Source organism: Pseudomonas sp. MDV22-iso1 (genome assembly GCF_058145095.1).
This window is the reverse complement of record NZ_JBYVMF010000014.1, coordinates 115,344-172,296: the sequence shown is the minus strand read 5'-3', so window position 1 is coordinate 172,296 and position 56,953 is coordinate 115,344. Positions and strand designations below refer to the sequence as shown.

At 59.2% G+C, this 56,953-nt stretch carries 52 protein-coding genes, 1 pseudogene and 1 riboswitch (2 of these 54 only partly in view); of the genes and pseudogenes, 30 read left to right on the top strand and 23 right to left on the bottom strand.

Annotation, left to right across the window (positions count from 1 at the left end):
* The 6 genes and pseudogenes from AC3ZVB_RS17390 to fabI form a co-directional block, all read left to right on the top strand.
* Nucleotides 1-1,335, top strand: the 3' portion of a protein-coding gene (locus AC3ZVB_RS17390) for an extracellular solute-binding protein (RefSeq protein ID WP_490147262.1). Its footprint begins 480 nt before the window's first position; only the last 1,335 of its 1,815 coding nucleotides appear in the window; the start codon falls outside the window, past its left edge; it ends in the stop codon at nt 1,333-1,335.
* Nucleotides 1,332-3,173 (top strand): extracellular solute-binding protein, encoded by a 1,842-nt coding sequence (locus tag AC3ZVB_RS17385; protein WP_490147260.1) that lies wholly within the window; start codon nt 1,332-1,334, stop codon nt 3,171-3,173. The genes AC3ZVB_RS17390 and AC3ZVB_RS17385 overlap by 4 nt, the downstream gene beginning before the upstream one ends.
* A 4-nt stretch (nt 3,174-3,177) precedes the next feature.
* Nucleotides 3,178-4,245 (top strand): annotated as a pseudogene (locus AC3ZVB_RS17380) (microcin C ABC transporter permease YejB); the annotation flags it as partial.
* 7 nt (nt 4,246-4,252) lie between these two features.
* Entirely contained in the window at nt 4,253-5,272 is a 1,020-nt protein-coding gene (locus tag AC3ZVB_RS17375; protein WP_490147259.1) for an ABC transporter permease, read from the top strand.
* A 1-nt stretch (nt 5,273) separates the two neighbouring features.
* Nucleotides 5,274-6,884, top strand: a complete 1,611-nt coding sequence (locus AC3ZVB_RS17370; protein ID WP_490147258.1) for an ABC transporter ATP-binding protein — start codon at nt 5,274-5,276, stop codon at nt 6,882-6,884.
* A 21-nt stretch (nt 6,885-6,905) separates the two neighbouring features.
* Nucleotides 6,906-7,700 (top strand): enoyl-ACP reductase FabI, encoded by a 795-nt coding sequence (gene fabI / locus AC3ZVB_RS17365; protein ID WP_008152082.1) that lies wholly within the window; start codon nt 6,906-6,908, stop codon nt 7,698-7,700.
* 158 nt (nt 7,701-7,858) lie between these two features.
* On the opposite strand, the gene AC3ZVB_RS17360 is transcribed toward fabI, so the two are convergent.
* Nucleotides 7,859-8,737 carry a LysR family transcriptional regulator gene (locus AC3ZVB_RS17360; RefSeq protein ID WP_490147257.1) on the bottom strand — a complete coding sequence of 293 codons (879 nt, stop codon included), beginning with the start codon at nt 8,735-8,737 and terminating at the stop codon, nt 7,859-7,861.
* Nucleotides 8,738-8,844: 107 nt separating this feature from the next.
* Between AC3ZVB_RS17360 and AC3ZVB_RS17355 the strand changes: the two genes are divergently transcribed.
* Complete coding sequence (locus AC3ZVB_RS17355) at nt 8,845-9,270, top strand: VOC family protein (RefSeq protein ID WP_490147256.1); 426 nt, start codon at nt 8,845-8,847, stop codon at nt 9,268-9,270.
* An 18-nt stretch (nt 9,271-9,288) separates the two neighbouring features.
* Here the strand turns inward: AC3ZVB_RS17355 and AC3ZVB_RS17350 are convergent, their stop codons facing one another.
* From AC3ZVB_RS17350 to AC3ZVB_RS17325, 6 genes are all read right to left on the bottom strand, one after another.
* Nucleotides 9,289-9,903: a GGDEF domain-containing protein gene (locus AC3ZVB_RS17350; protein ID WP_194693268.1), complete on the bottom strand. Its 615-nt coding sequence runs from the start codon at nt 9,901-9,903 to the stop codon at nt 9,289-9,291.
* Between the two features lie 74 nt (nt 9,904-9,977).
* A complete protein-coding gene (locus AC3ZVB_RS17345) occupies nt 9,978-10,556 on the bottom strand; it encodes a hypothetical protein (protein WP_162436791.1) in 579 nt (192 codons plus the stop codon).
* 1 nt (nt 10,557) lies between these two features.
* The gene (locus AC3ZVB_RS17340; RefSeq protein ID WP_490147255.1) at nt 10,558-12,726 is read right to left on the bottom strand and encodes a xanthine dehydrogenase family protein molybdopterin-binding subunit; all 2,169 of its coding nucleotides are present in this window, start codon (nt 12,724-12,726) and stop codon (nt 10,558-10,560) included.
* Nucleotides 12,727-12,750: 24 nt separating this feature from the next.
* A complete protein-coding gene (locus AC3ZVB_RS17335) occupies nt 12,751-13,206 on the bottom strand; it encodes a (2Fe-2S)-binding protein (protein WP_490147254.1) in 456 nt (151 codons plus the stop codon).
* 203 nt (nt 13,207-13,409) lie between these two features.
* Nucleotides 13,410-14,588, bottom strand: a complete 1,179-nt coding sequence (locus AC3ZVB_RS17330) for an NnrS family protein (RefSeq protein WP_490147253.1) — start codon at nt 14,586-14,588, stop codon at nt 13,410-13,412.
* Complete coding sequence (locus AC3ZVB_RS17325) at nt 14,564-14,812, bottom strand: transmembrane sensor/regulator PpyR (protein WP_490147252.1); 249 nt, start codon at nt 14,810-14,812, stop codon at nt 14,564-14,566. Before AC3ZVB_RS17325 ends, AC3ZVB_RS17330 begins: the two co-directional genes overlap by 25 nt.
* A 289-nt stretch (nt 14,813-15,101) precedes the next feature.
* On the opposite strand from AC3ZVB_RS17325, the gene AC3ZVB_RS17320 reads away from it, so the two are divergent.
* Nucleotides 15,102-15,935 (top strand): AraC family transcriptional regulator, encoded by an 834-nt coding sequence (locus AC3ZVB_RS17320; RefSeq protein ID WP_162436796.1) that lies wholly within the window; start codon nt 15,102-15,104, stop codon nt 15,933-15,935.
* A 40-nt stretch (nt 15,936-15,975) separates the two neighbouring features.
* On the opposite strand, the gene AC3ZVB_RS17315 is transcribed toward AC3ZVB_RS17320, so the two are convergent.
* Nucleotides 15,976-16,563 (bottom strand): LysE family translocator, encoded by a 588-nt coding sequence (locus tag AC3ZVB_RS17315; RefSeq protein ID WP_490147251.1) that lies wholly within the window; start codon nt 16,561-16,563, stop codon nt 15,976-15,978.
* A gap of 166 nt (nt 16,564-16,729) precedes the next feature.
* Here AC3ZVB_RS17315 and AC3ZVB_RS17310 point away from each other — a divergent pair, with 166 nt between their 5' ends.
* The 3 genes from AC3ZVB_RS17310 to AC3ZVB_RS17300 all read left to right on the top strand — a co-directional run bounded on the left by AC3ZVB_RS17310 (nt 16,730) and on the right by AC3ZVB_RS17300 (nt 19,113).
* A complete protein-coding gene (locus tag AC3ZVB_RS17310; RefSeq protein WP_490147250.1) occupies nt 16,730-17,350 on the top strand; it encodes a LysE family translocator in 621 nt (206 codons plus the stop codon).
* A gap of 61 nt (nt 17,351-17,411) precedes the next feature.
* A complete protein-coding gene (locus tag AC3ZVB_RS17305) occupies nt 17,412-18,494 on the top strand; it encodes a bifunctional transcriptional activator/DNA repair enzyme AdaA (protein WP_490147249.1) in 1,083 nt (360 codons plus the stop codon).
* Nucleotide 18,495: 1 nt separating this feature from the next.
* Nucleotides 18,496-19,113 carry a DNA-3-methyladenine glycosylase family protein gene (locus AC3ZVB_RS17300; RefSeq protein WP_490147248.1) on the top strand — a complete coding sequence of 206 codons (618 nt, stop codon included), beginning with the start codon at nt 18,496-18,498 and terminating at the stop codon, nt 19,111-19,113.
* Nucleotides 19,114-19,255: 142 nt separating this feature from the next.
* On the opposite strand, the gene mntP is transcribed toward AC3ZVB_RS17300, so the two are convergent.
* Nucleotides 19,256-19,825 (bottom strand): manganese efflux pump MntP, encoded by a 570-nt coding sequence (gene mntP / locus AC3ZVB_RS17295; protein ID WP_490147247.1) that lies wholly within the window; start codon nt 19,823-19,825, stop codon nt 19,256-19,258.
* A riboswitch (yybP-ykoY riboswitch) is annotated at nt 19,824-20,001 on the bottom strand. Its footprint overlaps the gene before it by 2 nt.
* A 169-nt stretch (nt 20,002-20,170) precedes the next feature.
* On the opposite strand from mntP, the gene AC3ZVB_RS17290 reads away from it, so the two are divergent.
* Nucleotides 20,171-20,575: a PaaI family thioesterase gene (locus AC3ZVB_RS17290; RefSeq protein WP_490147246.1), complete on the top strand. Its 405-nt coding sequence runs from the start codon at nt 20,171-20,173 to the stop codon at nt 20,573-20,575.
* Between the two features lie 45 nt (nt 20,576-20,620).
* The gene (locus tag AC3ZVB_RS17285) at nt 20,621-21,109 is read left to right on the top strand and encodes a GFA family protein (RefSeq protein WP_162436802.1); all 489 of its coding nucleotides are present in this window, start codon (nt 20,621-20,623) and stop codon (nt 21,107-21,109) included.
* A 28-nt stretch (nt 21,110-21,137) separates the two neighbouring features.
* Here AC3ZVB_RS17285 and AC3ZVB_RS17280 read toward each other — a convergent pair whose 3' ends face one another.
* Nucleotides 21,138-21,746: a MiaE family protein gene (locus AC3ZVB_RS17280; RefSeq protein ID WP_162436803.1), complete on the bottom strand. Its 609-nt coding sequence runs from the start codon at nt 21,744-21,746 to the stop codon at nt 21,138-21,140.
* Nucleotides 21,747-21,906: 160 nt separating this feature from the next.
* On the opposite strand from AC3ZVB_RS17280, the gene AC3ZVB_RS17275 reads away from it, so the two are divergent.
* A complete protein-coding gene (locus AC3ZVB_RS17275; RefSeq protein ID WP_194693278.1) occupies nt 21,907-22,770 on the top strand; it encodes a universal stress protein in 864 nt (287 codons plus the stop codon).
* Nucleotides 22,771-22,909: 139 nt separating this feature from the next.
* Here AC3ZVB_RS17275 and AC3ZVB_RS17270 read toward each other — a convergent pair whose 3' ends face one another.
* Nucleotides 22,910-23,380: a DUF1289 domain-containing protein gene (locus AC3ZVB_RS17270; RefSeq protein WP_162436805.1), complete on the bottom strand. Its 471-nt coding sequence runs from the start codon at nt 23,378-23,380 to the stop codon at nt 22,910-22,912.
* Between the two features lie 511 nt (nt 23,381-23,891).
* Between AC3ZVB_RS17270 and acnB the strand changes: the two genes are divergently transcribed.
* Entirely contained in the window at nt 23,892-26,501 is a 2,610-nt protein-coding gene (gene acnB, locus AC3ZVB_RS17265; RefSeq protein ID WP_162436832.1) for a bifunctional aconitate hydratase 2/2-methylisocitrate dehydratase, read from the top strand.
* A gap of 245 nt (nt 26,502-26,746) precedes the next feature.
* On the opposite strand, the gene AC3ZVB_RS17260 is transcribed toward acnB, so the two are convergent.
* Both AC3ZVB_RS17260 and AC3ZVB_RS17255 read right to left on the bottom strand, forming a co-directional pair.
* Nucleotides 26,747-28,399: a SulP family inorganic anion transporter gene (locus AC3ZVB_RS17260; protein WP_490147245.1), complete on the bottom strand. Its 1,653-nt coding sequence runs from the start codon at nt 28,397-28,399 to the stop codon at nt 26,747-26,749.
* Nucleotides 28,400-28,493: 94 nt separating this feature from the next.
* Entirely contained in the window at nt 28,494-29,774 is a 1,281-nt protein-coding gene (locus AC3ZVB_RS17255; RefSeq protein WP_162436807.1) for a serine/threonine transporter, read from the bottom strand.
* Nucleotides 29,775-30,052: 278 nt separating this feature from the next.
* On the opposite strand from AC3ZVB_RS17255, the gene AC3ZVB_RS17250 reads away from it, so the two are divergent.
* The 7 genes from AC3ZVB_RS17250 (at nt 30,053) to AC3ZVB_RS17220 (ending at nt 35,541) form a co-directional block, all read left to right on the top strand.
* Nucleotides 30,053-30,436, top strand: a complete 384-nt coding sequence (locus AC3ZVB_RS17250) for a tautomerase family protein (RefSeq protein ID WP_194693280.1) — start codon at nt 30,053-30,055, stop codon at nt 30,434-30,436.
* A 29-nt stretch (nt 30,437-30,465) separates the two neighbouring features.
* On the top strand, nt 30,466-31,050 hold the full coding sequence (locus AC3ZVB_RS17245; protein ID WP_490147244.1) for a TetR/AcrR family transcriptional regulator: 585 nt from the start codon (nt 30,466-30,468) through the stop codon (nt 31,048-31,050).
* 225 nt (nt 31,051-31,275) lie between these two features.
* On the top strand, nt 31,276-31,800 hold the full coding sequence (locus AC3ZVB_RS17240) for a DUF4822 domain-containing protein (protein WP_490147243.1): 525 nt from the start codon (nt 31,276-31,278) through the stop codon (nt 31,798-31,800).
* A gap of 100 nt (nt 31,801-31,900) precedes the next feature.
* Complete coding sequence (locus tag AC3ZVB_RS17235; protein ID WP_490147242.1) at nt 31,901-32,341, top strand: hypothetical protein; 441 nt, start codon at nt 31,901-31,903, stop codon at nt 32,339-32,341.
* A 210-nt stretch (nt 32,342-32,551) separates the two neighbouring features.
* A complete protein-coding gene (locus tag AC3ZVB_RS17230) occupies nt 32,552-33,517 on the top strand; it encodes a 2-hydroxyacid dehydrogenase (RefSeq protein ID WP_162436812.1) in 966 nt (321 codons plus the stop codon).
* A 144-nt stretch (nt 33,518-33,661) separates the two neighbouring features.
* Nucleotides 33,662-34,729, top strand: coding sequence for a phosphotransferase family protein (locus tag AC3ZVB_RS17225; protein ID WP_490147241.1), 1,068 nt, complete (start codon nt 33,662-33,664; stop codon nt 34,727-34,729).
* A 44-nt stretch (nt 34,730-34,773) separates the two neighbouring features.
* Nucleotides 34,774-35,541, top strand: a complete 768-nt coding sequence (locus tag AC3ZVB_RS17220) for an SDR family oxidoreductase (RefSeq protein WP_162436814.1) — start codon at nt 34,774-34,776, stop codon at nt 35,539-35,541.
* A 513-nt stretch (nt 35,542-36,054) separates the two neighbouring features.
* On the opposite strand, the gene AC3ZVB_RS17215 is transcribed toward AC3ZVB_RS17220, so the two are convergent.
* The 5 genes from AC3ZVB_RS17215 to AC3ZVB_RS17195 all read right to left on the bottom strand — a co-directional run bounded on the left by AC3ZVB_RS17215 (nt 36,055) and on the right by AC3ZVB_RS17195 (nt 41,853).
* The gene (locus AC3ZVB_RS17215) at nt 36,055-36,303 is read right to left on the bottom strand and encodes a DUF1652 domain-containing protein (RefSeq protein ID WP_162436816.1); all 249 of its coding nucleotides are present in this window, start codon (nt 36,301-36,303) and stop codon (nt 36,055-36,057) included.
* A 194-nt stretch (nt 36,304-36,497) separates the two neighbouring features.
* Nucleotides 36,498-37,994 carry a helix-turn-helix transcriptional regulator gene (locus AC3ZVB_RS17210; RefSeq protein ID WP_194693286.1) on the bottom strand — a complete coding sequence of 499 codons (1,497 nt, stop codon included), beginning with the start codon at nt 37,992-37,994 and terminating at the stop codon, nt 36,498-36,500.
* 287 nt (nt 37,995-38,281) lie between these two features.
* On the bottom strand, nt 38,282-39,178 hold the full coding sequence (locus AC3ZVB_RS17205) for a LysR substrate-binding domain-containing protein (RefSeq protein WP_194693287.1): 897 nt from the start codon (nt 39,176-39,178) through the stop codon (nt 38,282-38,284).
* A gap of 6 nt (nt 39,179-39,184) precedes the next feature.
* A complete protein-coding gene (locus tag AC3ZVB_RS17200; RefSeq protein ID WP_490147240.1) occupies nt 39,185-41,389 on the bottom strand; it encodes a xanthine dehydrogenase family protein molybdopterin-binding subunit in 2,205 nt (734 codons plus the stop codon).
* A complete protein-coding gene (locus tag AC3ZVB_RS17195; protein WP_490147239.1) occupies nt 41,389-41,853 on the bottom strand; it encodes a (2Fe-2S)-binding protein in 465 nt (154 codons plus the stop codon). The genes AC3ZVB_RS17200 and AC3ZVB_RS17195 overlap by 1 nt, the downstream gene beginning before the upstream one ends.
* 118 nt (nt 41,854-41,971) lie before the next feature.
* Here AC3ZVB_RS17195 and AC3ZVB_RS17190 point away from each other — a divergent pair, with 118 nt between their 5' ends.
* Nucleotides 41,972-42,877, top strand: a complete 906-nt coding sequence (locus AC3ZVB_RS17190; protein ID WP_490147238.1) for a LysR substrate-binding domain-containing protein — start codon at nt 41,972-41,974, stop codon at nt 42,875-42,877.
* Here AC3ZVB_RS17190 and AC3ZVB_RS17185 read toward each other — a convergent pair.
* The 3 genes from AC3ZVB_RS17185 to AC3ZVB_RS17175 all read right to left on the bottom strand — a co-directional run bounded on the left by AC3ZVB_RS17185 (nt 42,864) and on the right by AC3ZVB_RS17175 (nt 45,410).
* Nucleotides 42,864-43,967, bottom strand: a complete 1,104-nt coding sequence (locus AC3ZVB_RS17185) for an RHS repeat-associated core domain-containing protein (RefSeq protein WP_490147237.1) — start codon at nt 43,965-43,967, stop codon at nt 42,864-42,866. The genes AC3ZVB_RS17190 and AC3ZVB_RS17185 overlap by 14 nt on opposite strands.
* A 334-nt stretch (nt 43,968-44,301) precedes the next feature.
* Complete coding sequence (locus AC3ZVB_RS17180; RefSeq protein ID WP_490147236.1) at nt 44,302-44,505, bottom strand: hypothetical protein; 204 nt, start codon at nt 44,503-44,505, stop codon at nt 44,302-44,304.
* A gap of 203 nt (nt 44,506-44,708) precedes the next feature.
* Nucleotides 44,709-45,410, bottom strand: a complete 702-nt coding sequence (locus AC3ZVB_RS17175; protein WP_490147235.1) for an RHS repeat-associated core domain-containing protein — start codon at nt 45,408-45,410, stop codon at nt 44,709-44,711.
* 455 nt (nt 45,411-45,865) lie between these two features.
* On the opposite strand from AC3ZVB_RS17175, the gene AC3ZVB_RS17170 reads away from it, so the two are divergent.
* The 7 genes from AC3ZVB_RS17170 to AC3ZVB_RS17140 all read left to right on the top strand — a co-directional run bounded on the left by AC3ZVB_RS17170 (nt 45,866) and on the right by AC3ZVB_RS17140 (nt 54,182).
* On the top strand, nt 45,866-46,795 hold the full coding sequence (locus tag AC3ZVB_RS17170) for an amidohydrolase family protein (protein WP_162436822.1): 930 nt from the start codon (nt 45,866-45,868) through the stop codon (nt 46,793-46,795).
* A gap of 4 nt (nt 46,796-46,799) precedes the next feature.
* The gene (locus AC3ZVB_RS17165; protein ID WP_053158646.1) at nt 46,800-47,705 is read left to right on the top strand and encodes an amidohydrolase family protein; all 906 of its coding nucleotides are present in this window, start codon (nt 46,800-46,802) and stop codon (nt 47,703-47,705) included.
* A gap of 355 nt (nt 47,706-48,060) precedes the next feature.
* On the top strand, nt 48,061-49,446 hold the full coding sequence (locus AC3ZVB_RS17160) for a UbiD family decarboxylase (RefSeq protein WP_490147234.1): 1,386 nt from the start codon (nt 48,061-48,063) through the stop codon (nt 49,444-49,446).
* A complete protein-coding gene (locus AC3ZVB_RS17155; protein ID WP_490147233.1) occupies nt 49,443-50,081 on the top strand; it encodes a UbiX family flavin prenyltransferase in 639 nt (212 codons plus the stop codon). Before AC3ZVB_RS17160 ends, AC3ZVB_RS17155 begins: the two co-directional genes overlap by 4 nt.
* A 73-nt stretch (nt 50,082-50,154) precedes the next feature.
* Nucleotides 50,155-51,192, top strand: a complete 1,038-nt coding sequence (locus AC3ZVB_RS17150) for a CobW family GTP-binding protein (RefSeq protein WP_490147232.1) — start codon at nt 50,155-50,157, stop codon at nt 51,190-51,192.
* A gap of 232 nt (nt 51,193-51,424) precedes the next feature.
* Nucleotides 51,425-52,780: a nucleobase:cation symporter-2 family protein gene (locus AC3ZVB_RS17145; protein ID WP_490147231.1), complete on the top strand. Its 1,356-nt coding sequence runs from the start codon at nt 51,425-51,427 to the stop codon at nt 52,778-52,780.
* A 13-nt stretch (nt 52,781-52,793) separates the two neighbouring features.
* A complete protein-coding gene (locus AC3ZVB_RS17140) occupies nt 52,794-54,182 on the top strand; it encodes an amidohydrolase family protein (RefSeq protein WP_490147230.1) in 1,389 nt (462 codons plus the stop codon).
* Between the two features lie 229 nt (nt 54,183-54,411).
* Here AC3ZVB_RS17140 and AC3ZVB_RS17135 read toward each other — a convergent pair whose 3' ends face one another.
* Nucleotides 54,412-55,695 carry a Zn-dependent hydrolase gene (locus tag AC3ZVB_RS17135; protein ID WP_162440250.1) on the bottom strand — a complete coding sequence of 428 codons (1,284 nt, stop codon included), beginning with the start codon at nt 55,693-55,695 and terminating at the stop codon, nt 54,412-54,414.
* Between the two features lie 130 nt (nt 55,696-55,825).
* Nucleotides 55,826-56,953, bottom strand: partial view of an NCS1 family nucleobase:cation symporter-1 gene (locus AC3ZVB_RS17130; RefSeq protein WP_194693296.1) — the 3' portion only. 357 nt of this gene lie beyond the right edge of the window; the window shows 1,128 of its 1,485 coding nt (coding positions 358-1,485); its start codon lies off the right edge, out of view; it ends in the stop codon at nt 55,826-55,828.

Here is a 56,953-nt window from a genome sequence, read left to right as displayed (position 1 = left end):
ACCAATCTCCAGGAAGTGTTGCGGGTCGACATCCTCAACCCGCATCGCATCCGGTTCGTCTTCAAGCGCGCCGGCAATCCTTTGCTGATCCTGCGCCTGGGCGAGTTACCAGTGCTGCCACAGCACTACTGGAAAGATCGTGATTTCAAGGCCACCACCTTCGAACCCCCGCTGGGCAGCGGACCTTATCGCATCACCTCGGTCACTCCGGGGCGCCAGCTTATATTCGAGCGGGTCAAGGATTACTGGGGCAAGGACCTGCCGGTCAATCGCGGCAAATACAACGTCGATCGCATGGAGGTCGAGTTCTACCGCGACAGCGACGTCGCCTTCGAAGCCTTCAAGGCCGGTGAATTCGACATCTACATCGAACACCAGGCGAAAAACTGGGCAAACGGCTACCGCTTCCCGGCCGTCACCCGGGGCGACGTGATCAAGGCACAGATCCCGCACCAGATCCCGACCCAAAGTCAGGGCCTGTTCATGAACACCCGTCGGGCAACGCTCAATGACCCCAAGGTCCGCGAAGCATTGGGGCTGATGTTCGACTTCGAATGGACCAATCGCACGTTGTTCAGCGGCGCCTACAAGCGCGCCATGAGCTACTACCCCAACAGCGAGTTTTCCGCCACCGGCCTGCCGGTCGGCCATGAATGGTTGATGCTCAAGCCCTACCGTGACCAGTTGCCGGCAAGACTCTTCACCGAGCCCTTCAGCCTGCCCCAGACCGATGGCCGCGGTATCCCGCGGGACACGTTGCGCAGGGCGTTGAGCCTGCTCGCTGAAGCGGGCTGGAAACTCAATGGCCAACGCGTGCAGAACGCTGCCGGCCAACCGCTGCGGCTGGAGATTTTGCTGGTCAACCCCAACCTGGAACGCATTCTTCAACCCTATGTCGAAAACCTCGCCAGCATCGGCATCGATGCCCGGCTACGCACGGTTGATCGCGCCCAGTACAAACAACGCCTGGATCAGTTCGATTTCGACATGATCCTGATAACCCTCAATCAGACACTGAGCCCGGGCCTGGAGCAATGGCAGTACTTCCATTCGAGCCAGGTCGGGGTCAAGGGCAGTAAAAACTACGCGGGGATTGCCAACCCCGTTGTCGACCATCTGCTTGAGCAATTACTCGCGGCCCAGACCCGAGACGAACAAGTAGCCGCCGGCAAAGCCCTGGACCGGGTGCTGTTGTGGCAGCACTACATCATTCCCAACTGGTACCTCAATTATCACCGCCTGGCCTACCGCAACCGGTTCGCCTTTGTTACCACGCCGCCCTACACCCTGGGCCTGAGCGCGTGGTGGCTGAAATCTTCGGAGAAGGATCGATGAAACCCGTACGTGCCTTGCTCTTGCAGGCCAGCGGTCTGTTGTTTGCCGGACTGGCCTGCGCCGCCCCGCAACACGCCCTGACCTTGTACAACGAGCCGCCGAAATACCCCGCTGACTTCAAGCATTTCGATTACGTGAACCCGGACGCCCCGAAAGGCGGGATTTTTCGGCAGGCGGGATTTGGCGGCTTCGACAGCCTTAATCCGTTCATCAGCAAAGGTGTCCCGGCCGATGACATCGGCATCATCTACGACACCCTGGCCAAACAGGGGCTGGATGAACCGTTTACCGAATACGGCCTGGTCGCCGGCAAAATCGAAAAAGCCCCGGACAACAGCTGGGTGCGTTTCTACCTGCGCCCGGAAGCACGATTCCACGACGGTCACCCGATTCGCGCCGAAGACGTGGTATTCAGCTATGACATGCTGACCAAAGAAGGTGCGCCACTCTATCGCGGCTACTACAGCGACGTCGCGGAAGTGGTCGCCGAAGACCCGCTGACGGTGCTGTTCAAATTCAAGCACAGCAATAACCGCGAACTTCCGTTGATCCTCGGCCAATTGCCGGTCCTGCCCAAGCATTGGTGGGCCACCCGGGATTTCAACAAGGGCAACCTGGAACTGCCGTTGGGCAGCGGTCCCTACAAAGTCAGCCAAGTGAAGGCCGGACGCTCGGTGCGTTATGAACGGGTCAAGGATTACTGGGGCAAGGACCTGCCGGTCAACCGTGGTTTCTATAACTTCGACGTCATGACCACCGATTACTACCGCGACAACACCGTGGCCCTTGAAGCCCTCAAGGCCGGGCAGTTCGATTACTGGCTGGAGATGACCGCGAAAAACTGGGCCAACGCCTACAACATCCCGGCGGTCACCGAAGGTCGATTGATCAAGGAACAGATCCCCAACGGCAACCCCACCGGCATGCAGGGCTTCGTGTTCAACCTGCGCCGCCCGGTATTTCAGGACGTGCGCGTGCGCCAGGCCCTGACGCTGTTGCTGGACTTTGAATGGACCAACAAGCAACTGTTCAACGGCGCTTATGCGCGCACCCGCAGCTACTTCGAAAATTCGGAGATGGCCGCCACGGGCCTGCCGGACGCCGATCAGCTGGCAATCCTCGATCCGTTCCGCGGCAAGATCCCCGACCAGGTATTCAGCGAGGCGTTCCAGAACCCGGTGACTGATGCCAGCGGCATGATCCGCGCCCAGCAACGCAAGGCCTATCAACTGCTGCAGGAGGCCGGCTGGAGAATCGTCGACGACATGATGGTCGACGCCACGGGTAAACCGGTGACCATTGAATTCCTGCTGGCCCAGACCGAATTCGAGCGCGTGCTGCTGCCATTCAAGCGCAACCTCAGCGACCTCGGTATCGATCTGGTGATCCGTCGGGTCGACGTCTCCCAATACATCAACCGCGTGCGCTCCCGGGACTTCGACATGATCGTTGGCGGCTTCCCGCAGTCCAACTCGCCGGGTAACGAACAGCGCGAATTCTGGATGTCGGCCGCCGCCGACAAGCCCGGCAGCCGCAATTCCATGGGCCTCAAGGACCCGGTGGTGGACCAGTTGGTCGAGCAGTTGATCAATTCCGATTCGCGCAACAGCCTGGTGGCTCACGCCCGCGCGCTGGACCGCGTGCTGCAATGGGGCTACTACGTGATCCCCAACTGGCACATCAAGACGTGGCGCGTGGCTTACTGGAACCATATAGGCCATCCGAAAATCTCACCCACGTACGATGTCGGCATCAACACCTGGTGGATCAAGCCCGACGCGAAACCGGCGATAGAGATCGAAACCAAACTGCAAACCGACGCTGCGGGCACGGAGTAATCAGATGCTGGCGTATATTTTTCGGCGACTGCTGCTGATCATTCCGACGTTGCTCGGCATTTTGCTGATCAACTTCGTCATCATTCAGGCTGCACCGGGTGGCCCTGTAGAGCAGATGATCGCCAAGCTCGAAGGCTTTGAAGGCGCCACCAGCCGCATCGCCGGCGGTGGTGCGGAAGTGTCGGTCGCCGGCTCGGCCTACCGCGGTGCCCAAGGCCTGGACCCGGCGCTGGTCAAGGAAATCGAGCACATGTACGGCTTCGACAAATCGGCGCCGGAACGCTTGTGGATCATGATCAAGAACTACGCCACGCTGGATTTCGGCGACAGCTTCTTCCGGGACGCCAAGGTCATCGACCTGATCAAGGAAAAGATGCCGGTGTCGATTTCCCTGGGCCTCTGGAGCACGCTGATCATGTACCTGGTGTCGATCCCGCTGGGGATCGCCAAGGCCACTCGACACGGCAGCCATTTCGACGTCTGGACCAGCTCGTTGATCATCGTCGGCTACGCGATTCCGGCGTTCCTGTTTGCCATCCTGCTGATCGTATTGTTCGCCGGCGGCAGTTACTTCGACTGGTTCCCGCTCAGGGGCCTGACCTCGAACAACTTCGACGAACTGAGCATGGGCGGCAAGATTCTCGACTACTTCTGGCACCTCGCGCTGCCGGTGACGGCCCTGGTGATCGGTAACTTTGCGACCATGACCTTGCTGACCAAGAACAGCTTCCTCGATGAAATCAACAAGCAATACGTGGTCACGGCCAAAGCCAAGGGCCTGACGAACCATCGCGTGCTTTACGGTCACGTGTTCCGTAACGCGATGCTGCTGGTGATCGCCGGCTTCCCGTCGGCGTTCATCGGGATTTTCTTCACCGGCTCATTGCTGGTGGAAGTCATCTTCTCGCTCGACGGTCTCGGGCTGATGAGTTTTGAAGCGGCGATCAACCGCGATTACCCGGTGGTGTTTGGCACGCTGTTCATCTTTACCCTGTTGGGGTTGGTGGTGAAATTGATCGGCGACCTCACGTACACCTTTGTCGATCCGCGCATCGACTTCGAAAGCCGGGAGCATTCAGATGAATCTTTCCCCGCTCAATCGACGACGTTTCGAACTCTTCAAAGCCAACAAGCGTGGCTGGTGGTCACTCTGGCTCTTTCTGGTGCTGTTCGGCCTGAGCCTTGGTGCTGAACTCATCGCCAACGACAAACCGCTGGTGGTGCACTACGACAACGGCTGGTATTTCCCGGCGCTCAAGCGCTACCCGGAGACGACCTTCGGCGGCGAATTTCCGCTGGAAGCAAACTATAAAAGTCCCTACATCCGCGAACTGCTCAAGGCCAAGGACGCCTGGGTGCTGTGGGCGCCGATCCCCTATAGCTACCAGAGCATCAACTACGACCTGAAGGTGCCAGCTCCGGCGCCGCCGTCGGCCGACAACCTGCTGGGCACTGATGATCAGGGCCGCGACGTGTTGGCCCGGGTGATTTACGGCTTCCGGATTTCGGTGCTGTTTGCCCTGACGCTGACCGTCCTCAGCTCGATCATCGGTGTGATCGCCGGCGCCTTGCAGGGGTTCTATGGCGGTTGGGTCGACCTGGCCGGTCAGCGCTTTCTGGAGATCTGGTCCGGGCTGCCGGTGCTGTACCTGTTGATCATCCTCGCCAGCTTCGTCCAGCCGAACTTCTGGTGGCTGCTGGGGATCATGCTGCTGTTCTCCTGGATGAGCCTGGTCGACGTGGTACGCGCCGAATTCCTGCGCGGCCGCAACCTTGAGTACGTCCGCGCAGCCCGTGCCCTGGGGATGCAGAACGGTGCGATCATGTTCCGCCACATCTTGCCCAATGCCATGGTGTCGACCATGACGTTCATGCCCTTTATTCTGACCGGCGCCATCGGCACCTTGACCGCACTGGATTTCCTCGGCTTCGGTTTGCCGGCCGGCAGCCCGTCACTGGGGGAGCTGGTGGCACAGGGCAAATCCAACCTGCAAGCGCCGTGGCTAGGCATGAGTGCCTTTGCCGTACTGGCGTTGATGCTAAGTCTGCTGGTATTTATCGGTGAGTCCGCTCGCGATGCCTTCGACCCGAGGAAGTGAAATGAATCAGGACAATCTGATCGAAGTACGCGACCTCTCCGTCGAGTTTGTCGTAGGAGAGCGCTGTCAGCGCGTGGTTGAAGGTGTCAGTTTCGATATCAAGCGCGGTGAAACCCTGGCACTGGTGGGTGAAAGCGGCTCCGGAAAATCCGTGACGGCCCACTCCATCCTGCGGTTGCTGCCCTACCCGCTTGCCCGGCATCCCTCCGGGACCATCGAGTATTCGGGACAGGACCTGCTGAGCCTGAAAGAAAAAACCATCCGGCATATCCGCGGTAACCGGATCGCGATGATCTTCCAGGAGCCGATGACCTCGCTCAATCCGCTGCACTCGATCGAGAAGCAGATCAACGAGGTGCTGGGCATCCACAAAGGCCTGGTCGGTAAAATCGCGACGAAACGAACCCTAGAATTGCTGGAAATGGTCGGTATTCCAGAACCGCACAAGCGCCTCAAGGCGTTGCCCCATGAATTGTCAGGCGGGCAGCGGCAGCGCGTGATGATCGCCATGGCCCTGGCCAATGAGCCGGAACTGCTGATCGCCGATGAACCGACCACTGCACTGGACGTGACCGTTCAGCTGAAAATCCTCGAATTGCTCAAGGAATTGCAGGCGCGCCTGGGCATGGCGTTGCTACTGATCAGTCACGATTTGAACCTGGTGCGAAGAATTGCGCATCGAGTATGTGTCATGCAGCGCGGTTGCATCGTCGAACAGGCATCCTGCGAAGAGTTGTTCCGCGCGCCGCAGCATCCGTACACTCGGGAACTGCTGGCAGCGGAGCCCAGCGGCAAGCCGGCGACCAATGTTATCGGCCCGCCATTGCTGCAGGTCGAGGACTTGAAAGTCTGGTTTCCGATCAAGAAAGGCTTGCTGAAAAAGACGGTCGATCACATCAAGGCGGTGGACGGAATCAACTTCAGCCTGCCTCAAGGCCAGACCTTGGGAATTGTGGGGGAAAGCGGTTCCGGCAAGTCGACACTGGGTCTGGCGATTTTGCGGTTGATCGGCAGCAAAGGTGCGATCCGTTTTGAAGGCAAGCAGCTAGACTGCCTGACGCAGCAACAGGTTCGACCGCTACGGCGGGAGATGCAGGTGGTGTTTCAGGACCCGTTCGGCAGCTTGAGTCCTCGGATGTGCGTAAGCCAGATCATCGGCGAAGGCCTGCGGATCCACAAGATGGGCACCGAGGCTGAACAGGAGCAAGCGATTATTGCAGCACTCAAGGAGGTAGGCCTGGACCCGGAAACCCGGAACCGCTACCCCCACGAATTTTCCGGTGGACAGCGGCAGAGAATCGCCATTGCCCGGGCATTAGTGTTAAAACCGGCGCTGATTCTGCTGGACGAGCCAACCTCGGCGCTCGACCGGACAGTGCAACGCCAAGTGGTGGAGCTACTGCGTTCACTGCAAACCAAGTACAACCTGACGTATCTGTTTATCAGCCATGACCTGGCTGTCGTCAAAGCGCTGAGCCACCAGCTGATGGTGGTCAAGCATGGCCAAGTGGTCGAACAGGGAGACGCGCAAAGTATCTTTGCCGCCCCCCAACATCCGTATACACAGCAGTTGCTGGAAGCCGCTTTCCTGGCACCAGCCACTGCGCAATAACCTGAAAGAGAGGAGCAACACATGGGTTTTCTCGCCGGTAAGCGCGTACTGATCGTCGGTGTCGCCAGCAAGCTGTCCATCGCATCCGGCATCGCTGCCGCCATGCATCGCGAGGGCGCTGAGCTTGCCTTCACTTATCAGAACGACAAACTCAAGGGTCGTGTCGAAGAGTTCGCACAAAGCTGGGGTTCGAACCCGGACCTGTGCTTCCCGTGCGACGTGGCCAGCGATGAAGAAATCGCCAAGGTCTTCGTTGAATTGGGCAAGAAGTGGGACGGCCTGGATTGCATCGTGCACTCCGTTGGCTTCGCACCGGGCGACCAGCTGGATGGCGACTTCACCGAAGCCACCACCCGTGAAGGATTCCGTATCGCTCACGACATCAGCGCCTACAGCTTCGTGGCCTTGGCCAAAGCCGGTCGCGAAATGATGAAAGGCCGCAACGGCAGCCTGCTGACCCTGTCGTACCTGGGCGCTGAGCGCACCATGCCTAACTACAACGTCATGGGCATGGCCAAAGCTTCCCTGGAAGCTGGCGTGCGTTACCTGGCCGGCTCCCTGGGCCCGGACGGCACCCGCGTCAACTGCGTCTCGGCAGGCCCGATCCGCACCCTCGCCGCTTCCGGCATCAAGAACTTCCGCAAGATGCTGGCCGCCAACGAAGCGCAAACTCCGCTGCGTCGTAACGTCACCATCGACGAAGTCGGCAACGCGGGCGCCTTCCTGTGCTCGGACCTGGCTTCGGGCATCAGCGGCGAAATCATGTACGTAGACGGCGGTTTCAACACCACCGCCATGGGCAGCCTCGAAGAGTAATCTTCAGCTCGCCAATGAAAAAACCCGCCTCTTCTGGCGGGTTTTTTTACGCCTGCAATTTACCGGACAACACAACTCCCTTGTGGGCGAGCCTGCTCGCAATATCGGTATGTCATTCAGCATGTATGTCGCCTGGCAAGCCACTATCGCGAGCTGGCTCACTCCTGCAGGGTGGCTGATTCGCCTCTCAGGCACTGCGCAAACAATTGCTGGATCGGCTGCATACGATGGCTGTACCGCTGCAACAACACCATCTCCCGATAAAACGTCAGTTCGCCCAACGGGATCACCCTGACCTTAGCGCCATACTCCAGCCACAGCCCGGCCCGAGGCAGCAACGAAACGCCCAGCCCGCACTCGACCATTTTCACGATGGCCTCCAGCTCATCCAGCTCTAGAGCACTCTGCACGTCGATCCGCTGCTCACGCAAAAAGCGCGTCACCAGGCGTCCGCCGAACGAGTTACGGTCATAGCGCACATGGGGATGGTCAGTGAGTAACTGCAATGGGTCATCTCCCGGCAGATCGAGCGGAACAATCAGGACAAAAGGCTCCCGCCGAATAACCTGCGCCGACAGTTCCTTGGGCAGTTCGAACGGCGGTTTGATCAGGATTGCCAGGTCCACTTCTCCCGTGTCCACCTGACTCAATAAGTTCAGCGATACCCCTGGCACCAGTTTCGGTTCCAGCTGGGGCGCCTGTTGCCGTAAACGCAGTAATGCCTGTGGCAGCAATCCGGTTTGCGCCGTCGCTACCGCCCCGATTTTCAGCTCTCCCCGGTATTCGCTCACGTCATCGCTGATCGCCATGCGGCTGAACGTGTCGAGCATGTCCCTGGCCATCGGCAACGCGCGCAGCCCCGCCGCATTTAGCAGTGCCTGGCGCCCCGTGCGATCGAACAGGCGAATACCCAGTGCCTGCTCGAGATTACGAATCTGCGCGCTGACCGCCGACTGGGTAAGGCCGATGTGCATGCCCGCCGCGGCAAAGGTGCCGTAGCGCGCGACAGCGAGGAAGGTTTTCAGCTCTCGTAACATTGGCGTCTCGACTGATCGAAATAATTCATGCTCGGCGCAAAAACTATCGTCTTTCAAACACAATTCACAGAGATAAACTCAGCGTTCACTCTATCGAGATCCAGCGCATGTCTCTTTCTCCTTTTCACCTGGCCATCCCGGTTTACGACCTCGCCGCCGCGCGCCATTTTTACGCGGCCGTGTTCGGGCTGGAAGAAGGCCGTTCCAGCGATCATTGGGTCGACTTCAACTTCTTCGGCCATCAGCTTGTGATCCATCTGGCGCCGATGAATGCTTCCCAGGAAGCCGCCCACACCAATGCCGTCGACGGCCACAACGTGCCCGTGCCGCATTTCGGCGTGGTATTGGGGATGTCGGAATGGGAGGCCCTGGCCGAGCGTTTGCAATCCCTGGGCACGCGCTTCGTGATCGAGCCCGGCATCCGATTTCAGGGGTTGGTGGGCGAGCAGGCCACAATGTTCCTGTTCGATCCTTGCGGTAACGCACTGGAGTTCAAGGCCTTCAAGGACATCGATCAGCTGTTTGCCAAATGAGTGAGAGACGCAGGACGCTTAAAACCGGACCGATCCCTGGTGCCGTGCAAGATCAATCGCGGCCATCAGGCCATCAACAGTGCCGTGAGTCTCAGGATCGAATTCGATTTGTTCAATGCTGAAGCGAATGTCGTAACCAGGGTGCGCGGTGGCAAGGCGCTCATCGAGCATTTCCTGAACCCTCGCCCTGATACCGGCGATTTCTACCGCAGACGAGCCGGCCAACAGCACCGCGAACTCATCACCGCCTACGCGTCCAACCACGTCACTTTCGCGAAAGGCGATACGCAAAACATCGGCAAAGGATTTCAGGGCTTTGTCGCCCTCGCCACGCCCGTACACGTCGTTGATCTGGTTGAAATAAGTCAGGTCGAATAGCAGCAACGTCGCCGGTTTCTCCAGCTGCTGACAGGCATCCAGCCACAACTGGGCCAGAACCAGAAACCCGTGAAGGTTCGTCAGCAGGGTCAACTCGTCCATGCTTGCCATTTGCACCGCCGTTAGCTGTTGCTCGAACGAACGTGCCAGCTCTCTCATCCGTTCCCGATCTTGCACTGCATTTTCGAGAACACTGCGTTCGCATGAGAGCTCTGTGTGAGCACCGGATTTACCCGGTTTTCCTGAAACGACCATCAGTCACTCCGCAGGAGGGTATATACATTAGAGACCCCCTTTCCCGGTATGACTCACTATTTTGCTACCGCTGGTCAGATCCCCTCGACGGGGCAAGGCCCTCCTGCATCAGCCCAAAGCTTGAACTGGGCGACAAAAATGTCGTGTGGTACCGGTACCGGCGCTCGTCCTGCACCAGGGTTCCAGCCCCATAGCACCAGCTTGTCATCGCTGACATGTTTGATCAGCGCCGCAAAATCCCGATCGCCATTGCTGGAACGGTCCTTGATCATCGCGCACAGTTTGTCTGCCGGAAGTCCGATCCAGGCCATTTTGTGCGCTGCTGGCGGCAGGCTCCAATGCGGTGCTCCAGGCGGTGCATTGGGACCGTAACTGGCCGGCGGATTGGCTTCCGCATGGCAGGTAGCACAGGGCAAACCCGCCGCGCCCTTGCCATCCATGCCACGGACCACATTCATGGCGTGGGGAACGCCGGCGTCGAACTGCAGTGGAGAATCGCCGGGAATGTGGCAGTTTTGGCAACGGGGGCTCTGGAAGACTTTCTGCACCGTCTCGAACGCCTTCAAGGCTTCTTTATCGTCGGCGAACAGGTCTTCGGCATACGCTGCCAGGCCGAACAGAATCACCGCACCCAGTACCAGATGTCGTCTCATCTCACACCCCCGACAGTTGCAGCGGCAGTTCCCGCAGCCGTTGCCCGGTCAATGCGAATACCGCATTGGCCACCGCAGGTGCCGTGGGCGGTACCCCCGCCTCGCCAATGCCTCCGGGCTTTTCGGTACTGGGCACGATGTGCACTTCGACCACGGGCATTTCGTTCAGGCGCAGCACTTGATAGTCGTGGTAGTTGGACTGCACCACTTTGCCGTCCTTGAACGTCAGTTTGCTGTGCAACGCAAACCCCAGGCCGAAGGTGATGCACGATTCCATCTGCGCCGCGATGCTTTGCGGGTTGACCGCAATCCCGCAGTCCACCGCACAGACCACGCGATGCACACGGATCGCCAGGTTGTCCTGGGACACTTCGGCCACTTGCGCGACGTAGCTGCCGAACGACTCATGCACCGCCACGCCCAGCGCATGGCCGTCCGGCAGCGGCGCTGTCCAGTTGGCTTTTTCGACGGCGAGGTTGAGCACGCCGAGATGCCGTGGGTGGTCCTTGAGCAAAGTGCGTCGATAGTCGACCGGGTCCTTGCCCGCCGCCTCGGCCAATTCGTCGATCAGCGACTCCATCACGAACGCCGTATGACTGTGTCCGACCGAACGCAACCACAACACGTTGATGCCGGTTTTCGGCGAATGCAGCTCGACCTGATGATGCGCCAGACCTTCGAGATAGGGACTGTCCGCCACCCCTTCGACCGAGGTTTTGTCGATGCCACCCTTGACCATCGCCTCTTCGAGCATCGTACCGGCCATGATCGATTGCCCGACCATGACATGCTTCCACGCAATGGGCATCCCGCCAGCATCCATGCCGATACGCGCCTGATGCACAAACGCCGACCGGTAGTAGCCGCCACGTATGTCGTCTTCTCGCGACCATACGGTTTTCACCGGACCACCTGCGGCTTTGGCGACCTCCACCGCTTCCGCGACGAAATCCGAGGTCGGGTTGGCTCGCCGACCAAACCCGCCGCCGAGAAATTCGGTGTGAATAATGACCTGCTCAGGCTTCAGCCCGGTGATTTTTCCGGCGATCATTTGATCCAGTGTCTGAAACTGCGTACCCGTCCAGATCTCGCATTTGTCCTGGGTGATTTTCACGGTGCAGTTAAGCGGCTCCATCGGAGCGTGGGCCAGGTAAGGCACGCTGTATTCGACGTCGATCGTTTTCGCCGCCTTGCCCAGCGTGCCCTCGGCGTCGCCGGCCGTGCTGGCCGGCAGCCCTGTGGTGCCCGCGAGCTTGCGGAAACTCTCCAACAGTTTTTGGCTGTCGAGGCCGGTGTTCGGGCCCAGGTCCCAATCGACCTTGAGTGCATCGCGGCCCAGTTTCGCGGCCCAGTAATGATCAGCGATGACGGCGACACCGCTGGGTACCTGCACCACTTTGTGCACACCCGGAATCGCCAGCGCCTCGGCGCCTTCGAAGGATTTGACGCTGCCGCCGAACACCGGCGAACGCGCGACCATCGCCGTCATCAGGCCTTCGAATTGCACGTCGATGCCGAACCTGGCCCGCCCGGTGATTTTCTCTGGCGTGTCCAGCCGTTTAGTGGGCTTGCCGATCAGTTTCCAGTCCTTGGCTTCTTTGAGTTTGATCGAAGCAGGGTCGGGCACGGGTAGCTTGCCGGCGTCGTCCGCCAGCTCGCCATAGGTGGCGCGGTTGTCGCCTGAGATGACCACGCCGGACTCGGTACGAATGGCCGAAGGCGCTACGCCGAAACGTTCGGCTGCTGCGTCGATCAGCATTAACCGGGCAGCCGCGCCGGCCTGGCGGTAACGGTCGAATTCCATCCAGGTCGACGTTGACCCACCCGTAATCTGCATCCCGCCAAACCCGGCCAGGCCATAATCGGCAGCAGAGGCCGGAGAGTGTTCGACGATGATTGTCGACCAATCGGCATCCAGTTCCTCAGCGATCAGCATGGTCAGGCCGGTCCAGATGCCCTGGCCCATTTCCGAATGCCCGAGCAGTACCGTGACGCTGTTGTCATTGCCGATTCGCAGAAAAGCATTCGGTGCAAACACGTTCCCCTGGTTCTCGGCGCCCGTCGCGAACCGGTGGGCACCGGGGATGACGAACGCCACCACCAGCCCGCCACCCAACACGACGCTGCCTTTGAGAAATCCACGCCGCGATAACGGATTGAAGCTGTTCATTGCTCACCCTCCCTCACCGAGGCATCAACCGATTTGTGCAGCGCGTTTCACCGCCGCACGAATGCGCGGATAGGTACCGCAGCGGCAGATATTGCCGGACAGCGCCTGGTCGATATCGGCGTCAGTGGGCTTGGGGATTTTCGCCAGCAGCGCGGCGGCCGACATGATCTGACCGGACTGGCAATAACCACACTGGACCACATCGAGCTCGGCCCAGGCTTGCTGGACCGGATGCGAACCGTCGGTGGACAACCCTTCGATGGTGAGAATTTTCTGCCCATGGGCCACGGCGGTGGCGGGCGTGATGCATGAGCGCAGCGGCGCGCCGTCAACGTGCACCGTACAGGCGCCGCACTGAGCCATGCCACAGCCGAATTTGGTGCCAGTAAGGTGCGCGACATCGCGCAGGACCCACAGCAGCGGCATGTCCGCGGGGACATCCAGCACCTGGTCCTTGCCATTGATATTCAGGGTCAGCATTGCGGTTACCTCAGACTCACGGGGACGCGTTTTTTCGGTGGGAGCACGCGTTGCTCCTACCGCACGGCGCGTCTTTGCGCGCCTGGTTCATCCCTTACAGCTAAGCGCAAATTGCCGAACCGGACTGGCGCATCGACCACCGGTCACGCAGTCACTGTCCTGAGGCAAGCGCAGAGTGGCGTTTTGCGCTTGCACCCATGTCGCTAAACCCTTGGCCCCAGCAAGATGCCGGTATAGCGCATCAGGAACAGCCCGAACGCAACACACCAGAGCAACGCCGAGATGCCCAGGCCGACAGTGGAAAACGGCACCAGCAAGACGCGACAGACCGCACCAATGGACAGCAAGGCGAATCCAAGGATGATTGCCTTCGATGGCTGCAACGGTCGCCCTGTATGACCGAGACTGACCCGTGCAATCATCGCCAGGATCAAACCGCCGATTCCTCCCACCGCCAGCGAATGCGTGGCGAGGCTTTGTTGTGGCATCAGCCCCGCATGCCACAGCGCCATCGCCAGCGCTGCAACCACCAGCCAGGCATAGGCAAGGTACAGCGACCAGAGCAACGGCACACGCCAGATACCCCGGTCGTACCAGCGCCAGAGCCGCAGCAGATGCAAACCGCCCATCAGCCCAAACAAAACGGCGAGCCAGCGGTTGGGGACGTTGTCCAACCCTGCGGCAAACGACAGCGCCGCCAGCATCCCACCGAGTAGTAATCCTTTGAACAGCCAGGGTTGCGCCACTGAGGCGGTGGGGCGATTCAAACCTCTTTGAATGAAGAACGGAATCACCCTACCGCCGATCACGCTCATCAGCGCGCCGATTAACCACAACGCCGCCAGTACGCCCCGCCGTTGCAGGTCGACATCCTCGGTGGAGATCCCCACCAGCGTCATGGCCTGGCAACCCGCGAGCAAGGCGATCACCAGCAGAATCGGATAGTTGTCGCGTTTGCCGGCAGCGATCAACTCGCGCCCCAACACCCACGCCAGTAACGGCAGAAACGGGATTTGCAACGCAATCAAGACCACCGACGGCATCGGCAGCCACCAAGCGAGTCGCGCCGTCAGCCACACCAGCAAAAGACCGATAAGCGGCCGGCCGTGCAGACCTGGACGCCCGGTCCAGTTCGGCACTGCCGTTAACAGAAATCCGCCAATGATCGCCGAAGCGAACCCGAACGGCATCTCATGCCGATGCCAGACCAGCATGCCGCCCACGGGTTGCGCCGCTGGAAACCAGCCGTATAGCCACAGGCCCCAGACCGCAACGGCAATCGCCGCAAACCCCGCGCCGGCCAGAAAGAACGGCCGAAACCCCAGCGTGAACACCTGCGCCCTGGCGAACTTGCGCGTCACACTCCAGCTCCGACCGGGCATTGTCCCAGCCGATGCTGGGACAGCAGACGCATGACGTAGCCGATTTTGAGCAAGGTCGGGCCGATGATCGTCATCGCGTGCAACGACACCAGCGCGACGATGGGCAAATGACCGTCGTACAGATAGGCGCCGTAAATGCCAGCGAGCAACAGTGCAAGACCTGCGCCCAGTACGCGATTCGCCAGCTGAAGAACATTGTGGGGATTGGTGAAGAAGTCGAACATTTTTCGGTACTCCTGAAGTCGTTCAGTTGTACCGGGGATGTATCAAGAGCCGTGCCAGGTGTTAAGCCCTTTTAAATCAATGAGATCAGAGGCTCGATGTCATTTAGACCATATTCAACAAGAGTCTTTATGACATCATTTCGAGTCATTACGACTCCATAATGATGAATCTGACGAGGGATCACGCATCACAAAACGGATGCAAAAAACTCGACATCAACGCGCCGGGACGAGCCTTTGACGGCGAGAACAAATACACTCAGGCGCTGACCTGCCGAGGACCCCGAGCATGAAGCACGCCGTTGCCAAAGACGCAGACAAGGCCCCGCGCTTCTGGCGCGATGACGCCCTGCCCTTCATTGAAGCCCGCTCCATCGCTGACGGGCGCGAGGTCTGCTACACGCGTCATTCTCACGAACACTTTTCGATCGGCGCCATCACCGCCGGGCGCAGCACCTACATTCACGAACAAGCCCGGTTTCAGGTCAGCGCCGGCACCGTCGTGCTGATGAATCCCGGCGATGTCCATGCGTGCAATCCGATCGACGACGAACCGTGGTCGTATCTGATGCTGTACATCGACACCGCGTGGCTCACTGATCTGCAGCACCAACTGGGCTTCAGCTCCGACTTGGCGTTCCGCCGTTTTTCCATCACCCATGACCGCGACACCCAGCTATTCGACGGACTGGTGGCGCTGCATGAGGTGTTGGTGGACACGTCGCAAGACCACCTGCAAAAACACAGCACAGTGGTGGAGTTTTTTACCGAGGTGCAGCAACGGTTCAACCCGGCCGAGCAACCGCTACGCGAACCTAACTTCAAGCTGGAGCGGGCCGCCGAATTCATTCGGGATAACTGTACGCAATTGCTCAAGCTCGAAGACATTTGCGCAGCCGCGCAGCTGTCGCCGTCCTACCTGATCCGTGCATTCAAGCAACACTTCGGCATGACGCCCCACGCCTTCCTGGTCAACCGACGCATCCAGTTCGCCCAGGAGAGACTGCGCAGCGGCAAACTGATTGCCGACGTCGCCCTAGAGGCGGGCTTCGCCGACCAGGCCCACTTTCAACGCGCGTTCAAACAGCACCTGGCCGCCACGCCGGGGCAGTATCGCGGGTGACGTAGGTCTGCAGGGTAAATTGAGCGCTCTGCAGGCAAGATCAAGGCAACAACAAATACCCCGCACTCACCGCCAACAACGCCGCCATTCCCCGGTTGAACATCCGCATACCCGCCGGGTTGTTCAGGTAGCCGCGCAAAAACGTCCCCGCATAGACCCAGCAACCGACGGACACATAGCAGATCACCAGATACACCGCCGCAAACTGCCAGATCAATCGCGCCTCGCCATCGGCAACAAAAGCCCCCATGCCCGCCACACAAGCCAGCCACGCCTTGGGGTTGAGCCACTGCATGACGGCACCGTAGAGCATTGACGGCGCCTGGCCCGAATCCTTCGCATCGAGACGCCCGTCATCGGCGGCCAGTTTCCAGGCCATGAACAACAAAAACGCTACACCCGCCAATTGCACAAACCGGGTTAGCCCCGGCCAGATCTGCAGCACTTCGTGCAGCCCCAAACCCATCAACACCAGCAACAACACGAACCCCAGTGTCGCGCCGGCAACATGCCGCTGACTGGCGCGAAAACCAAACCGCGCACCGGAACTCAACGCCACGATATTCACCGGCCCCGGCGTTATCGAAGCCACCAATGCAAACGCCGCCATGGAAACAATCAGACTCATCACACCCTCTTCAATTCAGTGGTACCCGCCATGACGGTAAGGTGCGACTGAATGCCTGTATTGAACAAAACACCCCTCACCTGTACCGCGACGACCGTCAATCACTGTACGGGTCGGCCGCCAAACGACCATGGTAAAAATACTCTTCTTGCTTCTGGAGCCGATCATGGACCTCGCCACCCTCTCCCTCTTTCTTCCCGCCTGCTTCGCGCTGAACATGGCGCCGGGTCCGAACAATCTGTTGTCGGTCAGCAATTCCACCCGTTACGGCTACCGCACCGCGTGCATGGCGGGCCTGGGTCGGCTGCTGGCGTTTGCCGGAATGATCGCCCTGGCGTCTGCGGGATTGGCGGTTGTGCTGCAAACATCCGAACTGTTGTTCTATGGGATCAAGATTCTGGGTGCGGCCTATCTGTTCTACCTCGCCTGGCAACTGTGGCGAGCCGACTCTGGCACTGAAAACGTCGTACAGGGCGCGCCCGTCGGGCTTTTAGCGCTGGCACGGCAGGAGTTTCTGGTCGCGGCCGGCAACCCGAAAGCGATCCTGATCTTCACCGCATTCCTGCCGCAGTTCGTCAATCCGACCCAGGCGATCACGCCACAATTCGCCGTGCTGGGCGCGCTGTTCCTGGTCCTCGAATGGATTGCCATCGCTGCTTATGCCTATATGGGTCTGCACATGCGCCGCTGGTTTGCCAAACCCAGTGGCAAACGGATCTTCAACCGCTGCTGTGCAGGTTTGCTCTCGGCGGCCGCATCGGTGTTGCTGATGGCACGCCGGGCCTGATGAGGAATTCTCTGTCGATTTTCCGGTGGAGACACTGACCGACGCCCCCTATGCTCACGTCATGAACCTACAAAACACTTTGCTTCCGCCCCACGCCGAGATGGTTCGCGCCATGCTCGAACGAGACACCTCCTACGAGGGAGTGTTTTTTACGGCCGTCAAAACCACCGGCATCTTTTGTCGGCCCAGTTGTACGGCGCGCAAGCCAAAACCGGAGAACGTCGAGTTCTTCGCTCATGCCGATGAATGCCTGTCGGCGGGTTATCGCGCTTGCCTGCGCTGCAAGCCTCTGGATGCTGCCGCCATTGCGCCGGACTGGGTGCAAAAACTGCTCACCTGCGTCGACAGTGATCCCGACCAGCGTTGGACCGATGCCCAACTACTGGCCGAAGGCGTGGAGCCGCTGAAGCTGCGGCGCTGGTTCAAACAGCATTTCGGCATGACCTTCCACGCCTGGCTACGTACCCGGCGTCTGGGCATGGCGTTGGGCGGGATCAAACAGGGCGATTCCATAGATAACGCCGCGTTCGACTCGGGTTATGAGTCCCTGAGCGGTTTCCGCGATGCCTTCCAGAAGTCCTTCCACATCACCCCCGGCCGCGCGGCCCATAGCGAACCGCTGCTGTTCACCCACCTGACCACCCCGCTGGGGCCGATGATCGCCATGGCTGAACAGCGAGGGTTGGTGCTGCTGGAGTTTCTTGATCGACCGGCGCTGACGCGGGAAATCCAGGCTCTGCAGAACCGCCACGGCTATGCCGTCGCACCCGGACACAATGCTCACTTGCAGCAAATCGAAGCAGAACTGGCAGCCTATTTCGCTGGAAAGCTGACCGAGTTCAAAGTCCCGCTGCACCTGCCCGGCAGCGAGTTTTTCAGGCAGGTCTGGGCCGAACTGGCGAAAATCCCTTATGGCAAGACGAGCACCTACGGCACCATCGCTGCGACGCTGGGCAAGCCCGGCGCCAGTCGTGCGGTGGGCATGGCGAACGGGCAAAACCGCCTTTCGATTGTCTTGCCCTGCCACCGGGTCATCGGGGCGGATGGCTCGTTGACGGGCTATGGTGGAGGACAACCGCGCAAGGCATTTTTGCTCAGGCTGGAAAATGCTGCGCTACAGATCACTCGACAACTTGCGTTCTGACATGCCCGATCCCTACCTGCCCGCGAGCGTTTTTCTGTCGTCCATCGATGACGACTGGCGGCGACACATTGCCGCCATCGGCCCTTGCCTGCATCAACCACACCCGGCACGCGATCCATATGAATCGCTGGTGCGGGCCATTGCCTATCAGCAACTGCACGCCAAAGCCGGCGACGCCATTCTCGGACGATTACTCGCGTTGTTTCCCTCGAGCTCTTTTCCGAGGCCTGAACAGATGGTGGCGACCGGGTTCGATCAGCTGCGCAGTTGCGGATTCTCGGCCAGCAAGATCACGACCATTCAAGGCATAGCCCAGGCAGCGTTAAGCGGTGTGGTACCGGACTACACAACGGCGTTGGCGATGGACGACGAGGCGCTGATCGAGCGCTTGATCACATTGCGCGGGGTCGGTCGCTGGACCGTTGAGATGCTGCTGATTTACAGCCTGGAACGCCCGGATATCTTGCCGGCGGATGATTTCGGTGTTCGTGAAGGCTACCGACGTTTGAAAGGGTTGGAGGTGCAGCCGACGCGCAAGCAGATGATCGAAATCGGCCTGGCGTGGCGCCCCTATCGCACAGTCGCGGCCTGGTATTTGTGGCGGGTGCCTGCCAGATAGACCAACTGCGAAATCTGCATAGGAGCCCTGTAGGAGCTGCCGAGTGAAACGAGGCTGCGATCTTTTGCTTTTGTTTTTTAAGATCAAAAGATCGCAGCCTCGCTTCGCTCGGCAGCTCCTACGGGGCCTGGGGTTCGCAGGCTTAAACCGACAAATGCTCGTACAAGATCGTCGCGCCGACGATGATCAACACCACGCCACCCAGAATTTCAGCACGTTTGCCCATCACGCTACCGATGACGCGGCCCAGCATCACACCGATCGTCACCATGGTCAGGGTCGCCAGGCCGATCAGTCCGGCCGCCAGCCAGATGTTGACGTCCACAAACGCCAGACCTACACCCACGGCCAATGCATCAATGCTGGTGGCAAATCCCGTGACGGCGAGCAGCCAGAAACCATGTTGCTTGGGCTTCTCGACCTCTTCTTCGGGCTCTTCGTCTTTCACCCCGTTATGGATCATGTGCAATCCGAGCAGCAGCAACAGGGCGAAAGCGATCCAGTGGTCCCAACTGGCCACGAATTGCGAGGCAGCCTGGCCAATAAACCAGCCGATAATCGGCGTGATGGCTTCGATCACGCCGAAGATCAGGCCGACACGCAAGGCTTCGAGAAATTTGGGTTTGTGCAGGGCCGAGCCTTTACCGATAGCGGCCGCGAAGGCATCGGTGGACATGGCGAAGGCGAGGAAAACAAGAGAGGCTGGGTTCACGCTGTAGTACCGGTCGGGCTTGAGTCCACGACATATCCGCGCGCCCGACTTCAGCGCAGGTATGTCGATGGTCTCACCAACCAGAAGGTGCCCGCACCACGGCATGTTGCCGAGAATGTTGATACGGGCGCTTGCGACGAATCGCAAACAGGCTACTCCCCAAAGAGGCGCGCAGGGTAACCGGTGGGATGTGAAAAAATCATGAATAGCTGGCCTGAGTCGCAACGAACAGATGAACAGATGAACACATTCACCACAAATCCAACGGCACATCACCCTCCTTTATAGACAATGACACCCTAAGAACCCAGGCGCATCTTGGCTCCTCATTCGGAGGGATTCGTCATGCTGAACACGCTCAAACAGATCAACTCAACCTCAGCGTTCAATCGTTGGGCCGGGCTGGAAGTCACCCGTGCGCAGAGCGGTGAAGTGGAACTGACCATGGCCTTTCGCGAAGCGGACATGGCGCAATATTCAGGGTTCCTCCACGCGGGCCTGATCGGCGGCTTGCTCGACACGGCCTGTGGTTTTGCAGCAGGAACGGTGGCGGGCAGCGTGCTGGCTTCGCATTTTTCGGTCAATTGCCTGGCGCCTGCCATCGGCGAAGTGTTCATCGCCCGGGGCCAGGTGGTGAAGGCTGGAAAGAAGCAGGTGTTCGCTCGCGCCGAGCTGTTCGCACAAACCGGTGATCAATTGAAACTGGTGGCGACGGGCGACGCGATTCTGGTGCCGGTCGAGGAGCGCTGAGGGTCTAAGCTGTCCCGGTGAGTTGAAGAACTACCGGAGGTTTCCATGCAGCTCGAAGGTTCCTGCCACTGCGGCGCCGTGTCGTTCAGTTTGACCAGCGTCCACCCTTACCCTTATCAGCGCTGCTATTGCTCGATTTGCCGCAAGACCCAAGGTGGCGGTGGTTATGCGATCAATATCAGCGGCGATGCCGACAGCCTCAACGTGCGTGGGCGCAAACACATCACGATTTACCATGCACGACTCAAGGAGGACGGCGACAAACGTGCCCATAGAAGCACCGCCGAGCGGCATTTCTGTTCCCTCTGCGGTTCCGGCTTATGGCTGTTCAGCCCTGAATGGCCGACCTTGATTCACCCGTTTGCGTCCGCTATCGACACCCCGCTGCCGGTGCCACCGGAACACACGCACCTGATGCTTGGTTCGAAGGCGCCGTGGGTCGAGGTTGAATCAACACCGGGGGATCAGCAGTTCGATGTCTACCCTGAAGAATCCATCGCCGACTGGCACACCCGCCTGGGCCTGAGCGGCTAGACGCGCTCGCGAATGTTGTTCCTGCAACTCAAGCGGCTACTGGCACGCCACTGTGAAACCGAAACTCGACGTCGGGGGATTCAATCAGCTCTTGCTCGGCGGCACGAACCCTGTCGATCACCTGCGCGATGTCCTTGGCGTCCCCGTACTGGTAGGCCAGCTTCAGGTAACCCTGGAAATGCCGGGCCTCGCTTTTCAGCAGACCAAAGTAGAATTTGCCCAGTTCTTCATCCAGATGCGGTACCAGCGCCTCGAAACGCTCGCAGCTGCGCGCCTCGATGAACGCGCCGACCACCAGCGTATCGACCAGCTTCACCGGCTCGTGACTACGTACTACTTTGCGCAGGCCTGACGCGTAGCGCCCGGCGGACAATTGACGGAGTTCGATCTTGCGTTTTTTCATCAGGCGCATGACCTGTTCGTGATGCACCAGCTCTTCCCGGGCCAGGCGTGACATGAGGTTGATCAGATCGACATGGGAGTGGTACTTGGCGATCAGACTCAACGCCGTACTCGCGGCTTTGAATTCGCAGTTCTTGTGGTCGATCAGCAGCGTGTCCTGATCGGCCAGCGCGGCCTGGACCCAGCCGTCGGGAGTGCGGCAGCCGAGGAACTCGTGAATTTCGGGAAGGATCATGGGGCTCACGGATAGAAGGTTCAAAACGAAGGGCGCCGATTATACCGGCCTGCCCGCAGACCACCAGTCGCTAACCGTTGATATGCATCAAGTCCCGAACTCGCGACCAGCAACTATAGTTGTCCCACGCAGTATTTTTTACTTCCTGGAGATCCCGAACATGCAAGCCATTCGTAGCATTCTGGTGGTCATCGAGCCCGAACACTCGGAAAGCCTGGCGCTCAAACGCGCCAAATTGATTGCCGGCGTGACCCAGGCCCATTTGCACCTTCTGGTGTGCGATCGCAAGCACGACCACAGCGGCATGCTGGGCGTGCTCAAGGCCGCGCTGCTGGAGGACGGCTATAGCGTGACCACCGAGCAGGCCTGGAATGAAAGCCTGCACGAAACCATCGTCGATGTGCAGCAGGCGGAAGGTTGCGGGCTGGTAATCAAGCAACATTTCCCCGACAGCCCATTGAAAAAGGCCCTGCTGACACCGGCGGACTGGAAACTGCTGCGTCACTGCCCGAGCCCGGTGCTGCTGGTGAAAACCGCGAAGCCGTGGAAAGACGGGGTTATTCTGGCCGCCGTCGATGTTGGCAATACCGATGGCGAACACCGCCAACTGCACTCCACCATCATTGATTACGGCTACGACATCGCCAGCCTGGCCCACGCGCATCTACACGTGATCAGTGCCCATCCGTCGCCGATGCTGTCCTCGGCCGACCCGACATTCCAGCTCAGTGAAACCATCGAGGCGCGTTACCGCGAACAGTGCAAGGCGTTCCAGGCCGAGTTCGATATCGACGACAGTCACTTGCATATCGAGGAAGGCCCGGCGGATGTGCTGATTCCGTTCATGGCGCACAAGCTCCACGCGGCGGTGACTGTGATCGGTACGGTGGCGCGGTCCGGGTTGTCCGGGGTGCTGATCGGGAATACGGCGGAGGTGGTGCTGGATGCGGTGGAGAGTGATGTGCTGGTGCTGAAGCCGGAGGGGATCATGGATCATCTGGAAGAGATCGTGGCTCATCATTGAGGTTTAAAGCGGCGGACAGAACGCTATCGCGGGCAAGCCTTGCTCCCACAGGATGTTCACTGAAGATCATTTGTGGGGACGCACCCCATAGAGCGCTCACTGAAGATCATTGTGGGAGCAAGGCTTGCCCGCGATGCTTTTAACCGCCGAAGGCATCCTTGAGAAACCCCGGCGCAATGTAGCGCTGGTAATGCGCTTCGGAGAGCAAGAAGAACTCGCGATCAATCGCGTCTCTCAATTCCGGCAGGTTCCAGTCCCGAAATTCCGGCATCAACACCATCCCGTAGGCTTCCAGGTTGTTGATCACCCGCGCGCCCCGCGCGATGAGCTGATAGGCCCAGCAGTATTCCGACTGGTGCGGCACAAAGCGGATCTTGCGTTGTTCCAGCTGCACACGCAGGCGCTGGGGATCGAAAACTTCCAGCTTACTGGCCATCACCTGGGACAACAGCTGTTCCAGACGCAACCACACGGCGCGCTTTTCCTCCTCGTTGTAACCATTCCAGTTGATCACTTCGTGGTGGAAACGCTTGCAGCCACGGCACACCAGATCACCGTAAACAGTGGAGCAGAGGCCGACGCAGGGGGTCTTGATGGTCTGATTGGGCATAGGTAAGGAGAGCACGGGAAAGCAGGACAGGTCGGCATGTTAGCCCTTTGTCCCACATTGATCACCCCTCAACGTTGAGGGCCTTTGGGTCGACTGGATATCGCCACGCGTCGTGACCGCCGCCCGCGCCTTGCTTCACAGCAGTTCCCCCGGCAACGCAACTCTCCACCAAAGTCCAATAGGCACTGACTTACCTTTAAATTTTTTTTGCCGTAGAATCAGCCAGCCTTTTAAGGCGCCAATGTCCGTTAGAAGCTGTTTTCAAAGCGTCACGAGCACAGTCGTTCCTTCAGAGCGGTGTTGGCGAAGGGTTTTTCCAGCGGGGAAAAGCCCAACGCCAACCCTCATCAGCTCCCCGTTCTGCAGGCGTAAAACTTTGAAAGCAGCTTCTGTAAGGAATTGTCGGTAATTCTGGCTAAGTGGCCCACAACGCCACGCAGCGCATGAGTACGGCAATTTCGGGATGAGCGTCCCGGACACCCATTTGGGACCACTGATGAGGGTAATAACTGTGCTTGAAGCCTACCGCAAACATATCGAAGAGCGTGCAGCACTGGGTATCGTTCCCCAGCCGCTTAACGCCGAACAAACAGCCGGCCTGGTCGAGCTGCTGAAAAATCCCCCGGCTGGCGAAGAAGCTTTCCTCGTTGACCTGATCACCAATCGCGTTCCGCCAGGTGTGGACGAAGCAGCCTATGTAAAGGCTGGCTTCCTGTCCGCCCTCGCCAAAGGCGAAGTCTCCTCCCCTCTGATTGACAAGAAACGCGCTGTTGAACTGCTCGGCACCATGCAAGGCGGCTACAACATCGTGACCCTGGTTGATCTGCTGGAAGATGCCGAACTGGCACCCGTAGCCGCCAAAGAACTCAAGCACACCCTGCTGATGTTCGACGCATTCCACGACGTCGCGGAAAAAGCCAAGAACGGCAACGTTCACGCCAAGGCCGTGCTGCAATCCTGGGCTGACGGCGAGTGGTTCAAGAACCGCCCTGTACTGGCCGACAAGATCAGCCTGCGCGTGTTCAAGGTCACCGGCGAAACCAACACCGACGACCTGTCCCCTGCCCCGGACGCCTGGTCCCGCCCGGACATCCCGCTGCACGCCCTGGCCATGCTGAAAATGGCCCGTGAAGGCATCGTGCCTGACGTCCAAGGCGTCACCGGCCCGATGAAGCAAATCGAAGAAATGCGCAACTCCGGCTTCCCGATCGCCTACGTCGGTGACGTGGTCGGTACCGGTTCTTCGCGTAAATCGGCCACCAACTCGGTGCTGTGGTTCTTCGGCGACGACGTTCCTTTCGTGCCGAACAAGCGTGCTGGCGGTTTCTGCTTCGGCAGCAAAATCGCTCCGATCTTCTACAACACCATGGAAGATGCTGGCGCACTGCCAATCGAATTCGACGTTACCAACATGAACATGGGCGACGTGATCGACCTGTACCCACATGCTGGCAAAGTCTGCAAACACGGCACCGACGAAGTCCTGACCACCTTCCAGATGAAGACTCCGGTTCTTTTGGACGAAGTCCGTGCTGGCGGCCGTATCCCGCTGATCATCGGTCGCGGTCTGACCGACAAGGCTCGTGCCGAACTGGGCCTGGGCCCTACCGACCTGTTCAAGCTGCCTGAAGCACCTGTCGACACTGGCAAAGGCTTCACCCTGGCACAGAAAATGGTCGGCAAGGCGTGCGGTCTGCCAGAAGGCAAAGGCGTTCGTCCTGGCACCTACTGCGAACCGAAGATGACCACCGTCGGCTCCCAGGACACCACCGGTCCAATGACCCGTGACGAACTGAAAGACCTGGCATGCCTGGGCTTCTCGACCGATCTGGTGATGCAGTCCTTCTGCCACACCGCGGCCTATCCAAAGCCGATCGACGTGACTACCCACCACACCCTGCCTGACTTCATCATGACCCGCGGCGGCGTTTCCCTGCGTCCGGGCGACGGCATCATCCACAGCTGGCTGAACCGCATGCTGCTGCCGGACACCGTCGGTACCGGTGGTGACTCCCACACCCGTTTCCCGATGGGCATTTCGTTCCCGGCCGGTTCCGGTCTGGTCGCGTTCGCCGCAGCCACTGGCGTTATGCCGCTGGACATGCCGGAATCGATCCTGGTGCGCTTCAAAGGCAAAATGCAACCGGGCGTCACCCTGCGTGACCTGGTTCATGCCATTCCTTACTTCGCGATCCAGGCTGGCCTGCTGACCGTCGAGAAGAAAGGCAAGAAGAACGCCTTCTCCGGCCGCATTCTGGAAATCGAAGGCCTGGACAACCTGAGCATCGAACAGGCTTTCGAGCTGTCCGACGCCTCGGCTGAACGTTCGGCTGCCGGTTGCACCATCAAGCTGTCGAAAGAGTCGATCACCGAGTACCTGAACTCCAATATCACCCTGCTGCGCTGGATGATCGGCGAAGGCTACGGCGATGCACGTACTCTGGAACGTCGCGCTCAAGCGATGGAAGCCTGGGTTGCCAACCCTGAGCTGATGGTTGCCGATGCTGACGCCGAATACGCTGAAATCATCGAAATCGACCTGGCCGACATCAAGGAGCCTGTGCTCTGCGCGCCAAACGATCCGGACGACGCCCGTCTGCTCTCCAGCGTTGCTGGCGAGAAGATCGACGAAGTATTCATCGGTTCGTGCATGACCAACATCGGTCACTTCCGCGCTGCCGGCAAGTTGCTGGAGCAGGTCAAGGGTCAACTGCCAACTCGTCTGTGGCTCTCGCCTCCGACCAAGATGGACGCTCACCAGCTGACCGAAGAAGGCTACTACGGCATCTACGGCAAAGCTGGCGCACGCATGGAAATGCCGGGCTGCTCGCTGTGCATGGGTAACCAGGCACGTGTAGAGCCGAACTCGACTGTAGTCTCCACGTCGACCCGTAACTTCCCGAACCGTCTGGGTGACGGCGCAAACGTCTACCTGGCTTCGGCTGAGCTGGCGTCTGTTGCTTCCATCCTGGGTCGCCTGCCGACCGTCGAGGAATACATGGAATACGCTGGCCAGATCGACAGCATGGCGGCTGATGTATACCGCTACCTGTCCTTCGACCAGATCGCCGAGTTCCGTGAAGCTGCAGCGAACGCCAACATCCCGGTCGTTCAAGCCTAACGTTACACAGCAATAAAAAACGCCGCCCATCGTGAGATGGGCGGCGTTTTTTTGTCTGTAAGAAAGGTGCTTATAGTGCTGGCCTCATCGCGGGCAAGCCCGGCTCCCACAGGGTTTGTGGTGTGTCTAGATGCAGTGCTCGAACGCAGTCACTGTGGGAGCCGGGCTAGCCCGCGATAGCGGTATGTCAGTGGGTACATGGCCAGCTGTCACACTGTCGCAAACAGGCTCACTCTCACGTTGGGTCAAGTGTTCAGCCTCAAGGCCTGTTGAACCGCCCCATCCACGCTCAATCCACTCAGCACCACGCTGTTAGCCTCTACCTCCGGCAATTCAGTCAGCGCGATTTGCGCGCGATACTTGAGACGGGCCAACACCAGCCGTTTACCTTCGCCATGCACGCGTCGAAAAAACTCCTGCAACGCTTCAATGCTGGTGCCATCGAGGTCCGGCGACTCCTCCAGACTTAAAATCACCGTGTGAATCGGCGTCTGCGAATGCCGGATCAAGTGCAAAGCGCCGCCCAGAATCCGTTCGACGTTGGCAAAAAACAACGCCTCACTCGGCCTGACAATCAGCACACCGGGTTCCGTTACAGCCGCAGGATGGCGCTGCACATCGACAAAATCGTGTCCGTCATCGATGCGGCCGAGCACCTGGATATCCGCAGCCGACAGCTGCTTGAGCATCAGCAACACACTGATTGCCACCGACACCAGCAAGCCATCCAGTACACCCAGGACCAGTACCGCGTCGACGGCACAGATCACCAGCACTCGATCACGGCGCCAAATGAAATACCGCCCCAACGGTTGCAGGCTCAAACCACGGCCCAAGGCATGAATGACGATGGCAGCGAGAATGGGCTCCGGGGTCAGGGCAATGTAGGGCAGCACGGTCAAGAGAATCAGCAATACCACCATCGCCGCCACACCACCGGCCAGGCGTGAAGTGGCGCCCGCGGCTTCATTGGCCGACGTCGCCGAATACCCCGCTCCCGCCGGCATGCCGTGAAACAGGCCCGACAGCAGATTGGAGGCACCCAGGGCCAGCAGATCGCGGTTCGACGTGACGCGATCCCCGTGTTTGAGTGCATACGAACTGATCGAACCAAAGGACTCGGCGTACAGGATCATCACCATGGCAAACGCCAACTCGCCCAGCCGCAGCCAGTCGGTGAATGGCAACGCCGGCCAAGTGGGCACATCCAGGCTCAGGTCGATGACACCGATCAGCTTCACCCCATAGGCCGACAGGTTCAGCCACTGCCCCGCCATGATACCGATCACCACCACCAGCAACCCGCCCGGCAGGCGCCGAAAGCGCGCGAACAGACACAACAAGGCCAATGCCACGGCGCCCACCGCTGCCGCCACCCAGTTCCATTGCGGCAGTTGTTCCAGCAATTGCGGCAGAAACCGCACCAGATTGGTTTCGGTCAGGTGCACGCCAACCACGCTGGCAACCTGCTTCAAGATGATGGTCAGGGCCAGGCCAAAGGCAAAGCCGCGCAGTACCGGTTTGGCGATGAAGGATGTCACGCTCCCCAACTTGAACAGCCCCGCGAGCAGGAAAAACGCGCCCGTCATCAGCACCAGGCCTACGGCCAGGGTTGAGCGCAGTTGCGGATCACCGTCGGCCAGCGTCGCGGTGGCAGCAGCCAACACCGCCGCAGAGGAGGAAGTCGCCGAGACAATGGCAAATCGGCTGGTACCGAACACGCCATAACAGAGCAAACCGGCAAACAGCGCGATCACTCCAGCCTGGGGGGCCAGCGCGGCGATACTCGAATACGCGACCGCTTCCGGCAGCAGCAGGCCGGCAATCGACAACCCGGCCAACAGGTCCCGCCAACGGTTGGGCTGTTCGGTAGAATTTGAGGCTTTGGCACTGGGCAATCCGCTGTCTCCAGGCGAAAAAAAACCGCTGCAGGTAACGCCTGCAGCGGCCACTGTAACTGTCATTCAGGCACTGCGCGAGCAGGCCGGGCGATCACGCACTCAACGAATAAATCAACGCCGAAATCGCCACCAGACCTACCGCCGTCACGAACACATTGGAAGCCTGCCCACGGTACCGCGCCATCGCCGGAACCTTGCGGATCGCGTACATCGGCATCAGGAACAGAATCGCCGCAATGATCGGTCCGCCAAGGGTTTCGATCATCCCCAAAATACTTGGATTGAGCGTCGCAACGATCCAGCACACGATCAACATGAACGCCGCCGTCATGCGATCCAGGGTCTTGGGCGCCGGACGCTTGCCGCTTTTCGCGATCAGGCCCTTGAGACCTTCACTGGCACCGATGTAATGCCCCAGGAACGACTTCGAAATCGCCACAAAGGCAATCAACGGCGCCGCAAAGGCGATGGTCGGATTGCTGAAATGGTTAGCCAGATACGAAAGGATCGACAGGTTCTGCGCCTTCGCTTCTGCCAACTGCGCCGGTGACAAGGTCAACACACAGCTGAAGACGAAGAACAGCACCATGACCACCATCAGCGCGTGGGCGCGCGACAGGATCTGCGAGCTGCGCTCTTCGGCATGCGCACCGTAGCGACGTTTCTGATCCACCGCGAACGCCGAGATGATCGGCGAATGATTGAACGAGAACACCATCACTGGAATGGCCAGCCACAGCGTGTGCAACAGCGCCGACGGCTCGGGAAGCGTCGACGCGGTGGCCAGGATGCCGCCATTCCAGTGCGGAATCAGGAACACTGCCAGGAACAGCAACGCAACGATGAACGGATAGACCATCAGGCTCATCGCCTTGACGATAACCTGCTCACCGCAGCGCACCACGGCCAACAGGCCAAGAATCAGCACCAACGACAACACGGCGCGCGGTGGCGGCATGATGTGCAGTTGATGCTCGAGGAAACTGCCCACGGTATTGGTCAGGGCCACGCTGTAGATCAACAGGATCGGGAAGATCGCGAAGAAGTACAGCAATGTAATCAGCGCGCCAGCCTTGATCCCGAAGTGCTCTTCGACCACTTCGGTGATGTCGGCACCTTCACGCCCGGACAACACGAAGCGGGTCAGGCCACGGTGCGCATAAAACGTCATCGGGAACGCCAGCACCGCAAGCACCAGCAACGGCCAAAAACCGCCCAGCCCTGCGTTGATGGGCAAAAACAACGTGCCTGCACCGATTGCAGTGCCGAACAGGCCCAGCATCCAGGTGGTGTCATGGCGATTCCAGCCTTCGAGGCTGGTCGGTTTCGCCGTTACATAGCGTTCGTCGACGCTATTGGCCTGATCATTCATCCGGTGGGATCTCCGCATTCCGGTCAGTTGCTACCCGGTCAGGACGAGTCGGAAAAATCCGACAGGCAGCGCCCTGGCCGAAACAGGGGCGCGATTGTCCGGGATTAATGAACAGAAGCAAAGACTTAGCTGAGGAGTGGTTGTACGGATCAGATGATGTACGCGAAATCACCCACCTACAGGGCCCCATTACATTAAAGGAGAACCGTCATTCCCCGCTTGATAAAGGTCCACCATCATGTATTTTGGCTTGACTGACAATTGACTGGAGTCATCCCATGCCACTGGTTCGCGTCGACATCAAAAAAAATCAGGACCCCACCTTCGCCAAACGTGTTGGTCAGCAGATTTATGCCGCGATGCGTAGCGCCATATCTGTGCCGGAGAACGATAATTTTCAGGTCCTGAACGAACACGACGAAGATCATTTCATCTTCGATCCCCAGTACCTGGGCATCCACCGCACCGACAATTTGGTAATGATCCAGATCACCCTGAGTGAAGGCCGTTCCGATGACCTGAAGAAACTCCTCTACAAGACCATCGTCGACAACCTTAATGCTGAGCTGGCGGTGCGCCGGGAGGATGTATTCATTAATCTGGTGGAAGTGAAGAAAGAAAACTGGTCGTTCGGCAACGGAATTGCCCAGTACGCCCTCTGATTTCCCACCTTTATAGCTGTGAGCCGCCCATGCCCCGTGTTTCCCGCAAACAAGCTGATCTCAACCGCGAAATCATCGTTGATTCCGCCACGCGCCTGTTCCGTGAGCGGGGGCTGCACGGAATCAGCGTCATCGATGTCATGGCCGCTGCAGGTCTGACCCACGGCGGCTTCTATGGCCATTTCGAGTCCAAGGAAGCCTTGGCGCGGGAGGCCAGTGATCGCGCGTTCCAGCAGTCGGGTGAGCGTTGGCAAGCCAGAATCGCTGAGAGTGCGGATAACGACACTGCCCGCCGCGCCCTTATCGAGCCTTACTTGTCAGCCGCCAGTCGCGACAACCCGGGTGACAGTTGCCCGGTAGTGGCCTTTGCCGGGGACATGTGCCACGAAGCCGTCGATAGCGGATTGCATCAGACATTCAATGAAGGGCTCAACCAATTGCTACAAATTTTTGGATCGTTGCAGAACACTGGCGACGACGCTCAGGATCGACAGCAGGCGCTGGTGCAGTATTCGTTAATGGTGGGGGCACTCACTCTGTCCCGAGCCACTCGGGGCGAACCGTTATCCGATGAGATTCTCGAGGCAGCACGGTGTTTTCTGAGCCAGGCTTGAAATACTCTTCAAGCAATATGATCTATCACTTTATATAAGCAGGAATAGTCCTACAGACAAAACATATAAAAACCTATACAGCGCACTACTTTAAACATAAACACTTAATTGTAACAAGCATCCGCCCGCTATTGAGCGACCCGTCTTCTCGGACTATATTTTTTGCGCTTTGAATGTGTACGCCTAAAAAGCGGCAATCAATAAATCTGAGAAGGCGATAGTTCCATGCATAAAAAAACGATGACGTTCAGATGCCTGCTTCTGGCGGCACTGTTGTGTCCACTCGGTAGCTTTGCACAACAAGCGCCCGCCACGGCCGATATCCGAGACCTGGCCTCCTCTCCTCGATGGCTGACCACCAAGGTGTATATCGAGGGTGCCCCACAGACGGACGTGAAAGCCAATTATCCAGGCGTGGTCGGAATATCGACGTGGGACCCGGAACGCAATCGCTATGAGTTTTTTTACACCGACACAGGAAAATCAAAGTACGACAATGGAGGTGGCGGGTACTTCTTTATCACCGGCGATCATAAAACCCACGTTCTGGTACCCGATGTCGGGCCGACCAAGACAATGGTCAGGCGGCTGGAAACATTGAATCAGAGTGAGTTTACCTACTCTCGTGAAGTGCCCCGAGACATGGTAGAAAACAACCCGCTTGTGCGCATTCATGTCGTTCATGCCCCTTACACTGGAACTGTAGAGACACTCTCTGCGCTTAAGCCGGGCACACCTGCAACTCCATAAATCAATCGATCATCTCTACATTATCTCTCTGCCGGGTCCTGACCCGAATTGTAACTTTATCTGAATTACCATCGACCAAGTTCAAACATGGAGATTCACCGTGCAGAAAACAATCAGGACATTGCTGGTATCTACGCTATTTGTTTCCGCAGCCTTCTGCGGCGCGGTCAATGCGCAGACAACAACAAACTCCGCCGCTAAAACTGCCGTTGCCACACCGGAAAATGCCGTCATGCTGACAGTTTTTTTAAAGCATGATCAGTCAAGGCCCCTGGGCGAACTGAAAGCTCAGCTTGCCCGCCAAGGCTTCTATAAGACATTCCCTCCCGCGGGAGTCGAGGTTGTCAGCTGGAACATCATGATGGGCATCGGACAAGTCGTCACATTGCGACTTCCAGCCTCTCGTTTGGCTGAAGTAAACCTTGCACTCGAAAATACGGCGTGGGGAACCTACAGAACCGAGTTCTGCCCGACCTATGATTTCAAAGCCATCGCACTGGCGGAACAAAACAAGGCTAACCAGTCGCTAACAACCCAGTGACACTTAAGCAGCACACTGCATTTGCAGTGTGCTGCGCCATGACCTCAAAACCCTTGCAGGTACCTGAGTCGTAAATTTGCTTCTTGCGCGAAGCAGGCCAGACTGAAAAACACCGACGCGGCGATAACCACCATTGCCAAGTGGTTCTGTAATCAGCACTCTGAAACGACGTATGACGCCCGACACGCCTACGACCACAGGAGCATAGTAATGCCCGCAACCGTTCTGATACTGGTTGAAACCATCAATGACTACCTGCCGATTCTCGAACACCAGGGCTTCCACCTGATTCTGGCCCCGACACCTGCCGAACGCGCGGCAGCCATCACCCGCCATGGTGCTCAAATCGACGCAGTCCTGACCCGTGGCCCGCTGGGTTTATACGCCGATGAAATTGCCGCACTGCCGGCGCTCAAGATCATCTGCGTGATCGGTGCCGGTTATGAACACGTCGACCTGCAAGCCGCTGCCGACCGGGGCATCACCGTCACCAACGGCGCCGGGGTCAACGCCTCCTCGGTTGCCGACCACGCCATGGCCATGCTGCTGTCGCTGGTGCGCGATATCCCCCGCTGTGATTCTGCCGTACGCCGGGGCGAGTGGCCGAAGATCATGCGCCCTTCCCTGGCAGGCAAACACCTGGGCATTCTCGGCCTCGGTGCCGTCGGCATGGCCATCGCCAAACGCGCCGCCCTTGGCTTCGACATGACGGTGAGCTATCACAACCGGCAACACCGCAAAGACGTGCCGTACGATTTTTGCTCCACCCCAACCGAGCTGGCGCGTGCATCGGACTTCCTGGTGGTGGCAACACCCGGCGGCATAGGCACCCGGCACCTGATTAACAGGCAAGTGCTCGATGCTTTGGGCCCGAACGGCTTTATCGTCAACATCGCTCGTGCCAGTGTGGTCGCAACCGCAGACCTGATCAGCGCCCTTGAGCAACGCAGGATCGCCGGAGCGGCCCTGGATGTCTTCGACAATGAACCCCATGTCCCGGATGCCCTGAAAGCCCTGGCCAATGTGATCCTTACTCCGCATGTCGCCGGGCTGTCGCCCGAAGCCACTCAAGGCACCGTGGAATTGGTGGGTCGCAATCTGGTGGCGTTCTTCTCGGGCGAGCCGGTGCTGACGCCGGTCAGCCTGCCGACTGCCCTGAGTAGCGCAGTGCTGTAAGCGCAATTCAAACAGCTGTATCAAAAACAATGATCGCCCGGCAACACGCTCACCTATAAGGGCGGTTGGTGGTTGTGGGTGCCGGGTGTGCGCATTAGATTAGCCAATAGTTTCAGGCCACCAGAATAAGCAGAAGGGATAAGCATGGCGCTTACTGACCAGTCCACCCGTACTCGCACCGGCGAAGAACTCGATGCCAGCCTTATCGACCCCTACCTCAAGGCCCACATTCCTGGCTTGAGTGGCTTGCCTCGCATCAGCCAGTTCCCGGGTGGCGCATCAAACCTCACCTATCTACTGGAATACCCCGAACAAGAGTTTGTCCTGCGTCGGCCACCTTTTGGCCACAAGGCCAAGTCCGCGCATGATATGGGCCGCGAATTTCGCATCCTCAATCAACTGCGTGACGGCTTCCCGTACTGTCCCAAAGCCTACGTACACTGCACCGACGAATCGTTGATCGGCTCCGAGTTCTATGTGATGGAACGGGTCAAAGGCATCATCCTGCGCTCTGAACTGCCACCGGAACTGGGGCTCGATGCCGCGAATACCGAAACCCTGTGCAAGAGCTTCATCGACAAGTTCGTCGAGCTGCACCAGGTCGACTACAAGGCCTGTGGCTTGGGCGACCTTGGCAAACCCGAAGGCTACGTGGCGCGGCAGATCCGAGGCTGGAGCGATCGCTACGAAAAAGCACTGACCCCGGACGCCCCTCAATGGGAAGTGGTGAAAGCCTGGCTTAATGACAAGATGCCCGCCGATCACCCAACGTCGAGCATCGTTCACAACGACTACCGCTTTGACAACGTAATCCTCGACCCGAACAACCCGATGCAGATCATCGGTGTGCTCGACTGGGAACTGACCACTCTCGGCGACCCGCTGATGGACCTGGGCAATACCCTCGCCTACTGGATCGAGGCTGGTGATCCCGCGCCGGTCCAACTCATGCGCCGCCAACCGAGCCATGCGCCTGGCATGCTCACGCGCCGCGAGTTCGTCGACTACTACGCCGAGCGTGCGGGCATTCAGATCGACAATTTCGATTTCTACTACACCTACGGCCTGTTTCGCCTGGCCGGGATCGTGCAGCAGATCTACTACCGCTTCTTCCATGGTCAGACCCAGGACAAACGCTTCGCGCAGTTCATTCACATGAACAAACTGCTGGAGCAGATGAGCTTGCAGGTCATCCAGAAATCCAGCCTTTGATAACGCTTCAGGCCCAATAACAAGACTTTTTACAAGGGAACTCCATGTCCAAGACTCAGTTGTTCGACCTCGACGGCAAGATCGCTTTCGTCTCCGGCGCCAGCCGCGGCATCGGTGAAGCCATCGCCAAACTGCTGGCCCAGCAAGGTGCCCACGTGATCGTCTCGAGCCGTAAGCTCGACGGTTGCCAGCACGTCGCCGACGCGATCATCGCGGCAGGCGGCAAAGCCACCGCCGTCGCTTGCCACATTGGTGAAATGGACCAGATCAGCCAGGTCTTCGCCGGTATCAAGGAACAGTTCGGTCGTCTCGATATCCTGGTCAACAATGCCGCGACCAATCCGCAATTCTGCAACGTATTGGACACTGACCTCAGCGCCTTCCAGAAAACCGTCGACGTGAACATTCGCGGCTACTTCTTCATGTCGGTGGAAGCCGGCAAGCTGATGCGCGAGAACGGCGGCGGCAGCATCATCAACGTCGCGTCGATCAATGGCGTTTCGCCGGGCGTGTTCCAGGGCATCTATTCGGTGACCAAGGCCGCCGTGATCAACATGACCAAGGTCTTCGCCAAGGAATGCGCGCAGTTCGGCATCCGCTGCAATGCGCTGCTGCCGGGCCTGACCGACACCAAGTTTGCGTCTGCATTGGTGAAAAACGAGGCCATTCTCAATACCGCACTGCAGCAGATCCCGCTGAAGCGTGTGGCCGATCCGAGTGAAATGGCAGGGGCGGTGCTGTACCTGGCGAGCGATGCTTCGAGCTACACCACGGGTGTATCGCTGAACGTTGACGGCGGCTTCCTGTCCTGACGCGCACCCTTGTTGCATTAACACTTACCCCCGTAGGAGCTGCCGCAGGCTGCGATCTTTTGATCTTGTTTTTTATGAAGATCAAAAGATCGCAGCCTGCGGCAGCTCCTACGGGGGATACGTTTTCAACAGTGGATGAATCCGACCACTTATTGGGTAATGCAGCGCGTCAATTCGGTCTGACGCGTTACCTGACCATCACCTCGCATATCACCTTGCACCTCAGTGCTTTGTGATGTTTCGCAGGTGCGTTCGAGCGGCGGTGGCGGAGCGGGAGGTGGCGGCGGTGGCGGACTGGAACAACCCGCCACAATCAGTGCGCAAAGGACAAGCGACAGCGGCGAAAAAATACGTTTTCCAAGACTGTTCATAGGCTGACCCGCGGTAAGTAATCGACACTTTCCGCGACACGACGACAACACCGCGAAATCGCGGACCGGTCACAGAAAACAATACCCTCGCTTTCCTTATAGCCTAGCCAGCGCTCAATGCCAGTAAATGGCCACGTTGTGACTACAAAGGGCCGAGTTGATGCAGATTGTTACTTTCAAGCTCGTAGCGCAGCTCTTCTACCAGCGCCGCCACTGCATTGGGCGTTCTGAGGTTGTGCAGGCTCAATCCACTGACCACCAGGTCCACCTGGCCTGATGCGGGATGGTAAAGCTTCACCGTTAACGAGTTGTCACCCGTCAAACTACAATCACAGGCCAAGGGTGAAAAACTCCGCTCCAGTTCGGTACGCAATTGCACTAGAGAAATCATAAGAATTCACCTCGGCAGCGGCGCAAAATCGACCGGCGGACTGCTGTGTTCGTTGTCAATATTGCAATTCCTTCAGCGGGTTCACAAAAACGCAACCAGGGTCTGGCCCCCCATGTCGCATTCTTTACAGGCTACGAGCAGCGCCTCCCGCACGACACGTACATTTGCACCCCCTCGCTTAGTGCATTTGCACCCTATCGCTGTCCTTTGGTTCTCCATTCGCCCGAAAACAAGCCACGCTCCCTCGCCCAGACAATCGCCTCACTCCGGCTGTGTATATTGAGCTTCGAATAGATGGTCGATACGTGATTACGCACCGTGTTGGGCGCCAATTTCAGTCGAGCGGCAATTTCCTTGTCAGCCAGGCCTTCGCAGATCAACTCCAGCACGTCACGCTCGCGCGCCGTCAGATCAGTAAAAGACGCGCTGAGGAGTTTCGGCGAATTGACGCTTTTCACATTGGCAAGCTTCTCGATCAGCGTGCGACTGAACCATGACGCGTCTTTCATCACTTCTTCGATCGCCGCCACCAGCTCCAACTCAGTGCGTTTACGCTCGGTGATGTCCATCATCACCAGCAGGTAGCAAGGGTTGTCCTGAATGTTCACGGTGTCGGCCGACACGGCGCAGTCGATCAGCTCGGCGTTTTTCTTTCGCAGGCTGACATCGATGCGGTCCAGGCTGGCCGATTTCTCCAAGGCGGCAAACAGGCGTGCCTGAGCACCCTTTTCATGGATAAAGCCGATTTCCGTAATGGTCTTGCCCAGCACTTCTTCACTGGGATAAGCGAAGGTGTCGAGGAAGGCTTCATTGATATCCATCACCACCTGATCGCTGGCGCCGCATACCAGGATCGGTACCGGAGTCAGGCGAAAAGCCTTGGCGAACCGCTCTTCACTTTGACGCAGCGCTACCTCGACCTTGCGCCGGGGTTCCATATCGACAAAGGAAAACAACATGCAGTCCTCTTCGTTGAAATCCAGCGGCTGCCCGGCAACGATTACCTGTTTGCTACCGCCCTCAGGAAGTTTCAATTCAGCCTGCATTTGCGGAATGGTCGCGTGTTCACGCAATCGTGCGATTGCCAGGTCCTTTTTTTCGGCACCCTCCAGGATATCCAGCTCATAGGTCGAAGCACCGATCACTTGATCGCGGGTGTAACCGGTCATCTCCAAAAAGCCCGAGTTGACCTTGATGTAGCGCAAATCGCTGAGACGGCAGATCACTGCCGGCGCCGGATTGGCATGGAATGTCTTTTCGAACCGCTGTTCAGCGCTGGCCCATTCCGTCACATCGTCCATGATCAGTACCAGCGACTCAGGGTCGCCGGCACTGTCGGTCAGCACCATGCTGCGCACGTTGTGTACCCAGACGCGTTCGTCATCGTCAACCGGGGTCACTTCAACCAGCACGTCACCGAAGGTCTCGCCACGGGCAACGCGGTTGATCGGGTAGTTTTCGACGGCGACCGGGTGATTATTGCGATAGCGCAAGGCAAAACGCTTGGCGTACTCCGTGGAATCGGCGCCCAGATCGCTGATGCGACCCACACCGTGCATCGTCAGTGCAGCTTCGTTCGCCCACAGAATGGTCTGGTCAAGTTCGAGCAGGATCACACCATCAGACAGGCCGGCGATGATCTGCTGCAATTGGCGGCGATTGGTTTCGGTGGTCAGGACGTCCTGGCTCATTGGCTCTCCACTTATAGGTCCGCACCAACTTGCGGTGCTCAGTGAAGATGTCGACCTCAGCGACTTGCGATAGTGCAAAGGCCTTCAACGGCCGGTGCAGTTTCCCTATGTAGCAGCTGTCGAGCCTGCGAGGCTGCGTTCGGCTGCGGTGTGGCGAGGGGATTTAGCGAACTGTCGCAGCGGCCCCAAAATCTTTGCGACTGCTGCGCAGTCGAACGGGGATAAATCCCCTCGCCACACCGCAGCCTCGCAAGCTCGACAGCTGCTACAGCTGACGACGCCGGTTGTTACTGGTTTTTCGTGTCCTCCAGGACCAACTCCCGCAAGGTATCCAAAAACAGCTTCAGCACCGGCGATTCGTCGTCGGCGCGGTACGTGGCGTACAGCGGCACTTCCGGCAATGCCGGCGTCAACCGACGAAACACCAGTCCTGCAGGCGCCAACTGCTCAATAGACGCAGGCAACAGCGCCACGCCGAACCCGGCCCGCACCAGGCTGAGCAGCGTTTGTACTTCGATCACCTGCTGGCGAATCTGCGGGGTGAACCCGGCCTTGATGCAGCACTGATACAGAAAATCCGCAAACCTCGACTGTTTGAGCTCCAATGCCACGAAGGGCTCGGTTGCCAGGTCCAGCGGCGCCAAAACCTCTCGCGCCGCCAAGGGATGTTCAGCGGGCATTACCACGCGAATCGGCTCATAGATCAGCAGCTCATTGCGCAGCAACGGATCGTCGTAACCCACACGAAACACGCAGGCATCAATGCGCTTTTCCTTCAGCGCCTTGACCTGCGCCGCTGGCGTCATCTCATGCAGGCGCCAGTTGACCTGCGGATAGCGCTCGCGAAACAGGTGCAACGCACGAGGCAATACGCCGACCATGACCGAACTGATCATGCCGATTTCCAGCTCACCCAATTGCCCGCGACCGGTCTGACGCGTCAGGTCGAGGGCGCGGTTCAGCTGCTCGAACACCAGCGGCGCCTGTTCCTTGAGCATTTGCCCGGCCGCCGTCAACTCGACCCGGTGGTGACTGCGCTCGAATAACGGTGTGCCGAGTTCATCCTCCAACAAACGAATCTGCTGACTCAACGGCGGCTGGCAAATGTGCAACCGCGTGGCCGCCCGACCGAAATGCAGCTCTTCGGCCAGCGCCATGAAATAGCGCAACAGTCGCAGGTCCATGGCGGATTATCCCAAGGTCAGAGGCGTCGAACGCTGGCGTACGCCGGTCAGGCTGAACAAGGCGTTGGCGATGGCCGGCGCCACCGATGGGCTGCCCAATTCACCGACGCCACCGGGCTTGCCCGGCTCACCGTCCAGCACCAGGATGTCCACCGCCGGCATGTCGGACATGCGCGTCACCCGGTAGTCATGGAAGTTGCTCTGCACCACCCTGCCCTGTTTGATGTCCATGCGGTCGAACAACGCGTGGCCGAGCCCCCACATCAAACCGCCGTAGATTTGCTCTTCGACGCCTCCCGGTGACACTGCCAGGCCGCAATCGACCACGCAGGTCAGCTTCTCCACGCGAGCCACGCCGTCCTTTTTCGACACCTGCGCGACCACTGCAATAAAACTGGTGTAACCCTGGTTGGTGGCGATACCGAGCGCCGTCCCCTCCGGCAACGACTGCCCCCAACCGGCACGCTCGGCGGCACTTTTCAGCACCGCGACATGCCGTGGCCGCTCTTGCATGTGGGCGAGCCTGAAGGTCAGCGGATCCTGCCCGGCACCATGGGCCAGCTCATCCATGAAGCTTTCGACCGCGAAAACATTCGGGATGAAACTCACCGAACGGTACCAGCCGCTGGGCACCTGGCTTTCATGCTTGACCCACACCAGATCGAGATTCGCCGGGCGGTACGCAAAGTCCCACGCGGTGATGGCCTCGGTGGTGCTGTAGTCCATGTGATCGGGACGTTCGAAATAGCCCGGTTCCCACTGCTCCGGCGACGCGGGCGACACCGCCTCAAGTCGCAATGCCGTCAAATGCCCCTGGGCATCCAGCGCGCCTTTGGCTCGATGCAAGGTCGCCGGGTGCATGAACAGCGAGCGCATTTCATCTTCGCGGCTGTTCATCAACTTCACCGGCACCTTGGCTTGTTGCGCCAGGTAAGCCACTTCGAACAACCAGTATTTGGCCTCGCGCGCACCGAAACTGCCACCGGACACCAACTCATTGATCGTGACCTTTTCCTTGGCGATCTTGCACACGGTTTGCGCCGCATCCAGTGCCGAGGAAGGCACCTGCACGCCACCCCAATAGGTGATCCCGTCGTTCTGAACCTGTGCGGTGATGCACACCGGCTCCAACGGGTTTTGCACTTTGTACGGCATGCGGTAATCGGCTTCGAGCAGCTTCGCCGCCGTCGGCCATTGACCATCGACATCGCCGGCCTTCATGGCAGACACCCGCTGAGCACGCGTGTCATCGAGGGCCAACGCTTGTGCGGCAGCCAGTTCATCACTGTCGAACCTGGCCAGCGGAGAATCGCTCCACTGCACCTTTAGCACCGCACGCCCCTGCTGCGCGGCCCAGTAGTTCTCGGCCAACACCGCAACGCCTTCCTGATTGCCGCCCAGCACGTCCGGCCGCCCTGGAATCGCGATCACTTTACGCACGCCCGGCACTTGCAACGTTGCCGCCGAATCCACCGACACCACCTTCGCGCCGACCACCGGCGTGCGCTCAATCACGGCCACCAACATCTCGGGCAACACCACATCAATGCTGTACTTGAATCGCCCGCACACCTTCGCCGCGGCATCACGTTTATGCCGTAGCTTGCCAATGTATTTGAACTGCGCCGGGTCTTTCAGGGTGACGTGGGTCGGGGCGGGCAAATGCGCGGCGACTCCGACCAGTTCGCCGTAACCGAGGCGGCGCTGGCTGGCGCTGTGAACCACGTAACCTTCTTGCGTGGTGCAACTGTCAGGTCTGACCTTCCACTGTTTGGCGGCAGCGCTGATCAGCAACGCCCGAGCCGTGGCGCCGGCCATGCGCAAGCGATCGTACTCCAGGGAAACGCTGGTGCTGCCGCCAGTGGAGAAGACTTTCCAGACCGGGTGAATGTAGGTGTCGAAGAACGGATTTTCGGGGGTGATCACCTGCACGGTCATCGGATTGACGTCCAGTTCCTCCGCCACGCAGGCCGCCAATGCCGTCTGGGTGCCGGTCCCGGAATCGTGCTTGTGCACCACCAGTCTCACCGTGCCATCGGGCAACACCCGAACCCAGGCATTCGGTTCGAATGTGGCCGCAGGCGCTGGCGCTTTCGGGTCGCTGGCGGCCCCACCCGAAGGCAGGTAAAACGCGATGGCCAGACCGGCAGCAACGGTCGCGGTTTGCTTGAGAAAAAGTCTGCGGGGCAACTCACCTTGAGTGAAGCTCATCACGCCTCCTTCGGCGCATTGGCGGCGCGCTTGATGGCTTTGTTGATCCGTCCATAGGTGCCGCAACGGCACAGGTTGCCGGACATCGCGTTGCGAATAGAGTCATCGGTGACCGCCGCCCCGGTGTTGAGCAATGCTGCCGCCGACATGATCTGACCGGATTGACAGTAACCGCATTGCGGGACATCTTCGGCAACCCAGGCCAGTTGCAGCGGATGCTGTTCGGTCGCTGACAAGCCTTCGATGGTGGTGATGCTGTGCCCCGCCACGACGGCAACCGGCAGTTGGCACGAACGCACTGCGACACCGTCAAGGTGCACGGTGCAGGCGCCGCACAGACCCATGCCGCAACCGAACTTGGTGCCCGTGAGTTTCAAGTGGTCACGCAGTACCCATAACAAGGGCATGGAGGGCGACGTCTCTACCAGCTCGCGTCGTTCGCCGTTTACCGTGAATTCGATCATTGTCAGGCTCCAAGAGAGCGGCCCGTCTTTGTGCAGGCCTGGTGATCGATTATTGGAAGCCTGCGCAATATCGGGCCAGCGACGATTTCTGCCACGTTGTGTAAGTAGGACTAACAGCATGTACAAGCGATACCCGTCGGTGCAGTCCATGAGCGCATTCATTCAGGCCGCCCGCAGCGGCAGTTTCTCCAGCGCTGCGCGCAAGCTCGACCTGACCCACAGCGCCATCAGCCAGCAAATCCGCTCCCTGGAAGACTTCATCGGCCAGCCCCTGTTCGTCCGTGAAGGCGGCGGCAGCAACCTGACCGACGCCGGGCAGCTGTTCGCCAGCGTGCTGTCCGATGGGCTGGCACAAATCGACCGCGCACTGTCCTCGGTGAAAAACCGCAGCGTGGCGCAACGGCTGACCCTGGACGTCGACAGCGAACTGGCCCAGAGCTGGCTCAATCCGCGCCTGCCGCAGCTGCTGGAACTCCTGCCCGACCACGAGGTGGTACTGCTGTCGATGCCACGCTCGGATCGCAGCTCGTTCGAACGAGTGGACCTGGCGTTGCGCTACGGGTATGGCGATTGGGAAGACTGCGAGATGACGCAGATTTGTGGCGACAGCGTCAGTGCCGTGGCCTCACCGGCCCTGCTTGAGCGGCATGGTTTGCAAGTGCCGATCACGCCAGCGCAGATACTGCAATTGCCATTACTGGGGTACACGCGCAGGTCGTGGATTCCGTGGCTGGACGCCGCCGGAATGACCCCGACCGAACCGGCGGCGCGAGTGGTTTTCGATAATGCGGCGAACCTGATTGCGGCGGCCGAGGCTGGCGTAGGTGCTGGATTGGTGCGCGGGTTACTGGCGGCCGACGCACTACGTAGTGGGCGTTTGGTGGCGCTGAACAAGGCGCAGATTCCGGCGCATTACAACCTGTATGCAGTGTGGCCGATCGGGCATGGAGAGCGGGTGGCGCCGGTGGTTGAGGCGATCGAGTTGTTGGCCCGTCGCACACGGGATGACCTCATTGTTGAATAGACATGAGGTCGACCCCTGCATATTTCCTGATATATTCAGCACGTTTGATAATTAAATGAATTGCAGTATAGCGTTGATATTTACCAGTTGCTAATGTACTAAAATAATTAATGGCTATATTCCAGTGAGTAACATCGAGCACGGTCGCGCCATGTCCCGGAATGTTTATTTCCCCCTTCGGATCACGCATGTAGAAGGGCCGATTTACGTCAGGATATTTTTCAAATTTATAACCCGCTTTTGCGTCTTTATAAGCATTGACTCGATCAGTTAAACTTAAACGGCGCAGATCGTTATTGACGCTGTAACGGTTTTGCCGCCCTAGTGCGGATTCATTTTCAGTCAGGGTCTGCGCAACCGCTTTTTTCTTACGTTGAATGGCGGCACTTTGTCCTGGTCGAAAACGTTTGCTGTTTGCTGCTTTAGATGCTGCACTCGTGCCGGCTACCGCATTATCTCCCGTCGAAAGCGGCGCTGAGATTGCCTTGGTTTTGACTACGCGACCTGTCGCTACGCTCTTTAGAAACGCATCCATCACTTCCGTTATCATGCCAGACACATGCCCCGATTCATCACTCCTGTTTGCCGGGTCTCCCTCGCAATACGCATACGCATTTAACCCGCCTGCACCAAACGGACTCCAACTGTCCGGGCTATTGAAACGCATCAACACCGGGTTGTACTGCCGATATCCATTCCCCAGATTATAATGCCCGGTCACAGCGTCCGGTCGTTCGCCGTTGAAGCCCAACAAACTGGTCAAACCACTTTCGCCAGGACGGTGACCATAGGGTGAATAAACGATCGCCTGTTGCACAGGACTTCCATTAAGAGTATTCAGTACCGAGCGTTGCTGATCAGTTGCCAGCAGCGCGCTGTCGATTACGTTGTCCTCACATCGTTGCTGCGCCAACAATTGGTCGTCGTGCTGGAACACAGAATGCTGCATCGTCCCCTGAATTTCGGTGGCCAGACGACTTTTGCAATAAAAGCGTTCAAGCCCGGTCCTATCCGACTGGGCGTGACTGATCAAGCGATCCAGAGGATCGTAGCCATAGTGGCAAAGCAAACGCGGTGGCAGACTAGACATTGGGGGCTCCGAGCTTCAAGGTCTGGGAGCATGAGTATCCGCTGCGTCCCCCGAACTGTGAACTATCAGAACTGTTAAGTTCAGCGGCTTTCTGATTGCCTTTACTTCCCAATGAACGTTCTTCCAAGAGATCTTTGTACACAATCATGACGCCATCGCCAGCCCGCTGGCTCCCACATTGGAATGCTCTCCCCTGTGGGAGATCCCGGCGCATTACAGCCTGCATACGGTGTGGCCGCTCGGGCATGGAGAGCGGGTGGCGCTGGTGGTTGAGGTGATCGAGATGTTGGCCTGTCGAACACTGGAATGACCTGTCACAGGTGATATGACCTCATTATTGAATAGACATGAGATCGATACCCGTATATTTCCTAATGTATTCAGCACGTTCTATAACTAATTTACTGGCAGCAACATGATCGCGTAAACCAAATAGCCTTTTATTGTCAAAGTAATTAATTGCTACATTCCAGTGAGTAACATCGAGGACCGGCGCGCCTTGGCGCGGAATGTTCACCCCCCCATTCAGATCAGGCATGTAGAAGGGCCGGTTCACGTCAGGATATCTTTGAAATCCGTAACCGTACTTCGCGAGTTCATACGCGTCGGCTCGTTCTTTGACTCTAAACTTTTTAAGTTCGTTGTTTACGCTGTAACGGTTTTGTGGCCCTAGCATGGATTCATTTTTTTTCAACGTACGCGCATGCGCGTGGATCTCTCTTTTACGGGCAGCCTCTCGCTTTAACCACAATTTCTTTTTTTTGTTGTTTTAGCTGCTGCACTCGTGCCGGCTACAGCATTATCTACAGTCGAAAGCGGCGCTGAGATTGCCTTGGTTTTGCCAGCGCGACCTGACGCGACATGCTTAAGAAAGGCATCGATCGCCTCCGTTATAAAAATAGCACCAGGCGCATGCCCCGTCTCATCACTCCAGTTCTGCGGATCGCCCTTACAATACGCATAAACATTCAAGCCGCCTTCACCAAACGGACTCCAACTGTCAGGGCTATTAAACCGCATCAAGACCGGATTAAACGCCCGATAACCATTCCCCAGCAAATAATGCCCGGTCACAGGATCCGGCCGTTCACCATTGAAACCCAACAGGCTGGTCAATCCGCTTTCGCCGCGACGATGACCATAGGGGGAATAGGCGATGGGTTGTGGCACTGAGTTTTTATCAAGGGTGTGCAACACCGAGCGTTGCTGATCAGTTGCCAGCAGCGCGCTGTCGATTACGTTGTCCTCACATCGTTGTTGCGCTAACAGTTGGGCGTCGTGCTGAAAGATGGAATGCTGCATCGCCCCTTGAATCTCGGTGGCCAAGCGGCTTTTGCCGTAAAAGCGTTGAAGCGGGTGAGCATCCGTTTGAGCATAACCGGTCAGGCGATCCAACGGATCGTAGCCATAGTGGCAGAGCAAAAGAGGTTGCTGAGAAGTCATTGTTGGCTCCGAGCGTGAAGCTCCTGGAGCTCGAGTATCAGCCTGTCGGCCAAAACTGGTAACTATCAGAACTGTTAGGTTCAGTGGATTTCGGATTGCCCTCATCTCAAAGGTGCGAGACTTGACCGGCTACTCGTGCACACGGCGGACCTCATCGCCAGCCCGCTGGCTTCCACATTGGAACGCACTCCCCTGTGGGAGCCAGCCGGCTGGCGATGAGGCCAGCCGGGTCAACACAAAACCATATCGAACAAGTATCAACCCCTCGCCCAATTAATATTGTACGAACACCACCCCCCCTTCCAATACTCCTCCCCAAGCAGCCAGCGTCCCGAGCCGGATGCGACCAGGCGAGGGAATGCGCAGCCATCTGCGCATAGAAATGGCCGATTGCCCGGGATGCGACTGTTGTGAACCGCAAGGTTCCCTTCCCCGCTATCAGGAGATCGACTTCAATGATCATCGATATCAGCTGCTATCCCACCGACCTGGTGGACCTCGCCTGGAGGCATGACGGTGACCCGTTCACCGGCGAGCGTCTGCTGGAGATGATGGATGGCCCGTACATGGTCAACGGCAAACCTCGCCGCATCGACAAAGCCTTCATCCAGCCGCCGCAGGGCAACACCATTTACACCTGGACCGACGGTGACCTGACCGGTCGCGAGTCCATCGACGCGTACATGGCCTACACCCTGAAAATGGTCCAGACCTACCCGGACCGCTTCATCGGCTGCTTCGTCTACAACCCGCGTTGCGGTGTCGAAAACGGCGTCGAAGCAATCGAGCGCTACGTCAAGGAACACGGCTTCAAGATGGTCCAGATGCAGGCCAACATGCATGCCTACCGTCCTGACCGGGCGCTGGACTGGGTCCGTCCGTGCTTCGAGAAATGTGCCGAGCTGGGCATCCCGGTCAAGCTGCACACCGGTGACGGGCCCTACAGCATCCCGTCGGAATGGGTGCCGATGATCAAGGAGTTCCCCAACGTCGATTTCATCATGGCCCACTTCGGCGTGCAGACCGGTGGGGTCTACGTATTCGAACCGATGCAATGGGCGATGGAGCTGCCCAACGTCTACTGCGAATCGGGCTGGTGCCTGCAATCGCGGATCGTCGAGTTCGCCAAGGTCCTGCCTACCCACAAGATCCTCTTCGGCACCGACACCCCGCCGAACGAACCGGGCATGTGGCTGCGCCTGCTGGAAGTGCTCTGCCACGAGCCGCCACAGGGTTTGAACCTCGACGAGGACACCCTCGAAGACTACCTGGGCAACAACACCGCCCGGATGATCGGCCTCGAACCGACCCCGCCGCCACGTTCCGTTTCCGAAGCAGAGGCGCAGCTCAAGCGCCCCGTTACCACTCAACTGGCCAGGAGCTGAACCGATGATTATCGACACCCATCTGCACCCCACCAACCTGGTCGACGAGGCCTGGCGCCACACCGGCGAACCGTTCACCGGCGAGCGCATGCTCAAGCTGATGGACGGCCCGTACATGATCAACGGCAAACCCCGGCGCATCGACATGGGCTTCATCCAGCCACCACCGGGCAACACCGGTTATCGCGACGGCAACCGCCGGGGCCGCGAGGGCGTGCGTGACTACATGTCCTACGTCGCCGAACTGTGCGTGAAGTACCCGGACCGCTTCATCGGCAACTTCAACTTCAACCCGCGCTGGGGACCGGAAAACGGTGCGGCGGAGCTGGAATTCCACATCAAGGAATACGGCTTCAAGATGCTCAAGCTGCACGCCAACATGCACGGTTATCGTCCGGATCGCGCCCTGGACTGGCTGCGCCCGGCGATGAAAGTCTGCGCCAAGTACAACATCGTGGTGCTGATCCACACCGGTGACGGTCCGTACACCATTCCGACGATGTTCTACCCGATCATCCGCGAGTTCCCGATGGTCAACTTCATCATCGGTCACTTCGGCATCCAGACCGGTGGCAACTATTCGTTCGAAGCGTTCTGGATGGCCATGGACACGCCGAACGTGTACTGCGAATCCGGCTGGTGCTTCCAGTCACGCATCGTCGAATTCGCCAAGGACCTGCCACGCAACAAGATCGTCTTCGGCACCGACTCACCGCCGAACGAACCGGGAATGTGGCTGCGCGAACTGGAGGTGCTGTGCTCGCCAGCGCCGCAGGGTCTGGGCATCGATGAGGATCACCTCGAGGATTACCTGGGCAACAACATCGCGCGGTTGTGCGGCATCGAACCAACGCCGCCACCCAAGGATCTGATCGAGGCGGACATTCGCCTGACCACGACTTACCTGTAGTTAACTCATAACCCTGGTTAATGAGGGGATGAGGATATGAGCTCATTCCGTGGCGAGGGGATTTATCCCCGTTGGGTCGCAAAGCGACCCCAAAACCAGCAAACGCGTTGTATCAGGCTAACCGCGCTTACCGGTTTTACGACTGCTTCGCAGCCGAACGGGGATGAATCCCCTCGCCACAAAGGCCCTTAGATCCACAGGCCCACAGGTCCTCAGGCCCCCAGGTAACAGTGCAACAACACAGCGACTTTACAGGCGCGAAGATGAATCGGCGTTCGATCGACCGGCGGGCCAACGGCTTGTCGATCGAACGTCGCCCTCAACCCTGCGCGCCTGCTTTTTACGAGGTGAAAGCATGACCCTCTCTACGCTCGGCGATACCCAGGACTTTCACGCATTCATCGATGCCTATCACCGACAGTACCCCGACGATGTGCTGACCCTTTCTGAATCGCTTTCTGCCGATCAGGATGTCACTGCCCTGGTCGATGCCCTGGCTGCACAGGGCCGCGATCCGCTGCTGATCTGCGAAAACGTCGGCACCCTCGGCGTTCCGGTCGCCACCAACCTGTTCGCCTCCCGAACCCGCATCGCCCGTATTTTCGGCGTGAATCCAGCGCAACTGCACGAGACCTTCCAGGCCCGCGCCAACCATCCGATCCCGCCGCGCTACGTTGAAACCGGCCCGGTGCTGGACGAAATCTTCGAAGGCGAAGCGGTAGACCTGGCGCTGTTGCCGATGCTCAAGCACTTCGACAGCGACCGCGGCCCGTACATCACCAACGCCATCATCATTGCCGAAGACCCGGTCAGCGGCATTGCCAACATGAGCTACCACCGCTCGATGCGCCACGCCCGCCAGGCCCTCGCCACCAGCCTGCATTCCCGTGGCCACCTGTGGCGCATGCTGCAAACCGCCCGGGAACGCGGCGAGGAATTACGCGTTGCCATGGTCGTCGGCGCCCATCCGCTGTTCATGCTCGCCGCTGCTGCGCGGTTGCCCTTTGGCAGCGATGAGCGGGCGGTCGCCGGCGGCCTGTTTGGCGCACCGCTGGAACTGGTCAAGACCCCGCGCTACGGCATTGGTGTGCCGGCCTACGCAGAGTTCGTACTGGAAGGCGCCATCGATCCTGCGGCCTATGCAGAGGAAGGTCCGTTCGGGGAATTCAGCGGCTATTCCTCAGACCGTTCGACCAACAACGTGCTGCGAGTCGACACCCTGATGCGGCGCAAGGATGCCTGGCTGGTGGACGTGGTGGGCGGCCGTTACGCCGAACACCTGACCCTTGCGCGGCTGCCCCGGGAAGCGGAGATGAGCGAAAAACTCAAGGCGCGCTTCCCCGCCGTCACCGCCGTGCACTACCCCAATTCCGGCACGCACTTCCATTGCTATGTCGCACTGGATCAGAGCCGTGACGGCGAGGCCCGGCAGATCATGCTGGCGTTGCTGGGGTGGGACCCTTACCTGAAAACCGTGATCGCGGTGGACAGCGACATCGACATTACCGACGACAGTCAGGTGCTGTGGGCGCTGGCCACACACTTCCAGCCCCACCAGGACATCTTCGTCATCGACGGTCTGCCGGGCAGCCCACTGGACCCTTCCTCTTCGGTCAACGGCACCACCTCGCGCATGGGCCTGGATGCCACCCGCGGTTCCGGGTTCGACGGAATAAAGGCACAACTGGATCAGGACGCGGTTGAACGCGCACGCAACCTGCTCGCGAGCTACCCATCATGAATCGCCAGCGCATCGTCGTCGGCATCAGTGGCGCGTCCGGGTTCATTTACGGCGTGCGCCTGCTGGAGTTGTTGGCGCAGTTGAATGTCGAGAGCCACTTGATCATCAGCCGCGCCGCACTGCTGACCATGGCCCATGAAACCGACTACAAACTGGCGGACGTCACCGCCCTGGCGAGTCATTACCACCGTGCTGACGATGTCGCCGCCGGGATTGCCAGCGGTTCGTTCCGCTGCCTGGGCATGGTCGTGGCGCCGTGTTCGATGCGCACCCTGGCGGAAATTGCCACCGGCACGTCATCGGGCCTGATCGGCCGCGCCGCCGACGTGACGCTGAAGGAACGTCGAACCCTGGTGCTGATGGCCCGGGAAACCCCGTTGACCCTCGCGCACCTGCGCAACATGACGGCCGTTACCGAGATGGGCGGGATCATCGCCCCACCCGTGCCGGCCTTCTACGCCCGCCCGCAAAACCTTGCACAAATGGTCGATCACAGCCTCGGCCGCGTTCTTGACCTGTTCGGCCTCGATGCCGGCACCGCAACGCGCTGGCGAGAACCACCAGTCACACAATTCCCCTGTGGGAGCCAGCCTGCTGGCGATGGCGGTAGATCAGTCGCCATCGTCGCTGAATGACCCGCCGCCATCGCCAGCAGGCTAGCTCCCACAATTGATCGCATTTCCGCAAAACACAGGTAAGGAGCTCTAAATGAACACACCATTCAACGCCCCAACCCCCAACCGCAAAATCCCGGTGACCATCCTCACCGGTTTCCTCGGCGCCGGTAAAACCACCCTGCTCAACTACATCCTCAAGGAAAACCACGGCCGCAAAATTGCCGTGATCGAAAACGAATTCGGCGAAGTCGGCATCGACGGCGACCTGGTGCTCAGCTCCGAAACCGAAGAAATCTACGAGATGGTCAACGGCTGCGTGTGCTGTACCGCCGAGGTGCGCGAGGACCTGGTGCGTATCGTCCGCGAGTTGGTGGCGCGGCCTGTGCGGCTGGACCATATCCTGATCGAAACCAGCGGCCTGGCCGATCCGTACCCGGTGGCGCAGAGCTTCTTCATCGACGACCCGATTGCCGATGAAGTGGAGCTGGACGCCATCGTGACCATGGTCGATGCCAAACACATCGCCCAACACCTGGAAGACTTGAAGCTCGATGGCGTGGACAACCAGGCCGTGGACCAGATCGTTTGCGCCGACCGGATCGTCATCAACAAAGTCGACCTGGTCAGCGCTGCCGAAGTCGCTGCCCTGAGTGAAAAAATCCGTGGTTTGAACGCGACGGCGGAGCTGGTGACCTCCAGCTACGCCGAGATCGACCTGACGAAAATCCTCGGCATTGGTGCCTTCGAATCCACGCAAAAACTCATGGAAATCGGCTCGGAGCATGATCATCACGCCGAAGAACATCATCACGATCTGGATCATGACCACGACCCGAGTGTTTCGTCGGTCGGGATCGCCGTCGACGGGGCCGTGAACCTCGGTGCGTTCCACCGCTGGATCAGCGAACTGCGCACCGAGCAGGCCGACAATCTGTACCGCATGAAAGGCGTGCTGGCGGTCAAGGATCAGGATCAGCGCTATGTGCTGCAAGGCGTACACAGTCTGGTGGAGTTCCGCGCATCGACCTTGTGGGGCACCGAACCGCGCTCCAGCAAAATCGTATTCATCGGCCGCGACCTGGACCGCGCGGCGTTGAACCAGGGCTTTGCCGCCTGCCTGGCAGGCTGAACAAAGGCATCGGAGCCGGTGGATGGCGGGTCCGAGGCGCATCGATGTGAAAAGGCAAAGCACAATTTCCTGTAGGAGTGAGCCTGCTCGCGATGACGGTGGACCAGTTGACATCTCTGTTAATGACACACCGCCATCGCGAGCAGGCTCACTCCCACAGGGGATATGTATTGCCGGGCATCAGAACGAATACCCCTCTCTACAGCATAAAAACAGCAAGAGGTGTTTCTCCATGTCGTCAGCCAACACAACAACCCCCCTCCATCCGGTAGACCAGGTTCTGCCGATCCGACAGATGCTCACCCTCGGCCTGCAGCACATGGCCGTCTCGTACATCGGCGCCATCGCCGTGCCGTTGATCGTCGCCAGCGCCTTGAAAATGTCCCAGGCGGACACCGTGGTCTTGATCAGCACCACGCTGTTTTGCTCGGGCATCGCCACCTTGTTGCAAACCGTGGGTTTCTGGAAATTCGGCGTGCGCCTGCCGATCCTTCAGGGCGTTGCATTCAGCAGCGTTGGCCCGGTCATCGCCATCGGCAGCAACCCGGAGGTGGGATTTGCCGGGGTCTGCGGAGCGGTGATCGGCGCGGGGATTTTCACCATGCTGGTCGCGCCCTTCGTGGGGCGATTGCGGCGGTACTTTCCGCCGGTGGTCACCGGGTGCATCGTCACCGTAATCGGCTTGCAGCTGTTCCCGATTGCCTATGAGTGGGTCGGTGGCGGGCGACATGCCAGCGATTTCGGCGCGCCGGCGTACCTGGCCGTGGCCGCCGTGGTGCTGCTGACCATTCTGCTGGTCAACCGCTATGGCAGCCCGATGCTGCGCAACATGGCGGTGCTGGTGGGCATGCTGGTGGGGGCCGCGCTGGCCTATGGACTGGGCATGGGCAGTTTCAGCAGCGTGCAGGAATCGCCCTGGCTCACCGTGCCCTACCCCTTCTACTTTGGCCTGCCGACCTTCAGCCTGATCCCGATCGCCACCATGGTGGTGGTAATGATCGTGCAGATGGTCGAATCCATGGGGTTGTTCGTCGCGATCGGCGACATCGTCGACAAACCCGTGGAAGACAAACAGGTGATCAACGGCCTGCGCGCCAATGGCCTGGCGAGCACCATCGCCGGTATGTTCGCGGCGTTCCCGTTCATTGCCTTCATGGAAAACGTCGGGTTGGTGATTCTTACCGGCGTGCGCAGTCGGTGGGTGGTGGCGATCAGCGGGTTGTTGATGTGTTCCGTGGCGCTGGTGCCAAAGGCCGGGGCGATCATCGCTTCAATGCCGACCGCAGCCCTCGGCGGCGCCGGGATCGCGATGTTTGGTGTGGTCGCCGCAGCCGGTATCCAGACCCTGGCCAAGGTCGACTACGAGCGCAATCGCTACAACGTGCTGATTGTCGGTTTCACCATCGCCGCCGCTTTGGTGCCGGTGCTGGCCCCGGCCTTGTTCAAGCAACTGCCTGAGTGGAGCCAGCCGTTCCTGCACAGCAGTGTCGTGATCGCCTGCATCGTGTCGGTGCTGCTCAACGCCTCGCTCAACGGCGTCAGCGTTCCTGACAGCGCCGCCACCAAACCCGCCTCCCACAGCCTTTGACTGGAGAAGCCCCATGACTCAACTGCAAAATATCCTGATCAAAAACCCGCTGGCGGTGATGACCGGCCTGCGGGGCGCCCGTGCCCGAGCCGGCAGCGTCGACATCCGCGTGGTCAACGGGCGCATCGCCGAGATGGCCGCCGGACTGGAGGCGCAACCCGGCGAGCGCGTCATCGATGCTCGACACTGCCTGGTGTATCCGGGCTGGATCAACACGCACCATCACCTGTTCCAGAACCTGCTGAAAGCCGTGCCTGAAGGCTTGAACGAGGACCTGCAAGGCTGGCTGGCGAGCGTGCCCTACCCGCGTCTCAACCGTTTCACGCCACAGTTGTCACGCATTGCCGCGCGGTTGGGCATGGCCGAATTGTTGCTTTCGGGCGTGACGACCTGCGCCGATCACCATTACCTCTATCACTCCCACGGCACCACCGAGACCGGGGACCTGCTGTTCGACATGGCCGACGAATTCGGCCTGCGATTTGTCCTGTGCCGCGGCGGTGCGCTGGAGTCCGCCAGCGCCCACCCGGGGTTCTCGAAAACCACACTGCAACCGGAGACGCTGGACCAGATGGTCGGCGACATCGAGCGGCTCAAGTCGACGTATCACCAGGACATCCCGGACGCAATGCGCCGGGTCGTGGTAGCCCCCACCACGCCGACTTTTTCGCTGCCACCGACCTTGCTGCGGGAACTGGCGCACACCGCACGCGGCCTCGGCCTGCGGCTGCACACACACCTGTCAGAGACGCAGAACTACGTGAATTTCTGCCGGGAAAAATACAACTGCCTGCCCGTGGAATTCGTCGCCGAACACGAATGGCTCGGCCCCGACGTCTGGTTCGCCCATGCCGTACATCTGCAACCCGGCGAAATCCGCGTGCTCGCGCAAACCGGCACCGGTGTTTCCCACTGCCCGGTGAGCAATGCGCGGTTGGGCAGCGGGATCGCGCCGATCCCCCAGATGGTCGAAGCCGGCGTGCCCGTTTCCCTCGGCGTGGACGGCGTGGCGTCGAACGAGTCCGGGAGCATGGTCGGCGAAGCCAACACCGCATGGCTGATTCATCGGGCGGAACAAGGGGCCTCGGCAACCACGGCAGAAGACGTCATCCACTGGGGCACGGCCGGCGGCGCGCAGGTGCTGGGACTCGGTGCGGTGGGCACGCTGGAGATCGGTCAAGCGGCGGATCTGGTGATCTATGGCCTGGACCACCCACGCTTCTTCGGCTTCCACGACATCGCCGTTGCACCCGTGGTCGCAGGTGAACCGATTGCCGTGCGCTACAGCCTGGTCGGTGGACGCGTCGTGGTGGATGACGGCGTGATCCCGGGCCTGGACCTCGAGCGCATGCGCGCCGAAGCCTGGGAAGGCGTGCAGCAACTTATGTACGTCGACGACTGATCAAGGTGCCCCAAGTCTGCACCCTGTAGGACCTGCAGGAGCTGCAGGAGCTGCAGGAGCTGCAGGAGCTGCAGAAACTGTAGGACCTGTAGGAGCTGTCGAGTGAAACGAGGCTGCGATCTTTTGACTTGGCTTTTAAAAGCAAGATCAAAAGATCGCAGCCTCGTTTCACTCGACAGCTCCTACAGGGGATTTGCACCCAGGTAATCGATGCCCGTTACGGAGATCTTCAGGCGGCCAACTGCCCTTTCGCAATCGCCGCCGAAGCCGCCAGCATCGCCCGCAACAACACCGCACACCCGGCTGCCAGATCATCTGGCGCTGCGTTTTCGATTTCGTTGTGGCTGATCCCCCCTTCACACGGCACGAAGATCATTCCCGCCGGCCCCAGTTCAGCCAGGAAGATCGCGTCGTGCCCCGCTCCACTGACAATATCCATGTGCGACAAGCCCAACCCCTGCGCCGCATTGCGTACCGCTTCGACACACCCCTTGTCGAAGTACAGCGGCGGAAAATCAGCCGTCGGTGTGAGTTCGAACGTCAGCCCATGCTGCTCGCACGTGGTCTCGATGATCTCGCGCACTTCGGCAATCATCGAATCCAGACGGGCCGGCTCCAGATGCCGGAAGTCCAGGGTCATGCGCACTTCACCAGGGATCACATTACGCGAGCCGGGATACGCCTGCAGGCACCCGACCGTGCCGCAGGCGTGAGGTTGATGGCCGAGCGCGGCGCGGTTGACGGCGCCGACGATGATCGATGCGCCGACCAGAGCATCCTTGCGCAGATGCATCGGTGTCGGACCGGCGTGGGCTTCGACGCCACGCAGTTTCAGGTCGAACCATTTTTGCCCGAGGGCCCCCATAACCACGCCGATGGTTTTGCGTTCGTCTTCAAGGATCGGACCTTGCTCGATGTGCGCTTCAAAATAGGCACCCACCGCATGGCCGCTGACCTTGCGTGGGCCGGCGTAGCCGATGGCATTCAGCGCTTCGCCGACCGTGACACCCTCGGCATCGACCTTGGCCAGGGTTTCTTCAAGGGTGAATTTTTCCGCGAACACGCCGGACCCCATCATGCACGGTGCGAAACGCGAGCCTTCTTCATTGGTCCAGACCACCACCTCCAGCGGCGCTTCGGTTTCCACGCCAAGATCGTTGAGTGTGCGCAGCACTTCGACGCCGGCCAGCACGCCGAAGCAGCCGTCGAACTTGCCGCCGGTGGGCTGGGTGTCAATGTGACTGCCGGTCATCACCGGGGGAAGGTTGGGGTTACGACCGGGGCGGCGGGCAAAGATATTGCCGACGGCGTCGATGCTGACGGTGCAGCCAGCCTCTTCGCACCAACGGACGAAAATGTCCCTGGCCTGACGATCCAGGTCGGTCAGGGCCAGGCGACAAACGCCGCCCTTCACCGTGGCGCCGAGCTGGGCCAGTTCCATGAGCGACTGCCACAGGCGGTCGCGGTTGATGTGCTGATGGGTGGACTGCAGAACGTCTACAGCAGCGTTCATGGTGATCTCCTCAGTTTATCTTCTGATAGTTCTCGAATGCGCTGGAGGGCCCCATCGCGAGCAGGCTCACTCCTACAAGTGAAACGCGTATGACCTGTAGGAGTGAGCCTGCTCGCGATGAGGCCTTTACCTACACCGCAGATTTCGCAATAGACGGACTAGGCCGCATCGAGCACAACCCGTAATAAATCAACCCGCCAAGCGCCGAGCCGGTGAACCAGCCATAGCTGTAGAACCAGCTGAACGCATCACTGCCCAGCGACAGCAGCGTCAACACCACGGGCACGCCAAACGCAATAAAACCGTTCCAGTTCCACGCCGGGTACACGTCATCGCGGTACAAACCTGCCAGGTCCAGCCGCTGTTTCTTGATCAGGAAATAGTCCACCACCATGATCCCGGCAATCGGTCCCAGCAGGCTGGAATAGCCCAGCAGCCAGTTGGAATACACCGTCTCAAGGCTCACGTCAGACACAATCAAACCGAGCTTTTTCAGCAGCTCATGGGCCATCAGCAACAACCCCACCAGCCCGGTCAGCATGACCGCTTTGGTGCGGTTGATCACCTTCGGCGCGATGTTCTGGAAGTCGTTGGTGGGCGAGACGATGTTAGCTGCGGTGTTGGTGGACAGCGTGGCGATGATGATCAGCGCCATGGCCAGCGCAACCCAGACCGGGCTCTGGATATGACCGATCAAGGTCACCGGATCAGAGACCGTGACACCCACCAGCTTCACCGAGGCAGCGGTCATCACCACACCCAATGAGGCGAACAGGAACATGGTCAGTGGCAAGCCGATAATCTGCCCGACGATCTGGTCCTTCTGGCTTTTCGCATAGCGGCTGAAGTCCGGAATATTCAGAGACAGGGTGGCCCAGAAGCCGACCATTGCGGTCAGTCCGGCGGCGAAGTAGCTGACCACGCTCGCGCCTTCCGGACGTTTGGCCGGGATCGCCATCAGCTCGGTCATCGACACGTTCGGCATCGCCCACACCAGCAGCCCTGCGCCCACCAGCACCAACAACGGTGCGGACAGGGTTTCCAGCCACTTGATCGACTCGGCGCCGCGAATCACCACCCACAGGTTCAGCGCCCAGAACACCATGAAGCCGATGACTTCACCGGTGCCACCCAGGGATTTCCAGCCCTCGAACACCGATCCCAGAAACAGGTGGATCGCCAGCCCGCCGAACATTGTCTGGATCCCGAACCAGCCACACGCCACCAGTGCCCGGATCAGGCAGGGAACGTTGGAGCC

What these genes read in the sequence shown, in the direction of transcription:
- AC3ZVB_RS17385 (WP_490147260.1), top strand. Translation starts at nt 1,332, where the DNA reads ATGAAACCCGTACGTGCCTTGCTCTTGCAGGCCAGCGGTCTGTTGTTT.
- AC3ZVB_RS17375 (WP_490147259.1), top strand. Translation starts at nt 4,253, where the DNA reads ATGAATCTTTCCCCGCTCAATCGACGACGTTTCGAACTCTTCAAAGCC.
- AC3ZVB_RS17370 (WP_490147258.1), top strand. Translation starts at nt 5,274, where the DNA reads ATGAATCAGGACAATCTGATCGAAGTACGCGACCTCTCCGTCGAGTTT.
- fabI (WP_008152082.1), top strand. Translation starts at nt 6,906, where the DNA reads ATGGGTTTTCTCGCCGGTAAGCGCGTACTGATCGTCGGTGTCGCCAGC.
- AC3ZVB_RS17360 (WP_490147257.1), bottom strand. Translation starts at nt 8,737, where the DNA reads ATGTTACGAGAGCTGAAAACCTTCCTCGCTGTCGCGCGCTACGGCACC.
- AC3ZVB_RS17355 (WP_490147256.1), top strand. Translation starts at nt 8,845, where the DNA reads ATGTCTCTTTCTCCTTTTCACCTGGCCATCCCGGTTTACGACCTCGCC.
- AC3ZVB_RS17350 (WP_194693268.1), bottom strand. Translation starts at nt 9,903, where the DNA reads ATGGTCGTTTCAGGAAAACCGGGTAAATCCGGTGCTCACACAGAGCTC.
- AC3ZVB_RS17345 (WP_162436791.1), bottom strand. Translation starts at nt 10,556, where the DNA reads ATGAGACGACATCTGGTACTGGGTGCGGTGATTCTGTTCGGCCTGGCA.
- AC3ZVB_RS17340 (WP_490147255.1), bottom strand. Translation starts at nt 12,726, where the DNA reads ATGAACAGCTTCAATCCGTTATCGCGGCGTGGATTTCTCAAAGGCAGC.
- AC3ZVB_RS17335 (WP_490147254.1), bottom strand. Translation starts at nt 13,206, where the DNA reads ATGCTGACCCTGAATATCAATGGCAAGGACCAGGTGCTGGATGTCCCC.
- AC3ZVB_RS17330 (WP_490147253.1), bottom strand. Translation starts at nt 14,588, where the DNA reads ATGCCCGGTCGGAGCTGGAGTGTGACGCGCAAGTTCGCCAGGGCGCAG.
- AC3ZVB_RS17325 (WP_490147252.1), bottom strand. Translation starts at nt 14,812, where the DNA reads ATGTTCGACTTCTTCACCAATCCCCACAATGTTCTTCAGCTGGCGAAT.
- AC3ZVB_RS17320 (WP_162436796.1), top strand. Translation starts at nt 15,102, where the DNA reads ATGAAGCACGCCGTTGCCAAAGACGCAGACAAGGCCCCGCGCTTCTGG.
- AC3ZVB_RS17315 (WP_490147251.1), bottom strand. Translation starts at nt 16,563, where the DNA reads ATGAGTCTGATTGTTTCCATGGCGGCGTTTGCATTGGTGGCTTCGATA.
- AC3ZVB_RS17310 (WP_490147250.1), top strand. Translation starts at nt 16,730, where the DNA reads ATGGACCTCGCCACCCTCTCCCTCTTTCTTCCCGCCTGCTTCGCGCTG.
- AC3ZVB_RS17305 (WP_490147249.1), top strand. Translation starts at nt 17,412, where the DNA reads ATGAACCTACAAAACACTTTGCTTCCGCCCCACGCCGAGATGGTTCGC.
- AC3ZVB_RS17300 (WP_490147248.1), top strand. Translation starts at nt 18,496, where the DNA reads ATGCCCGATCCCTACCTGCCCGCGAGCGTTTTTCTGTCGTCCATCGAT.
- AC3ZVB_RS17290 (WP_490147246.1), top strand. Translation starts at nt 20,171, where the DNA reads ATGCTGAACACGCTCAAACAGATCAACTCAACCTCAGCGTTCAATCGT.
- AC3ZVB_RS17285 (WP_162436802.1), top strand. Translation starts at nt 20,621, where the DNA reads ATGCAGCTCGAAGGTTCCTGCCACTGCGGCGCCGTGTCGTTCAGTTTG.
- AC3ZVB_RS17280 (WP_162436803.1), bottom strand. Translation starts at nt 21,746, where the DNA reads ATGATCCTTCCCGAAATTCACGAGTTCCTCGGCTGCCGCACTCCCGAC.
- AC3ZVB_RS17275 (WP_194693278.1), top strand. Translation starts at nt 21,907, where the DNA reads ATGCAAGCCATTCGTAGCATTCTGGTGGTCATCGAGCCCGAACACTCG.
- AC3ZVB_RS17270 (WP_162436805.1), bottom strand. Translation starts at nt 23,380, where the DNA reads ATGCCCAATCAGACCATCAAGACCCCCTGCGTCGGCCTCTGCTCCACT.
- AC3ZVB_RS17255 (WP_162436807.1), bottom strand. Translation starts at nt 29,774, where the DNA reads ATGAATGATCAGGCCAATAGCGTCGACGAACGCTATGTAACGGCGAAA.
- AC3ZVB_RS17250 (WP_194693280.1), top strand. Translation starts at nt 30,053, where the DNA reads ATGCCACTGGTTCGCGTCGACATCAAAAAAAATCAGGACCCCACCTTC.
- AC3ZVB_RS17245 (WP_490147244.1), top strand. Translation starts at nt 30,466, where the DNA reads ATGCCCCGTGTTTCCCGCAAACAAGCTGATCTCAACCGCGAAATCATC.
- AC3ZVB_RS17240 (WP_490147243.1), top strand. Translation starts at nt 31,276, where the DNA reads ATGCATAAAAAAACGATGACGTTCAGATGCCTGCTTCTGGCGGCACTG.
- AC3ZVB_RS17230 (WP_162436812.1), top strand. Translation starts at nt 32,552, where the DNA reads ATGCCCGCAACCGTTCTGATACTGGTTGAAACCATCAATGACTACCTG.
- AC3ZVB_RS17225 (WP_490147241.1), top strand. Translation starts at nt 33,662, where the DNA reads ATGGCGCTTACTGACCAGTCCACCCGTACTCGCACCGGCGAAGAACTC.
- AC3ZVB_RS17220 (WP_162436814.1), top strand. Translation starts at nt 34,774, where the DNA reads ATGTCCAAGACTCAGTTGTTCGACCTCGACGGCAAGATCGCTTTCGTC.
- AC3ZVB_RS17215 (WP_162436816.1), bottom strand. Translation starts at nt 36,303, where the DNA reads ATGATTTCTCTAGTGCAATTGCGTACCGAACTGGAGCGGAGTTTTTCA.
- AC3ZVB_RS17210 (WP_194693286.1), bottom strand. Translation starts at nt 37,994, where the DNA reads ATGAGCCAGGACGTCCTGACCACCGAAACCAATCGCCGCCAATTGCAG.
- AC3ZVB_RS17205 (WP_194693287.1), bottom strand. Translation starts at nt 39,178, where the DNA reads ATGGACCTGCGACTGTTGCGCTATTTCATGGCGCTGGCCGAAGAGCTG.
- AC3ZVB_RS17200 (WP_490147240.1), bottom strand. Translation starts at nt 41,389, where the DNA reads ATGAGCTTCACTCAAGGTGAGTTGCCCCGCAGACTTTTTCTCAAGCAA.
- AC3ZVB_RS17195 (WP_490147239.1), bottom strand. Translation starts at nt 41,853, where the DNA reads ATGATCGAATTCACGGTAAACGGCGAACGACGCGAGCTGGTAGAGACG.
- AC3ZVB_RS17190 (WP_490147238.1), top strand. Translation starts at nt 41,972, where the DNA reads ATGTACAAGCGATACCCGTCGGTGCAGTCCATGAGCGCATTCATTCAG.
- AC3ZVB_RS17185 (WP_490147237.1), bottom strand. Translation starts at nt 43,967, where the DNA reads ATGTCTAGTCTGCCACCGCGTTTGCTTTGCCACTATGGCTACGATCCT.
- AC3ZVB_RS17180 (WP_490147236.1), bottom strand. Translation starts at nt 44,505, where the DNA reads ATGCCTGATCTGAATGGGGGGGTGAACATTCCGCGCCAAGGCGCGCCG.
- AC3ZVB_RS17175 (WP_490147235.1), bottom strand. Translation starts at nt 45,410, where the DNA reads ATGACTTCTCAGCAACCTCTTTTGCTCTGCCACTATGGCTACGATCCG.
- AC3ZVB_RS17170 (WP_162436822.1), top strand. Translation starts at nt 45,866, where the DNA reads ATGATCATCGATATCAGCTGCTATCCCACCGACCTGGTGGACCTCGCC.
- AC3ZVB_RS17165 (WP_053158646.1), top strand. Translation starts at nt 46,800, where the DNA reads ATGATTATCGACACCCATCTGCACCCCACCAACCTGGTCGACGAGGCC.
- AC3ZVB_RS17160 (WP_490147234.1), top strand. Translation starts at nt 48,061, where the DNA reads ATGACCCTCTCTACGCTCGGCGATACCCAGGACTTTCACGCATTCATC.
- AC3ZVB_RS17155 (WP_490147233.1), top strand. Translation starts at nt 49,443, where the DNA reads ATGAATCGCCAGCGCATCGTCGTCGGCATCAGTGGCGCGTCCGGGTTC.
- AC3ZVB_RS17150 (WP_490147232.1), top strand. Translation starts at nt 50,155, where the DNA reads ATGAACACACCATTCAACGCCCCAACCCCCAACCGCAAAATCCCGGTG.
- AC3ZVB_RS17145 (WP_490147231.1), top strand. Translation starts at nt 51,425, where the DNA reads ATGTCGTCAGCCAACACAACAACCCCCCTCCATCCGGTAGACCAGGTT.
- AC3ZVB_RS17140 (WP_490147230.1), top strand. Translation starts at nt 52,794, where the DNA reads ATGACTCAACTGCAAAATATCCTGATCAAAAACCCGCTGGCGGTGATG.
- AC3ZVB_RS17135 (WP_162440250.1), bottom strand. Translation starts at nt 55,695, where the DNA reads ATGAACGCTGCTGTAGACGTTCTGCAGTCCACCCATCAGCACATCAAC.